Source organism: Bradyrhizobium sp. Mp27 (assembly GCF_029953005.1).
Lineage (GTDB): Bacteria > Pseudomonadota > Alphaproteobacteria > Rhizobiales > Xanthobacteraceae > Bradyrhizobium > Bradyrhizobium barranii.
On the sequence record NZ_JASAUS010000013.1, the window covers coordinates 55,463 to 97,866 of the forward strand.

General features: G+C 65.2%; 44 protein-coding genes (1 of these 44 cut by a window edge). 17 read left to right on the plus strand and 27 right to left on the minus strand.

Features of this window, described 5'->3' with window-relative positions:
• Positions 1-121 carry the 3' portion of a DUF1858 domain-containing protein gene (locus tag QJT78_RS10780; RefSeq protein ID WP_014492467.1) on the plus strand. Its footprint begins 77 nt before the window's first position, so only the last 121 of its 198 coding nucleotides appear in the window; its start codon lies off the left edge, out of view; its stop codon occupies positions 119-121.
• A gap of 87 nt (positions 122-208) precedes the next feature.
• On the opposite strand, the gene QJT78_RS10785 is transcribed toward QJT78_RS10780, so the two are convergent.
• Positions 209-919, minus strand: coding sequence for a Crp/Fnr family transcriptional regulator (locus QJT78_RS10785; RefSeq protein ID WP_038943151.1), 711 nt, complete (start codon positions 917-919; stop codon positions 209-211).
• Positions 920-1,060: 141 nt separating this feature from the next.
• On the opposite strand from QJT78_RS10785, the gene QJT78_RS10790 reads away from it, so the two are divergent.
• Positions 1,061-2,272, plus strand: a complete 1,212-nt coding sequence (locus QJT78_RS10790) for an NnrS family protein (protein WP_028151068.1) — start codon at positions 1,061-1,063, stop codon at positions 2,270-2,272.
• Positions 2,273-2,274: 2 nt separating this feature from the next.
• Here QJT78_RS10790 and QJT78_RS10795 read toward each other — a convergent pair whose 3' ends face one another.
• Complete coding sequence (locus QJT78_RS10795; protein ID WP_028151067.1) at positions 2,275-3,312, minus strand: AraC family transcriptional regulator; 1,038 nt, start codon at positions 3,310-3,312, stop codon at positions 2,275-2,277.
• A gap of 202 nt (positions 3,313-3,514) precedes the next feature.
• On the opposite strand from QJT78_RS10795, the gene QJT78_RS10800 reads away from it, so the two are divergent.
• Positions 3,515-4,135 (plus strand): response regulator, encoded by a 621-nt coding sequence (locus tag QJT78_RS10800; protein WP_028151066.1) that lies wholly within the window; start codon positions 3,515-3,517, stop codon positions 4,133-4,135.
• Between the two features lie 184 nt (positions 4,136-4,319).
• Positions 4,320-5,996: a mucoidy inhibitor MuiA family protein gene (locus QJT78_RS10805; RefSeq protein WP_028151065.1), complete on the plus strand. Its 1,677-nt coding sequence runs from the start codon at positions 4,320-4,322 to the stop codon at positions 5,994-5,996.
• 74 nt (positions 5,997-6,070) lie between these two features.
• Here QJT78_RS10805 and QJT78_RS10810 read toward each other — a convergent pair whose 3' ends face one another.
• Genes QJT78_RS10810 through QJT78_RS10825 form a run of 4 tightly spaced genes read right to left on the minus strand, consistent with a single transcriptional unit; the run spans position 6,071 to position 9,137 of the window.
• Positions 6,071-6,886 (minus strand): heme ABC transporter ATP-binding protein, encoded by an 816-nt coding sequence (locus tag QJT78_RS10810; RefSeq protein WP_038943148.1) that lies wholly within the window; start codon positions 6,884-6,886, stop codon positions 6,071-6,073.
• Complete coding sequence (locus QJT78_RS10815; RefSeq protein WP_038943147.1) at positions 6,883-7,977, minus strand: iron ABC transporter permease; 1,095 nt, start codon at positions 7,975-7,977, stop codon at positions 6,883-6,885. Before QJT78_RS10815 ends, QJT78_RS10810 begins: the two co-directional genes overlap by 4 nt.
• Positions 7,974-8,924 carry a hemin ABC transporter substrate-binding protein gene (locus QJT78_RS10820; RefSeq protein ID WP_028151062.1) on the minus strand — a complete coding sequence of 317 codons (951 nt, stop codon included), beginning with the start codon at positions 8,922-8,924 and terminating at the stop codon, positions 7,974-7,976. Before QJT78_RS10820 ends, QJT78_RS10815 begins: the two co-directional genes overlap by 4 nt.
• A 6-nt stretch (positions 8,925-8,930) precedes the next feature.
• Positions 8,931-9,137 (minus strand): hemin uptake protein HemP, encoded by a 207-nt coding sequence (locus QJT78_RS10825; protein WP_028151061.1) that lies wholly within the window; start codon positions 9,135-9,137, stop codon positions 8,931-8,933.
• Positions 9,138-9,386: 249 nt separating this feature from the next.
• Here QJT78_RS10825 and QJT78_RS10830 point away from each other — a divergent pair, with 249 nt between their 5' ends.
• From QJT78_RS10830 to QJT78_RS10855, 6 genes are all read left to right on the plus strand, one after another.
• On the plus strand, positions 9,387-11,783 hold the full coding sequence (locus tag QJT78_RS10830; protein ID WP_038953345.1) for a TonB-dependent hemoglobin/transferrin/lactoferrin family receptor: 2,397 nt from the start codon (positions 9,387-9,389) through the stop codon (positions 11,781-11,783).
• A gap of 136 nt (positions 11,784-11,919) precedes the next feature.
• A complete protein-coding gene (locus QJT78_RS10835; RefSeq protein WP_028151060.1) occupies positions 11,920-12,255 on the plus strand; it encodes an antibiotic biosynthesis monooxygenase in 336 nt (111 codons plus the stop codon).
• A 31-nt stretch (positions 12,256-12,286) separates the two neighbouring features.
• The gene (hutX, locus tag QJT78_RS10840; RefSeq protein WP_028151059.1) at positions 12,287-12,802 is read left to right on the plus strand and encodes a heme utilization cystosolic carrier protein HutX; all 516 of its coding nucleotides are present in this window, start codon (positions 12,287-12,289) and stop codon (positions 12,800-12,802) included.
• 27 nt (positions 12,803-12,829) lie between these two features.
• On the plus strand, positions 12,830-13,606 hold the full coding sequence (gene exbB / locus QJT78_RS10845) for a tonB-system energizer ExbB (RefSeq protein ID WP_038943935.1): 777 nt from the start codon (positions 12,830-12,832) through the stop codon (positions 13,604-13,606).
• 3 nt (positions 13,607-13,609) lie between these two features.
• Positions 13,610-14,056, plus strand: coding sequence for a TonB system transport protein ExbD (gene exbD / locus QJT78_RS10850; RefSeq protein ID WP_028151057.1), 447 nt, complete (start codon positions 13,610-13,612; stop codon positions 14,054-14,056).
• Entirely contained in the window at positions 14,056-14,883 is an 828-nt protein-coding gene (locus QJT78_RS10855) for an energy transducer TonB (protein WP_028151056.1), read from the plus strand. The genes exbD and QJT78_RS10855 overlap by 1 nt, the downstream gene beginning before the upstream one ends.
• 130 nt (positions 14,884-15,013) lie before the next feature.
• Here the strand turns inward: QJT78_RS10855 and QJT78_RS10860 are convergent, their stop codons facing one another.
• From QJT78_RS10860 to QJT78_RS10880, 5 genes are all read right to left on the minus strand, one after another.
• Entirely contained in the window at positions 15,014-16,369 is a 1,356-nt protein-coding gene (locus tag QJT78_RS10860; protein ID WP_028151055.1) for an esterase-like activity of phytase family protein, read from the minus strand.
• A 128-nt stretch (positions 16,370-16,497) separates the two neighbouring features.
• A complete protein-coding gene (locus QJT78_RS10865) occupies positions 16,498-17,394 on the minus strand; it encodes a carbohydrate ABC transporter permease (RefSeq protein WP_028151054.1) in 897 nt (298 codons plus the stop codon).
• Positions 17,387-18,343, minus strand: coding sequence for a sugar ABC transporter permease (locus tag QJT78_RS10870; protein ID WP_028151053.1), 957 nt, complete (start codon positions 18,341-18,343; stop codon positions 17,387-17,389). The genes QJT78_RS10865 and QJT78_RS10870 overlap by 8 nt, the downstream gene beginning before the upstream one ends.
• Before the next feature lie 134 nt (positions 18,344-18,477).
• A complete protein-coding gene (locus QJT78_RS10875) occupies positions 18,478-19,827 on the minus strand; it encodes an extracellular solute-binding protein (RefSeq protein WP_028151052.1) in 1,350 nt (449 codons plus the stop codon).
• Between the two features lie 86 nt (positions 19,828-19,913).
• A complete protein-coding gene (locus QJT78_RS10880; protein WP_028151051.1) occupies positions 19,914-20,957 on the minus strand; it encodes a C-terminal binding protein in 1,044 nt (347 codons plus the stop codon).
• A gap of 261 nt (positions 20,958-21,218) precedes the next feature.
• Here QJT78_RS10880 and QJT78_RS10885 point away from each other — a divergent pair, with 261 nt between their 5' ends.
• Positions 21,219-22,904, plus strand: coding sequence for a methyl-accepting chemotaxis protein (locus QJT78_RS10885; protein ID WP_038943938.1), 1,686 nt, complete (start codon positions 21,219-21,221; stop codon positions 22,902-22,904).
• 214 nt (positions 22,905-23,118) lie between these two features.
• Here QJT78_RS10885 and QJT78_RS10890 read toward each other — a convergent pair whose 3' ends face one another.
• Both QJT78_RS10890 and QJT78_RS10895 read right to left on the minus strand, forming a co-directional pair.
• On the minus strand, positions 23,119-24,096 hold the full coding sequence (locus tag QJT78_RS10890) for a tripartite tricarboxylate transporter substrate binding protein (RefSeq protein ID WP_028151050.1): 978 nt from the start codon (positions 24,094-24,096) through the stop codon (positions 23,119-23,121).
• A 90-nt stretch (positions 24,097-24,186) separates the two neighbouring features.
• Positions 24,187-25,122, minus strand: coding sequence for a DMT family transporter (locus tag QJT78_RS10895; protein ID WP_028151049.1), 936 nt, complete (start codon positions 25,120-25,122; stop codon positions 24,187-24,189).
• A gap of 93 nt (positions 25,123-25,215) precedes the next feature.
• On the opposite strand from QJT78_RS10895, the gene QJT78_RS10900 reads away from it, so the two are divergent.
• Entirely contained in the window at positions 25,216-25,617 is a 402-nt protein-coding gene (locus QJT78_RS10900; RefSeq protein ID WP_028151048.1) for a DUF1330 domain-containing protein, read from the plus strand.
• A gap of 178 nt (positions 25,618-25,795) precedes the next feature.
• Here QJT78_RS10900 and QJT78_RS10905 read toward each other — a convergent pair whose 3' ends face one another.
• Positions 25,796-26,728, minus strand: coding sequence for a DMT family transporter (locus QJT78_RS10905; protein ID WP_038943939.1), 933 nt, complete (start codon positions 26,726-26,728; stop codon positions 25,796-25,798).
• A 362-nt stretch (positions 26,729-27,090) separates the two neighbouring features.
• Between QJT78_RS10905 and QJT78_RS10910 the strand changes: the two genes are divergently transcribed.
• Entirely contained in the window at positions 27,091-28,383 is a 1,293-nt protein-coding gene (locus QJT78_RS10910) for an adenylosuccinate synthase (RefSeq protein ID WP_028151047.1), read from the plus strand.
• Positions 28,384-28,419: 36 nt separating this feature from the next.
• Positions 28,420-30,048 carry a hypothetical protein gene (locus QJT78_RS10915; RefSeq protein ID WP_028151046.1) on the plus strand — a complete coding sequence of 543 codons (1,629 nt, stop codon included), beginning with the start codon at positions 28,420-28,422 and terminating at the stop codon, positions 30,046-30,048.
• 168 nt (positions 30,049-30,216) lie between these two features.
• Here the strand turns inward: QJT78_RS10915 and QJT78_RS10920 are convergent, their stop codons facing one another.
• The 3 genes from QJT78_RS10920 to QJT78_RS10930 all read right to left on the minus strand — a co-directional run bounded on the left by QJT78_RS10920 (position 30,217) and on the right by QJT78_RS10930 (position 31,253).
• Entirely contained in the window at positions 30,217-30,483 is a 267-nt protein-coding gene (locus QJT78_RS10920; protein WP_028151045.1) for a hypothetical protein, read from the minus strand.
• 256 nt (positions 30,484-30,739) lie between these two features.
• Positions 30,740-30,970 carry a hypothetical protein gene (locus QJT78_RS10925; protein ID WP_028151044.1) on the minus strand — a complete coding sequence of 77 codons (231 nt, stop codon included), beginning with the start codon at positions 30,968-30,970 and terminating at the stop codon, positions 30,740-30,742.
• Positions 30,971-31,007: 37 nt separating this feature from the next.
• On the minus strand, positions 31,008-31,253 hold the full coding sequence (locus QJT78_RS10930; RefSeq protein ID WP_028151043.1) for a cysteine rich repeat-containing protein: 246 nt from the start codon (positions 31,251-31,253) through the stop codon (positions 31,008-31,010).
• 149 nt (positions 31,254-31,402) lie between these two features.
• Here QJT78_RS10930 and QJT78_RS10935 point away from each other — a divergent pair, with 149 nt between their 5' ends.
• A complete protein-coding gene (locus tag QJT78_RS10935) occupies positions 31,403-31,828 on the plus strand; it encodes a DUF5413 family protein (protein WP_028151042.1) in 426 nt (141 codons plus the stop codon).
• A gap of 61 nt (positions 31,829-31,889) precedes the next feature.
• Positions 31,890-32,432 (plus strand): DUF4112 domain-containing protein, encoded by a 543-nt coding sequence (locus QJT78_RS10940; RefSeq protein ID WP_028151041.1) that lies wholly within the window; start codon positions 31,890-31,892, stop codon positions 32,430-32,432.
• A gap of 126 nt (positions 32,433-32,558) precedes the next feature.
• On the opposite strand, the gene QJT78_RS10945 is transcribed toward QJT78_RS10940, so the two are convergent.
• From QJT78_RS10945 to msrA, 4 genes are all read right to left on the minus strand, one after another.
• On the minus strand, positions 32,559-32,852 hold the full coding sequence (locus QJT78_RS10945) for a hypothetical protein (protein ID WP_014492502.1): 294 nt from the start codon (positions 32,850-32,852) through the stop codon (positions 32,559-32,561).
• Between the two features lie 214 nt (positions 32,853-33,066).
• Positions 33,067-33,231, minus strand: coding sequence for a DUF3309 family protein (locus QJT78_RS10950; protein ID WP_080586674.1), 165 nt, complete (start codon positions 33,229-33,231; stop codon positions 33,067-33,069).
• 107 nt (positions 33,232-33,338) lie between these two features.
• Positions 33,339-33,758, minus strand: coding sequence for a peptide-methionine (R)-S-oxide reductase MsrB (msrB, locus tag QJT78_RS10955; RefSeq protein WP_028151040.1), 420 nt, complete (start codon positions 33,756-33,758; stop codon positions 33,339-33,341).
• A 45-nt stretch (positions 33,759-33,803) separates the two neighbouring features.
• Entirely contained in the window at positions 33,804-34,508 is a 705-nt protein-coding gene (msrA, locus tag QJT78_RS10960; RefSeq protein WP_028151039.1) for a peptide-methionine (S)-S-oxide reductase MsrA, read from the minus strand.
• 244 nt (positions 34,509-34,752) lie between these two features.
• Between msrA and QJT78_RS10965 the strand changes: the two genes are divergently transcribed.
• A complete protein-coding gene (locus tag QJT78_RS10965) occupies positions 34,753-36,438 on the plus strand; it encodes a caspase family protein (protein WP_028151038.1) in 1,686 nt (561 codons plus the stop codon).
• A gap of 213 nt (positions 36,439-36,651) precedes the next feature.
• On the opposite strand, the gene QJT78_RS10970 is transcribed toward QJT78_RS10965, so the two are convergent.
• The 6 genes from QJT78_RS10970 to napE form a co-directional block, all read right to left on the minus strand.
• Positions 36,652-37,767: an ATP-dependent RecD-like DNA helicase gene (locus QJT78_RS10970; protein ID WP_028151037.1), complete on the minus strand. Its 1,116-nt coding sequence runs from the start codon at positions 37,765-37,767 to the stop codon at positions 36,652-36,654.
• Positions 37,768-38,034: 267 nt separating this feature from the next.
• Positions 38,035-38,688: a NapC/NirT family cytochrome c gene (locus QJT78_RS10975; RefSeq protein ID WP_028151036.1), complete on the minus strand. Its 654-nt coding sequence runs from the start codon at positions 38,686-38,688 to the stop codon at positions 38,035-38,037.
• Positions 38,685-39,155, minus strand: a complete 471-nt coding sequence (locus QJT78_RS10980) for a nitrate reductase cytochrome c-type subunit (protein ID WP_028151035.1) — start codon at positions 39,153-39,155, stop codon at positions 38,685-38,687. Before QJT78_RS10980 ends, QJT78_RS10975 begins: the two co-directional genes overlap by 4 nt.
• Entirely contained in the window at positions 39,152-41,665 is a 2,514-nt protein-coding gene (gene napA / locus QJT78_RS10985) for a nitrate reductase catalytic subunit NapA (RefSeq protein ID WP_028151034.1), read from the minus strand. The genes QJT78_RS10980 and napA overlap by 4 nt, the downstream gene beginning before the upstream one ends.
• A gap of 17 nt (positions 41,666-41,682) precedes the next feature.
• Positions 41,683-41,997 (minus strand): chaperone NapD, encoded by a 315-nt coding sequence (locus tag QJT78_RS10990; protein ID WP_028151033.1) that lies wholly within the window; start codon positions 41,995-41,997, stop codon positions 41,683-41,685.
• Positions 41,998-42,023: 26 nt separating this feature from the next.
• Positions 42,024-42,209, minus strand: a complete 186-nt coding sequence (gene napE, locus QJT78_RS10995) for a periplasmic nitrate reductase, NapE protein (protein ID WP_027532529.1) — start codon at positions 42,207-42,209, stop codon at positions 42,024-42,026.
• Positions 42,210-42,404 lie beyond the last annotated feature (195 nt).

Genomic DNA, 42,404 nt, shown 5'->3' on the forward strand with positions numbered 1-42,404 from the left:
CAGGATGGCTTGCGTCGGCTGTCCGATCGCGACCTTCCACACCGTGGAAGACGCCTGCCGCGAGCATGGCATCGATCGCGACAAATTCCTCGCTGCGCTGTGCGAATGCGTGCCGGCGTGAGGCGGGTTGGAGTTCGCACGGGTCGCGTGCGGATTCCCGGGGTGAGGGCGGGCTTGCGCCGTAAGCGGAAGCGCCCTCACCCCTATCTTACGCAGAATTGCCGTCCGGGTTACGCTCCGCCAGCACGACGATCTTGTGCGGATCGCGCAGGATGATGCGCTGGCGGCCGCTCTCGACGAGGCCCTGGCTCTCCCAGCCGCTGAGGATGCGGCTGACGGTGTGTAGCGTGGTGCCCGTCATCTGCGCGATGTCCTGCCGGCTGATCGGGAAGTCGATCTCGATGCCGTGGTCGAGCTTCTTGCCGGACTGTTTTGCGAGCCGCAGCAGCGCATGCGCGACGCGCTGCTCGACCTGCTGGGTCGACATTTCCAGGATGCGGGTGTGGCTCTCCTGCAGCCGCGCGCCGACGGTTTGCAGCGTGTTGACGGCAATCGCCGGAAACCGCTCGATCAGCCGCGGCCAGGCCGAATTCGGCCAGATCAGCACCACGCTGTCGTCGACCGCCATCGCGGTCGCTGGATAGTGCGCGGCTCCGATCGCCATCGCGAGCCCGAAGGTCTCGCCGGGGGCGACATAGCGCACCACGATCTGCTCGCCGGTCGGGGTGGTCTTGGCCGCGCGGACGTGGCCGTGCAGCAGCAGGAAGAACGATTGCGCGTCGGCGCCCTGTTCGAAAATGGCGGTGTTCCTGGGGTACCGCGCCGAGCGGGCCTCGCGCAGGATTTCCTCGAGGTCCTCCGGCTTGACGCCGGAAAACAGCGGCAAATGCGCAACCAGCGATGTGTCGACCTTGGCCATTCTGCCTCCTTGGCATCAGGGAGTGTGATGGCACCTGTATTCGTCAGGCAGTTTGCGATAGCGCAAAACGGGCCGGCCGGACGGCAGTATTTTTCCAAATGACGATCCAAGTGACAGTCCGAATTCACAGGAGTTGCCCCCATGGCTGGCGCCCGATCCCGTAACTTTGAGGGCTGGCCGCTGTTTGCGAACAGCTTTCGGCCGTTTTTTCTGCTCGCCGCGATCCAGGCGGGGCTTTCTATCCTGGCATGGCTGCCGATGTTCTACGGCGAATTGTCGGTCAGTTCGGCCTTCGCGCCGCGCGACTGGCACGTCCACGAAATGCTCTATGGCTTCCTGCCGGCGGTGATCACGGGATTCCTGTTCACGGCGATCCCGAACTGGACCGGGCGGCTGCCGATCCAGGGGACGTCGCTGGGCGCGCTGCTGGTGGTGTGGCTGGCCGGACGTTTTGCAGTGACCCTGTCCGCCGATATCGGTTGGGCGTTCGCACTCGTCGTCGATGCCGCCTTCCTGGCATTGGTCGTTGCCGCGGCCACGCGCGAAATCATCGCGGGCGGCAATTGGCGCAATCTGCCGGTGGTGGTGCTCGTGCTGGTGCTGCTCGTCGGTAACGTCGCCTTCCATCTCGAAGCGCACTTTGAAGGCGCAGCCGATGTCAGCATCCGCGTCGGCATCGGCGTGGTCGTGCTGCTGATCTCGCTGATCGGCGGCCGCATCATCCCGAGCTTCACCCGCAACTGGCTGGTCAAGTTCAATCCCGGCCGCCTGCCGGTGCCGTTCGGGCGTTTTGACGGCGCGGTGATCGGATTGAGCGCGCTCGCGCTGATCGCATGGATCGTGGCGCCGCTGAACGCGGTCACCGGCGCGGTGATGGCACTGGTCGGCATGCTGCATCTGGTCCGGCTTGCACGCTGGGCCGGCGATCGCACCACGCGCGAGCGGTTGCTGCTGATCCTCCATGTCGGTTATGTCTTCGTGCCGCTGGGTTTCCTGCTGCATGCCTTGGCTGTCTTCGGCGCGCTGCCGCCGAGCGCGGGCATTCATGCCTGGATGGCGGGCGCGGCCGGAACTATGACGCTTGCGGTGATGACGCGCGCGAGCCTCGGGCATACCGGACAGGCGTTGACGGCCTCGCCCGCGACGCAGGGGATTTACGCTGCGATCATCGTCGCGGCGCTGGCGCGGGTCGCTGCCGTGGTGTTGCCTGCGCATGGCGATATTCTGCTGCACATCGCCGCCTGCGGCTGGGTCGTCGCGTTCCTCGGCTTTGCGATTGCGTTCGGCCCGCTGCTCGGCGGCAGCCCCCGGCGCGCCCTTGCCATCATGGGCGTGCCAGCCCCGGCACGCTGAGCCTAGGCCGCGGACGCCGAGGGAACGCCGGCGGGGTTGGCCAACGGCCGCACGCCTTTGCGCCATGCGGTGATGGTGCAGCCGAAGCGGCCGCGGAACCAGCGCGCCATCGCGCTCTGCGCGGAGAAGCCGAGCTGGGTGGCGATATCGGCCAGCGGCCGGCCGGGGTCGTCGATCAGCTGGGTCACGAGATCGGCGCGCTGCGCGTCGAGGATCGCCGAGAAGCTGGTGCCTGATGCGGCGAGGTGCCGATGGATGGTGCGACGGGTGCAGGCGAGATGCTCGGCCACGCGCTCGACCGTGCAGTCGCCGCTTGCGAGCAGGATGCGTACCACCTCGTCGACCTTCTCCTCCCAGCTTGCCGGCCGCGTCTCGATCGCCTCGATCCGCTTGCGCAGATAGCTCGCGATCAGCGGATGCGCGCTCGGGATCCGCCGCTCCATGTCATGCGCCGACAACAGGATCGCATCGTCATCGGCATTGAAGGTGACGCGGCAACCGAAGAAGTCGCGGTAGCGCTTGCGGTCGTGTGGCGGCGGATAATGCAGATGCACCTCGAGCGGCCGCCAGTCGCTGCTGAACAGCGACTGGATGATGCGGTGGACGCTGCCGAGCGCCATGTCGATCGACTGGCGCGGCGCGGTCGGCTGCCGGCCGCGCAGATGCAGTGTGACCGTCACGATCTGCTTGTCGCGCGTGACCTCAAGCTTCATGCCGTCGTGATGAACGTGGATGAAGCGCGAGAACGCTTCGATGGCCTCACTGACGGTCGCCTGTTCACGCACGATCAGGCCGACCGCGCCGAAATTAGTCAGCCCGCCGCGCTCGGCGAGCCGCAAGCCGAAATCTTCGGCACCCGACGCCTCTGCCGACAATTCGAGCAGCCGGCGCAGGCTGGTCACGGCAATGGGGGTATCGGGCTTGTCGAGCACGGCCAGCGGCAGCCTGACCTTGCGCATCATCTGTTTGGGGTCGAGTCCGACCGACCGGGCGACATCCGGGTAGTAGCTCAAGCCTGCGCTGCGCATGAGGTCGGTCATGCGACCCGTTCCTGTCAGCCATTCCCGCGGATGTCCCGAAATGTAAAGTTTCTGTCCCGATCCGTCAAATCCGGGAACAGGATGGAACATACATAAGGGAAACCGAAGCACGGGCGTGAATGCCGTGCGTATGACGACGCGGCGCGACGATGCCCCGCTGCCGTCTCGGGCCATTTGACCAAGACATTGCTGGATCGGGATGATGCCGGGAAACATGCTTTCCAAGGGTGAGGTATTCGTCATTGAAACTGACGCGGCCTCCCGCGAACAACTTTCAATGGCGCTTCAACAGAGCGCTTATGACGTGATCTGCTTTGCCGACGGCGCATCGCTGCTCTCGGAAGCAAAGGCGCGGATGCCGGCCTGCGTGCTGCTGGAGATGCCGCCGGATCGTTCCGCCCTCGACGTGCTCAAGCGCCTGCGCGAGGAGAACTGCATGGCGCCGGTTCTGGTGACCTCGGCGAACGGCAACATCGCCATGGCGGTCGACGCGATCAAGAGCGGCGCGGCCGACTTTATCGAGAAGCCGTTCCGCACCCGCGACATCGTCGACCGGATCGATGCTGCCATCGACGAGTTCGCGCAGCCGGGTTCAAACCGGCAACGCTGGCTGCCCGGCTGCGAGCCCCTGACCGGGCGCGAAGTCGATGTGCTCGAGCACCTTGCTGCCGGCCTGACCAACAAGGAGATCGCCCGGCGCATACATCTGAGTGCGCGCACGGTCGAAGGCTACCGCGCAGGCATCCTGAAGAAGGCCGGCGCCCGCAACGTGACCGATCTGCTCCGCCGCATCTTCGGCCAGGGTTCGCCCACCCCGGTTTAAGGACCTAAGTTTAACGGCTTCGCCGCGAGTCGACGACACGTTCCGCGGCCTTGGTGCGGCCGCGGCGGCGCCCCCAGAAACCCCAATCGAACCAGTTTCTTCCCTGCCGCGTCCAACCATGTTGGCGAGGCATTTGATCGCACGCGTCCGGCTGGCGGCGCGGCGATACGGCAGGAGGGACTTTATGCGCATCACCGCAAGATGTTTGGCAACGACGAGCCTGGTTCTGGTGACCATGGCGACGGCGTCGCCATCATGGGCCGCCGATGTGGACGCCACATCGGCCATCGACACCGTCACCGTCTATCCGGATGGCGCCACCGTCACCCGTGTCATCGCGTTGGACCTCGCTTCCGGCGACAGCACGCTGGTCGCCAAGGACTTTCCGCTCTCGCTCGATCCGTCCTCCCTGCGTGTCGAGGGCGAGGCGGGCGCAAAACTGACCATCGGGACCATCGACGCGCGGCCGCCGCGCGCGGCACAACCCGCGAATCTGCCCGAGCTCGATAAGCGCATCGAGGCGTTGAAGGATCAGCGCGCCGATCTGCAAGGCGATATCGACGCGGCCAACGCCCGGCGCAAATTCGCGCAGCACTTTGCGGAGGCTTCTCCCGCCGGCCTTGGCGAGAAGGGCGAGGCTCGGCCGATCACCGAATGGCGCGCAGCCTTTACCGCGGTCGCCGAGGAGATCGCGACCGCTGACACCGCGATCCGCGACGCCACGCGAAAGCAGCGCGAGATCGATCGGCAGCTCGCGCAACTTGAAGCGGAGCGTTCGGCCAAGCCGCCGAGCAAGCTTGAGGTTCGCATCGATGTCGCCTCCGCCGCCGCGACGAAGGCGACGTTGCGGGTGACTTATGCAGTCCGCAATGCGCGTTGGCTGCCGCTGTATGACGCCCGGCTCGACACCGGTGCCAAGGACCGCAAGCCGCAGCTCGAGCTGGTTCGCCGCGCCGAGGTGACACAGTCGACCGGCGAAGACTGGTCGAACGTCAGCCTCGGTGTTTCCACCGTTCGCGTCAGCCGCGGCGGCAGCGCGCCGGAGCTGAATTCGCTGGTTGTGAGGTATCCGCAACTGCCGAAGCCGCTGGCAATGGGCACGGCGTCGGACATGGCGGTGCCCGCGCAGCCGATGACGCGGCAGGCGCAATCTCCGGCGATGGCGAAAGCGGCGGAGCCCGAGCTGCGTGAGCGCGCGCACGAGCAGCAGGCCAACGCCGAGATCGGCGATTTCCAGGCCGTGTATCAGATCAGCGGCCGCGTCAGCCTCGGTGCCAATGAGGGCGCCAAGAGCCTGCTCATCTCCTCCATGACCGTGACGCCCGACCTCGCCATCCGCGCCGCCCCGGTCGCGGATCCCACCGCTTACCTCGAGGCGTCATTCAAGCTTGCCGAGGATACCAATCTGCTGCCCGGTAAGGTCGCTATCTTCCGCGACGGCACGTTCGTCGGTCGCAGCAAATTTTCGACCGCCGCGCGGAACGATGCGATCCGGCTCGGCTTCGGCGCCGACGACAAGATCAAGATCGAGCGCACCGTCATCAGGCAGAACGAAGGCACGGCCGGCGTGATCTCGTCCTCCAAGACCGACACGCGTTCGTTCCGCACCGTCGTCCGCAACGGGCACGACTTCCCGATCCGCATCGCGATCGAGGATCAGCTTCCGGTCAGCGAGAACGAGGATATTGGCGTCGAGATGCTGTCCTCGACCACGCCGCCCACGACCACCAATCTGCGCGACAAGCGTGGCGTGCTGGAATGGGCGTTCGACGCAAAACCCGGCGAGATCAAGGAGATCAAGTTCGCCTGGCGCGTCCGCTGGCCCAAGGACAAGGGCATGGTGATCGTGCCGGCGGGCTAATGCGCCCGATCTGAGCCGAGGCACGGCGCCATCTTCCTTACCTCTCCCCGCAAGCGGGGAGAGGTAGTGCATCTTCACCGCGGCGGCAGTTCGGCTCGCGCCGCCGCCCGCATCGATTGCGGCAGCACGTAGGGCACGCCGTCGTCGGCCTGATGAACGACGGCGTCGATCTCGAAGATGTCGCGAATGGTCTCGCGCGTGACGATTTTGCTGCGCGGGCCGTCGGCGGCGAGCCTGCCGCCGTTCAGGACGATCAGCCGGTCGGCGAAGCGGATCGCGAGGTTGAGGTCGTGCAGGATTGCGATCACGGCCGTGCCGCCTGCGGCGCGGCGGCGCGCGGCTTCGACGAGGTCGATCTGGTGACGCAGATCGAGGCTCGATGTCGGCTCGTCCAGCAGCAGGAGCCCCGGCCCATGCTCGGCCTCGCCGCAGGCGAGCTGCACCAGCACGCGGGCGAAATGGGTGCGCTGCTGCTCGCCGCCCGATAGCGTCGGCAATTGCCGTTCGCGGAAATGCGCGAGGCCGACCTCGTCGAGCGCGGCGTCGACGAGTGGCACGGCATCGCGCAGGCTGCGGTCGCCCGCGCCCATCAGCACGATCTCCTCGACTGTGAAGGGGAAGGTGACGTTGATGTGCTGGGACAGCATCGCGCGGCGCGCGGCAAGCCCGCGCGGCGTATAGCTGCTGATGTCGCGCTGCTTCAGCTGCACCTCGCCCTCGCTCGGGCGGAGATCGCCGGAGAGCAGCCGCAGCAGCGTCGACTTGCCGGCGCCGTTCGGGCCGATGATCGCGACCATCTCGCCTGCTTCAACCGACAGACCGACCCCATCGAGCAGCGTGGCGCGGCCGGCGCGCTTGCTTAAGCGTCGCGCCTCGATCACGGCGCTCATAGCGAGGCAAGCCCGCGCTGCCGCAGCAGGATGCCGAGGAAGACCGGCGCGCCGACCGCCGCGGTCAAGATGCCGATCGGCATCTCCGCAGGCGCCACGATGGTGCGCGCCAGCGTGTCGGCGCCGACCATCAGGATGGCGCCGAGCAGCACCGAGGCCGGCAGCAGCAGGCGGTGTGCCGGCCCGATGACGAGACGGAGTAGATGCGGCACGACGATGCCGACGAAGCCGATGACGCCACTGATCGACACCGCGACCCCCGTCATGGCGGAGACCATGACGATCGAGATCCGCTTGAGGCGCTCGACGTCGACGCCGCCGTGAAACGCGTCGGCCTCGCCGAGCACCAGCAGGTCGAGGCCGCGGGCAATATACGCGCAGGCGCCGAGCCCGATGATGAGGATCGGCGCGAGCACGGCGGCCTTGGTCCAGGTCGCGCCGCTCATCGAGCCCAGCAGCCAGAAGGTAATGTCGCGAAGCTGGCGGTCGTCGGCGATGAACACCAGAAGCCCGATGCCGGCATTGGTGATGGCGGTGATGGCGACGCCGGCGAGCAGGAAGATCGCGATCGAGGTCCGCCCGGCGCGGCTGGAGATGCCGTAAAGGATCGCGGTCGTGACCAGTGATCCCGCAAAGGCCGCGAGCGGCAACAGCTCGGTCTGCAGGAAGCGCAGCGTCTCGCCGAAGCGTGAGTCGGTGAAGACGATCGCGCTTGCGGCCGCCAGCGCGCCGCCGCTGGAGACGCCGACCAGCGCGGGATCGGCGAGCGGGTTGCGAAACAATCCTTGCATGATGGCGCCGGCTGCGGCGAGCAGGCCGCCGACCATCGCGGTTGCCACGATCCGGGGAATCCGGATCGACCACAACACGAGCTGGTCGCGCGCCGTCATGGCATCGGCGGTGGTGTTGCCTGCAAGACCGAGTGCGGCGGGCAAGCGAGAGAGGGGAATGCCGGCTGCGCCCACGGTCAGCGCGACGATGGCGGTGGCGGCGAGGATCACCAGGAGGAGGGGAATGGCAATCGACGTAAATCGCCGTCCTGCGCCCGCGCGCCGCGGGGTCCGCGAATCCGTCCCGATCGCCACGCTCATTGCCGGCAGTTCGCCGCCGACAGAGCCGACGTGAATGCGCCGCCCTCGGCCAAAGCCGGATAGAGCTTGACGGAGAGATCACGCGCCGCCGCGGCTGTGCGCGGTCCGAAGCCGAGCAGATAGAGGCCGTCCATCGTGATAAAGCTCTTGTTGGCCGCGACCGGCGTCAAGGCGAAGCCGGGATGGGTGTAGACCGCGTCGGCCTGCAGTGAATCCTTGCCGCGCTCGATCGACAGCACGACGTCGGGTTTTGCCGCGACGATTGCCTCGTCGCCGATGTTCTTGTAGCCGTCGTAATCCTCGACCGCGTTGGTGGCGCCCGCGAGCTGGATGATCTCGTCGGCGGCGGTCTTATGACCGGCGACCATCGCCCGTCCGTTCAGGAGCGACATCACGAACATCACGCGGACCGGCTTCGTGACCTTGGCACGCAGTGCGCGCAGCTGCGCAAGATCGGCGCTGACCGCGGTCGCCAGGCATTCAGCGCGGGCATCGACGCCCATGGCATGGCCGACCAGCTTGATCTTCTCGATCAGGCCTTCCTCGGAGAAGGTCTCGGGCACCAGCACCAGCGGCACCTTCGCCGTCTCCAGCAGGTCCATGGTCTCGCGCGGGCCCGATCCCTGGATCGCCAGGATCAGGGTCGGATTGAGGCCGAGCACGCCCTCGGCTGAAATCTGGCGCATGTAGCCGACATTGGGTTTGTCGTGCAGCGCCGCCGCCGGATAGAGGCTCGTGGTGTCGACGCCGACCAGGCGGCCCTCCAGCCCGAGCGCATAGAGGATCTCGGTAATGGCGCCGCCGATCGAGACCGTGCGGGCGAAGTCGGCAACGGCGACATCGCGATTGCGCGCATCATGCACCGTGATACCGGCCGCGTGCGCGGTCGAGGCGAGCGCGATGGTGCCGGTGAGCAGGAGGTTTGCGAGGGTGCGACAAAATGTCATTGCAAGTTACTTCGTCAGGATCAGCTTGTTTTGCGAGGTCAGGCGAAGGCGATAGGCGTCCTCGCCATGCGCGATGATGATCTCGCGCTCCGCCGCAAACAGCTCGCGGCTGTCGATCCGGCTCCCGCGTACGGTCAAACTTCTCGTTGTTGCAGAAGGGCTTTGTGTCGGCCCTGCCGCATCGCCGCTATTGTCTCCGGACGTTGCTGACATGGTAGGTGTGATGCGCTTTCGAAATTTCAGATGCGTCTTGTTTGTATAAGCGGCATCAGGCGCATTCCAACGGCGGCAATTTACAATCGATATAAACTGCAACTTGATGACATTGACCGTCAGGGTGTTGCCACGTAACCAAATGGAACAATGCGGGCCGGGGGGCCTGCACCAGAGAATAGCCAGCCAGTCGCTCGCCGCGCGAGCGCACGCCAGCCAAACAAGACATATCATGATTGGGTTGGGTGTATGGCTGACGGGGCTAGGTATTCGCGCGCGCTGATTTTGGGCGCGTCGGTGGTTTCAATTGCGGCGGTGTCGCCGGTGAGCAGCTTTGCGCAGACCGCGGATCAAACCGCGCAACCATCCAAGCCGGCGAAGCCCAAGCAGGCCAAGCGCAATCCGGCCAAGCCGCAAGCTGTTCAGCCGCAGCAGGCCAGCACCAGCGTGTGGGATGCACGCGCGCAGGCGATCGTCGGTGTTCAGGCGCTCGACACCATCACGGCTGCCGCCTCCAAGACCGAAGAGCGCGCGGTCGATGCGCTCGCACCGGTCAGCGTCGTGACGTCGTCGCAGATCCAAAGTCGCCAGGCCAGCACGGTCGGCGATCTCATCTATAATGTGCCGGGCGTATGGGTTCAGAACCGCGGCGACGAGCCGTCAACCTCGATCAATATCCGCGGCTTGCAGGATTTCGGCCGCGTCGCCGTCGTCGTCGACGGTGCGCGGCAGAATTATCAGCGCACGGGCCATTTCGCCAACGGCTCGTTCTTCCTCAACCCCGAGCTGATCAGCGGCATCGACATCGTCCGTGGTCCGACCGCCAACATCTACGGCTCCGGTGCGATCGGCGGCGTGGCGTCGTTCCGCACCAAGGATATCGAGGACGTCGTGCGTGCCGGCGAGCGCTGGGGCGTCGACGTCAAGACCATCCTTGGCAGCAATTACGGACGCGCGCTCGGTTCGGCCTTCGGCGGTGTTCACGTCAATCCGAATGTGGATGTGTTCGCGGGCGGCACCTATTCGACGCAGGAGAGCTACAAAGACGGCACCGGCTTCGAGGTCGCCAACACCGGCAACCGGCTCACCAGCGGCATCGCCAAGCTGACGGTGCGCCCGGCCGACGGGCACGAGATCAAGCTCGGCACCATCTTCCAGGAGGACATCTACAGCGTGGGCCAGCCGCCACGCCGTGCCGGCGATCCCAACTCGACCAATGCGAACGGCGCCAACAACCTGAGCGGCACGTCGATCTACAGGTCCGACGTCAAGAACTACACCACGACGCTCGGTTGGAAATATTCGCAGCCGGATGACCAGTGGTTCGACTGGGATGCGAAGGTCTACTGGAATCGAACCGAGAACGACCAGGTCAAGACCGCGCATACCAGCACGACGCCGTCGGTCTTCTGCGGCGGCGTGCCCGGCAATGCCGTGTCCGGCTGTATCGGCAGCAACCGTGGATATCTGCTCGATACGGTCGGCGTCGACGTGTACAACACCACGCGCTTCGATACCGGCAGCTGGCGTCATGCGGTGACCTACGGACTGGACGCGTTCCAGGACAAGGTGTCGACGCAGGACAGGACCGGCACGTCGGAGGTGACGACGCCCGGCGGTCAGCGTACGGTCTCCGGCGGTTTCGTGCAGTGGAAGGCGAACTATACCTCGATGCTCGAGGTGATCGGCGCGCTCCGCTACGACAATTATCAGCTCTCCTCGGCATCCTCGTCGTCCGGCGGCGACCGTTTGTCGCCGAAGATCACCGTAGGGCTCGTTCCCACGGCGGTCGTGACGCCCTATGTCAGCTACGCCGAAGGTTATCGCGCGCCGTCGATTACGGAAACGCTGGTCAGCGGTCCGCATTCGGGCGCGACGATCAACGACTCGTTCTTCCGCTGTCCGTCGGGCACGCCGGGTCCGGGCGCGGATTCGACCTTCTGCTTCGTCCCGAATCCGAACCTGCGGCCCGAGGTCGGCAAGAACAAGGAGATCGGCTTCAACATCAAGAAGAACGATCTGTTCACGGCGGGCGATACGCTGCGCGGCAAGATCAACGTGTTCCGCAACGACATCTCCGACTTCATCGATCAGGTCGCCTATGGAAATCCGCTGGTGGTCCCCACCGGCCCGCCGCCGGCGCCCTCCATCACCGTGCTTCCGTTCCTGCAATATCAGAACGTCGCGTCCGCCCGCATCCAGGGTGTCGAGGCCGAGGCGATGTACGACGCGAACACCTGGTTCTTCGGCCTCTCCGGCTCTTACCAGAACGGCAAGAACCTCCAGACGGGATTTGGCCTGTACAGCGTTCCGCCGCAGAAGGTCACGACGACCGCCGGCGTGCGGTTGCTGGACCGGACCCTGATCCTCTCGGTGATGTGGACGTCGGTGATCGCGAACACCGACATCCCGCCGACCTATACGCCGGCGACGTCGTACGATCTCGTCAACCTCTACGCCCAGTATCAGCCGCGGCCCGATCTCACGCTCAACTTCTCGGTCGAAAATCTTCTCAACCAGTACTACCGGCCCTACGCCATTCCGGTCGGCAGCACGGGCGATACGCAAAACGACGTGAAATGGGCGAGCGCCGGCCCCGGGCTCGTGGTCAAGGGAGGCCTGAAGTACCACTTCGGCGGCATCTAAGGAGTACGCCGACGACCCCACACGGGACGCCGTATTGACCGCCAGAGCCACGCTGACGTCCCAGCGTGGCTTCGGCACGTTCTGAAACATCCGCTCGGCATTCGCCGATCAACAAGACTGACAGGAGAAAAATCTTATGTTCATCGCCATGAATCGTTTCCAGGTGAAGCTCGGCTCGGAAGCTGCTTTCGAGACCGTCTGGCGCACCCGCGAATCCTATCTCGGCAGCATGGCCGGCTTCGTCGAATTCCACCTGCTCAAGGGGCCGCTGCTCGAGGACCACACGCTGTATTCCTCGCACACGGTCTGGGTCGACAAGGCGGCGTTCGAGGCCTGGACGCGGTCGGACGAATTCCGTCGCGCTCACGCGCGCGCCGACAACAAGACCGGCGAAAGCCTCTATCTCGGCCATCCCAAGTTCGAAGGGTTCGAGGTCATCATGACCGAGCGCAAGACGAACGCGGCCGCTTGAGATCGCGGCTGATCACGAAAGGGAGCCGGACATGCTGAGCACCGATCTCGCCGATCTCAAGGCGTATATGGCCGACAATCCCGGTGCGGTGATCGAGGACGTTGCGCGCGAGCGCAAGGTCACTCCGCGCGCGGTGATCGAGGCGCTGCCGTCGTCGATGGTGCGCGTTGGGAGCGGCGAGCATTTCGCCGCCGCCATGCAGGACATCGCCGCGTGGGGCGAGGTCACGCTCATCGTGCACACGGATGACGCGATCTTCGAGTTCACGGGCGCGGTCCCGGCGGGCGAGGTCGGCCGCGGCTATTTCAACCTGATGCAGCCGAAGGGATTGCACGGCCATCTCCGCCACGAACGCTGCGCGGCCTTGGCTTTCGTCGAGCGTCCCTTCATGGGCAAGACCTCGGCCTTCATTGCCTTCGTCAATGCCGACGGCGGCATCATGTTCAAGGTCTTCGTCGGCCGCGACGAGACCCGGGCGCTGCGGGCGGACCAGCTCGTGCGATTCCGGCAGCTGGCGGACCGGATCGCGGCGCAGGGCGTGGCATAATTTCCTTCTGTCTGTCGGGAGATCAGGATGCAGAGCAATTTTGGGCTTCGGCATGTGATCCTAACAATTGGGCTGGTGCTTGCGCCGGCCCCGGCCTTCGCCATCGACGAAGCGCTGTTGCCGCGCAATCTGTCGCCCTGGGGCATGTTCCTCGGTGCCGACATCGTCGTGAAGGTGGTGATGGTGGGGCTCGCCGTCGCCTCGCTGGTGACGTGGACGGTGTGGCTCGCCAAGACCATCGAGCTGAGCCGCAAGAGCAAGCTCGCCGTAGAGCGGACGCGCGCGCTCGAGGGCAGGATGAAGCTGGCGGAGGCGGCGGAGCGGACCGGCGACGCGCATGATGCGGTCGCCCAGCTCATCCAGTCCTGCGCGAAGGAGGCGGAGCTCTCCGGCGGCATTGTCGATGACGGCCTCCAGGAGCGCGTCGCGCTGCGGCTTGAGCGCGTAGAGGCGGCGATGTCCAGGCAGATCGCGCGCGGCACCGGCGTGCTCGCGACCATCGGCGCTACCGCGCCGTTCGTCGGCCTGTTCGGCACGGTCTGGGGCATCATGAACTCCTTCATCGGCATCTCCGAGAGCCACACCACGAGCCTTGCGGTGGTCGCGCCCGGCATCGCCGAGGCGCTGCTTGCGACCGCGCTCGGACTCGTCGCGGCTATTCCGGCGGTCGTGATCTACAATCAACTCGTCCGCGGCATCGCCAATTACCGCGCGCTGCTCGGGGACGCCTCGGCGCAGCTCATGCTGCTGGTCAGCCGGCAGCGCGACAACAGAGAGTTCCGCCTGGCGCGGGCGGCGGAGTAGGCCATGGCTGCGAAGCTCGGCGCACGCGGGGGATTGCCGCTGAGGCGCGGCGACCCCGGCGATCTCGATGTCACCCATGAGATCAACGTCACGCCGTTCATCGACGTGATGCTGGTGCTGCTGATCATCTTCATGGTGGCCGCCCCGCTCGCCACCGTCGACATCGGCGTCGAATTGCCTGCGACCGCCGCCGAGCCGGCGCCGCGGCCGGACAAGCCGACCTTTGTCACGGTGAAGCCGGATCTCACGGTGGCCGTCGGCGAAGACACGATGGCACGCGACGGTCTCGCCGCTGCGCTCGCCGTCGCCACTCAAGGCCGCAAGGACGAGCGCATTTATCTGCGTGCCGACAAGGCCGTGAGCTACGGCGACCTGATGGAGGTCATGAATACCCTGCGCAATGCCGGCTACCTCAAGGTCGCGCTGGTCGGCCTCGACGGACGCAGCTGATGGCCGCGAACGCCTTTGCCCTGCACGAGCCGCTTGGCGAACGCGAAACCGCGCGCTGGGGTGTATCGGGTGCGGTGATCGTGGCCTTGCATGTTGCCGCCGCGGTGCTTGCGATGAGCTGGCTCAGGTCGCAGCCGGAGCAGGGCGTCACCCTGCCGGCGATCATGGTCGATATGGCTCCGATCACGTCGGCGCCTCAGGCGACGCCGGACGACGTTGTGCCGGGGCCGGTGATGAAGGAGGCCGATGCCTCACCGCCGGAGCCGATGCAGCGGCAGGCGGTCGAGGAGACCATCGCGCCGACACCGCCACAGGAGAAGCCCGACGTGGTGGCGCCGCCGGAGCAGAAGCTCGAGCCGACACCGGCCAAGCCGGAGCCCGCGAAAATCGTGCCGCAGGAAAAGCCGGCGCCCGAAAAGCCGAAAGTAGTTCGTCCGGAGGCAAAGAAGCCGTCGGAGGCGCGCCCCGCGCCTCGCACCAGCGCGCCACCGCGCGCCGAGCGGGAGGCACCTGCAGCGTCCGCCATGAGCGCCGGCGCGGTCGCATCGCTGGTTGCGAGTTACAATCAGCGCGTCCGTGCGCACCTGATGCGCCTTCACTCCTATCCGTCCGGCGGCAACGGCCAGCGCGGGCTGGTCCGGGTGAGTTTCACAATCGGCCGTAACGGCCAGGTCACGTCCAGCCGCATCGCTTCGTCTGGCGTTGCCGCGTTCGATGCCAAGGCCACGTCGATGATCCACCAGGCCTCGCCGTTCCCGCCGATCCCGGCGGAGATCAAGAACAGCTCGATGAGCTTTACCGTTCCGGTGGACTTTATCGTGCGGTAGCCCTCCGCTGTCATGCCCCGCGAAAGCGGGGCATCCAGTACGCCGGGGCCGCGCGCTCAATCACCGGCGCCGCGGCGTGCTGGATCGCCCGGTCGACGCCGGGCGATGACCGTGTTGAGAGAGCGTCGGCTTACTTCGCCTTCAGGAAATCCGCGACCTCGAGCAGCATGAACTCGTCGTCGTCGGCCTTGTTGGGATCGCGGCTGGACGAGAACGGCAGGTTGTTGTCGTTGCCGACGATGATGTGGGTCTCGTCGACGCGATCGACGTTCTCGATGGTGAAGAACGGGAAAGTGTAGACGCCGTCATTGAGCGGCTTGCGGGCCTTCTTGTCGGGGTCCTGGATCTTCATCAGATCGATATAGCCGATCTTGCGCACGGGCTTGCCGACATTGGCGTCGGTCAGCTCGATCTTGTAGACGCGCTTGAACTTGGCGATGTCAGGGAAGCAGTTCTCGCCGCGGGTGCCTTGCGGGCAGGCCTTGTCGGCCGTGCCTTCGCCGTTGTCGCGCTCGATGATGAGGCCGGAGGCCTGATCGATCATGTTGAAGTCGCCGATGGCGTTGCCGTTCTGCTCGAACACATATTGCCAGTAGCGGCCGGTGAATTTTTCGGCGGCGACGTCGAATTCGAGGATGCGGGAGGCTTCCTTGCCGTCGACCTTCTCCCAGTCCTTCTTGTCGGCGTCCCACAGCGGGCCCTCGAGCAGGCCGTAGAGGAACTTGCCGTCCTTGGACGAGGCAAAGCCCTCATAGCCCTTGGAGCGGCGGAGGTTGACGTTGGTGTAGGTCGCCCCCGGCGCGCCCGGCGTCGCCACGGCCCAGTTGTCCGGCGAGCGCACCGGCTTGCCGTCGGCAACCGTCTCGAACACGCCGAGGATCTTGCCTGATTTGTCGGCCTTCAGGATATAGGGGCCGAACTCGTCGCCGATCCAGAAGGTGTCGCCGATGATCTGGAAGCCCTCGGTGTCGAAATCGGAGCCGGTGAGATAGCGCTTCTGCGTATCCTCATGCACGATGCGGAACGGCACCTTCTTGTCGGGATCGTGCAGGAAGATGGTTTCCTGGCGTTCGATCTTGCCGCTCGCCCAATCCATCTTGTAGCGGTTCAGGTACAGCATCGAATCCGGCGAGTTGGCGCGCGCGCCCATGCCGTTGTCGGTGATGACCCAGTAGCTGCCGTCGGGCATGTGCTTGATGCCGGAATGCCCCTGCAGCGGCTGGCCCTTGAACGGCAGCGACACGCTGGTCGCACGCTCATAGGACTTGCCCATCACGGTGCCGAGCGCGTCGATGCGCTTGCCGGTGGTGTATTTGCCCGAGGTCTTGAGATCGGCAGGCGCGTCGGCCGGCACGTCGATGAAGGTCGCGGCCGGCATCACCACGTGGCCGGCGAGCTTCGCCGGAAATTCACCCTCGTTCTGTGCAAGCGCTGTGCTCGCGGTGAGAATGATCGTTGCGACGGAGGCAAGAAAAGTCGCGCGCATGTGCGTCTCCTGTTAGCGGACGACGCCTTATGCGGATCGCATGTTGCAGTTTTGTGAAACCGGGCGAAACGCCGCAGCCTCTTCGCCTCTCCCCGTAAGAACGGGGAGAGGGGGACGAGAAAGCACGGTTACTCCTTTACCGCGCCGGTCAGCGACGACACGTAGTAGTCCACGAACAGCGAGTAGAAGATCGCGACCGGCAGCGAGCCGAGCAGCGATCCCGCCATCAGCGCGCCCCACTGGTAGACGTCGCCGGTGACGAGCTCGGTCAGGATCGCGACTGGCACGGTCTTGTTGGCGCCGCTCTGGATGAAGGCGAGCGCGTAGATGAACTCGTTCCAGGACAGCGTAAAGGAGAAGATGCCGGCCGAGATCAGCCCGGGCACCGCCAGCGGTAGCGTGATCCGCCGCAGGATCTGCAGGCGCGTGGCGCCGTCGACCAGCGCGCATTCCTCGAGCTCGTAGGGGATCGACTTGAAATAGCCGATCAGGAGCCAGGTGCAGAACGGCACCAGGAAGGTCGGATAGACCAGGATCAGCGCCATCGGTGAGTCGAACAGGCCGAACTGCACCACGACGGTGGCGAGCGGGATGAACAGGATCGACGGCGGCACGAGATAGGCGAGATAGATGCCGAGGCCGACATAGGGACTGCCGCGGAAGCGCAGGCGCTCGATGGCGTAGGCGGCGAGCGTGCTCGCGATCAGCGACAGCGTGGTCGACCCGATCGCAACGATCATCGTTGTCCACAGCCAGCGCGGATAGGCGGTGTCGAACAGCAGGTGCTTGACGTGCGCCAGCGTCGGCGAAGTGATCCAGAACGGGTTGTGATCCTTGAAATTCATCAGCTCTGCGTTCGGCTTGAACGACGTGATCGCCATCCAGTAGAACGGAAACAGCAGGATCAGCACGAAGCAGCCGAGCGGCAGGTAGATCATCATCAGCCGCCGCAGCCCGGAATCCCAGGCCATGGTGTCGGGCGGTGTGTTGGCGACGGCGGCCGGCTGCGCGACAGTGTCAGTCATTGGCCTCTCCCTGCTGCCATTTGCGGCGCGCCAGGCCGAAATAGGAGAACAGTGTCGCGAACACCAGGAACGGGATCATCGACACCGCGATCGCGGCACCTTCGCCGAGCTCGCCGCCGGCAATGCCGCGCTGGAAGGCGAGCGTCGCCAGCAGATGGGTCGAGTTCACCGGGCCACCGCGGGTGATGGCGTAGACCAGCTGGAAATCGGTGAAGGTGAAGATGATCGAGAAGGTCATGACGATGGCGAGGATCGGCATCATCATCGGGAAGGTGATGTAGCGGAAGCGCTGCCAGGCGCTGGCGCCGTCGAGCATCGCCGCCTCGTAGAGCGAGGGCGAGATGGTCTGCAGGCCCGCGAGCAGCGAGATCGCGACGAAGGGAATGCCGCGCCAGATGTTGGCGGCAATCAGCGAGAAGCGCGCCGGCCAGGGCGAGCCGAGGAAGTCGATATTGGTCGTCCGCCAGTGCAGCACGTCGACCAGCAGATAGGAGATGATCGAGAATTGCGGATCGTAGATCCACCAGAACGCCAGCGCCGAGAGCACGGTCGGCACGATCCAGGGCAGCAGCACGATGGCGCGGAGCAGGCTCTTGAACGGAAAATGGTTGTTGAGCAGCAGCGCGAGCCAGAAGCCGAGCGCGAACTTTCCGAAGGTCGCGACCGCCGTATAGAACACGCTGTAGAACACCGCGCCCCACCAGAGGGGATCGGTGAGCAGATACTGGAAATTCTCAAGGCCCACGAAGACGCCGCGTCGGCCGATCGTGGTGTCGGTGAACGCGAGCCAGATGCCGAGGCCGAGCGGATAGGTGAGGAATACCGCGAGCAGACCGATCGCGGGCGCCAGGCACATCACGATCAGGAACGGCTTGTAGTCGAACAGCCGCACCAGCCACGACGGTTGCCGCTGCGCCAGCGCGAGAGAAGAGAGTGTGGTCACGGACATCGGTCGTTGTCCTGTTTTGAATGTTACCACACCGTCATTGCGAGCGAAGCGAAGCAATCCAGTCTGTTTCCGTTGTTACAGTCTGGATTGCTTCGTCGCTTTGCTCCTCGCAATGACGGCCGCGCCTTTCGGCGTTACTTCGCCGCCTGACGCCGGAAGTACCGCTTGCAGCGCTGCTCCGCTTCCGCGGCCGCGGCCTCCGGCGTCGCGGCGCCGGTCGCGACCGAGGCGAACATCTGCACCGTCACATAGTCCGCGCGCACCGCACCTGTGGCGGTCGAGATCGGACCCTTGTAGCCGGCGTAGTACGTGCTGTTCATGGTGTTCTTGAAGATCGCGACCTTGGGATCGCCCTTCCACACCGCCGCATCGGCGTAGGCCGCAAGCGGTTGCGACCAGTAACCGCTGTTGGCGTTGAGCCACGGCTCGTACTGGTCCTTCTCCAGCATGAACTGCAGGAAGGCCTTCGCCGCGTTCGGATACTGGCTGTGCTTGAACACCATGGCGTTCAGCGTCAGTCCCGACATCGGCGAGATCGGTGCAAGGCCCTTCGGCAGCAGCTGATGTTCGGAATCCTCGGCGATCGCCGCGGTCGCCGGATCATTTTTCAGCGAGAAATACAGCGAGACGCCGTTCGCCGTCAGCCCGATTTCCTGCGAGGAATAGGCGCGGTTGTTGCTGACGTCGTTCCAGGACGGCGTACCGGGGATGAAGGTCGGATAAAGCTCCTTCACGTAATTCAGCGCCGCGATGGTCTCCTTGCTGTTGATGGTGACATTGCCTTCCTCATCCAGCAGCGAGGCATTGTGCGACCACATCATCCAGTCCGCAAAGCCGTTGCCGTCGCCGACGGCATTGCCCAGCGCAAAGCCCGCGGGCTTGCCGGCTTTCTGCAGCTTCTTGCAGAGGTCGAGGAGCCCGGCATGGTCCTCCGGCGCCTTGTCGAACCCGACGGATTTGAGGATGGACTTGCGATAGATCAGGGGACCGGCGGTGGCCCCGAACGGGAGCCCGATCCAGGTATCGCTCTTGGCCTTCTTGCCGTAGGCTTTCGCAAGGTTCTGCCACCCGCCATACTTCTTGCCGAGATAGTCGGCGACGTCGGTCAGCTCGATCAGCTTGTCGACATAGATGTGCGGCGCGTCGGAGAAGCCGATGATGATGTCGGGGCCGGCGCCGGAATTCGAGGTCACCGCGGTCTGCTGGTTGATGTCCTCCCAGCCGACGAAGTCGACCTTGACCTCGACCCCGGTCTCCTTGGTGAATTTGGCCGCGTTGGCACGGAACACGTCTTCGTCGGCCTGGACGAAGCGCACCGGCCGCAGCATGCGCAAGGACGCGCCTTTCTCGATCGGCAGTTTCGGGGCGGGGACGTCCGCGGCCTTGATCGTGGATTGAGCGTGCGCTGCAACACCGGTTGCCGCGAGCGCCGTAGCGGACAGGCCCAGCGCCAAGGCATCACGACGGGTGATGTCGTTCCTCATCAGTTCCTCCCTATGATGTCTCCCTTCCCGGCGTTGATCGCCGGTGAAGGGCCGTTCCGATTCCAGGCGCGCTTGGCGCCGGCCGCCTAGCTGTTCGGGCCGCGATCCATGCTGACGGGCTGCCAGCGGCGGAGCGCGGTGTTCTGCAGCACCGACGGATTGACGCAGCTTACCGGCCACATGCCCTGAAGCACCAGTGACAATTCGTAGCCCACGCGGCGCTTGCGCGCCTCGTCGAACCGTGCCGAGGCCGAGGCGACATGGGCGGTCAGCGTCACGTTCTCCATGCTGAGGATGGGATTGTTGTGCGAGGGCGGCTCCTTCTCCAACACGTCGAGGGCGGCGTGCGCAATCCAGCCCTCCTGGAGCGCCTTGATCAGGCTTTCCTCGTCCACGGTGGCGCCGCGGCCGGTATTGATGAAGACCGATCCCTTCTTCATCTGCCGGAAGTGCTTCTCGGTGAGCATGTGATGCACCTCGGGCCTTGCCGGAGCGTGCATCGAGACGAAGTCGGATTGCGACAGCACCTCGTTCAGCGTCGCCGGGATCACGCCATGGTCGTACATCAGCGTTTCCTGGATGAAGGGATCGTAGGCCATCATGCGCAGGCCGAACGGGGCGGCGCGCTTCGCAACGGCACGCGCGACGCGGCCGAACGAGATGAAGCCGAGCGTCTGGCCCATCAGCCGCGGGATCTTCAACAGCGCTGGCCGGCCTTCGGCCCAGCGCCCGTCGCGCACCATCCTGTCCTGCTCGACCAGGCGGCGGAAGCCGGCGAGCAGCAGCATCATGGCGTGGTCGGCGACTTCCTCGATGAAGGTGTCGGGAATGTTGGTGACGGGAATTCCGCGGGCGGTCGCGGCCTTCACGTCGACGCTGTCGACGCCGACCGAGCCGAGCGTGATCACCTTGCAGCTATCGAGTGCGTCGATGATCGACTTGGTGATGGGGATGCCCTTGGCGTAGATGGCATCGGCGTTTTTCGCGGCGGCGATGAACTCGGCCTCGTTGGCGGGGGCTTCGACGATCTCGGCATCGATCGGATCGAGCGCCTCGCGCTCGAAGGAATAGTCGCTGCCTGCGACCGTGAAGCTCGCGCCCTTCGGCGTCACCACCCTGTATTTCGGCATTTCCTGCTCCCGATTTGGTCTGTCGGTTCTTGTTGTGACCCACACCTTGTGGGCGGGCCTTTTCGTCTTTTACGCGAAATCGGAGCGGTCGCGTACAATCGTCGGTTGCCGCTGCGGCGATTTATTCGACTGTTTCGGCCTTCCGTCCGGGCTTCTACGGAGCCGCCCGTAACAGGTTGATAAGAGGTCACACACTAAAAGTTGAATCAAATTTATCGATTCCCTTGCGCGCCCGTATCCCATTATTGCCGGAGCTGTCCCGTGAAGTTGAGCAATCTGAAGATCGCCCCGAAGCTCGGTATCCTCGTCGGCGTCACCCTGTTGGGCCTTTGCGTCTCCGGTGTTCTCGCCGGCTATCTGATGAAGCGCGAGATGGTGAATGCGCGCATCGACCAGGCCAAATCGATCGTCGACCTCGGTCGCAACTACGCTGCGGCGCTGAAGAAACGCGTCGACGCCGGCGAGCTGACGAAGGATGCGGCGATGGCCGACCTTCGCCGCTACGGCAACGCGATGACCTATGACAACGGCTCGGGCTATCTGTTCGGCACGTCCTATGACGGCATCACCCAGCTCGCGCCCGATCCGAAGCAGATCGGCACCAACCGCATGGATGTCGTGACCAACGGCCGCAAGCTGTCCATCGAGCTGATGAACGGTGTCAAGGCCAACGGCTCGATCCTGCTCTATTATGAATATGTGAAGCCCGGCCAGGAAACGCCGATCCGCAAGATCGGCTATGCGGTCGCGGTCCCCGGCTTCGACATGTATCTCGGCACCGGCGCCTATCTCGACGACATCGACGCCAAGATGGGCCCGGTCTACTGGCTGCTCGGCCTCGCCATGCTCGGCATCGTCATTGTCGCCGGCAGCGTCGCCTGGCTGCTCGGCCGCAGCATCAGCCGTCCGCTGGCGCTGCTCGGCGCCCGCATGAAGGATCTCGCCGACGGCAAGCTCGAGGGTGAGATTCCCGGGGTTGGTCGCGGCGACGAGGTCGGCGCGATGGCCTCGACCGTCCAGATCTTCAAGGACAACGCGGTCCGCATCCGCGGCCTCGAGAAGACCGAGGCCGATGCCAAGGAGCGTGCCGCGGCGGAACGTCGCAGTGCGATGGAGGGCATCGCCAGCGATTTCGAGCGCAGCGTCAACGGCATCGTCCGCTCGGTCTCCTCGGCCGCCGCCGGCATGCAGAGCACCGCGCAGTCGATGACCGCGACGGCCGGCGACGCCTCGTCGCGTGCGGCGACGGTCGGCGCCGCCTCGCAAAAAGCCTCCGGCAATGTCGGCACGGTTGCCGCGGCCGCCGAAGAATTGTCGAGCTCGGTTGCGGAGATCTCCCGCCAGGTCACGCGTTCGACCGAAGTCGCTAGCCGGGCCGTCAGCGATGCCGAGCGCACCAACGCCACCGTGCAGGTGCTCTCGACCGGCGCCGAGAAGATCGGCGAGGTCGTCAAGCTGATCCACTCGATTGCGGCGCAGACCAACCTGCTTGCGCTCAACGCCACCATCGAAGCGGCGCGCGCCGGCGAGTCCGGCCGCGGCTTCGCGGTGGTGGCCTCCGAGGTCAAGGCGCTGGCGAACCAGACCGCGAAGGCGACCGAGGAAATCTCCGCGCAAGTGGCGGCGATGCAGACCTCGACCAGCGACGCGGTCACGGCGATCTCCGGCATCACCCAGACCATCGCCGAGATGAGCGAGATCACCGCCGGCATTTCCGCCTCGATCGAGCAGCAAGGCGAAGCGACCCGCGAGATCGCCCGCAACATCCAGTCGGTCGCGGCCGGTTCGAACGAGATCAACGCCAATATCGGCAGCGTCACCTCGGCCGCGGAAGCAACCGGAACTGCCGCCACCGACGTGCTCACCAACGCCCGCGAGCTGGACAGCCAGTCCGGCGCGCTGCGCAGCGCCGTCGACGGCTTCCTCGCCAAGGTCCGCGCGGCGTAAGGCCGAACGCACGGAATTCGTAGGGTGGGCAAAGGCGCGCAAGCGCCGTGCCCACCTTTTTCATTTTCAACTTTTCGGCTGTCATGCCCCGCGAAGGCGGGGCATCCAGTACGCCGCGGCCCATCGGGTCAATCACCAACGTCTCGGAATACTGGATCGCCCGCCCCAGTGCGCAATTGCGCACAAGGCGGGCGATGACACCTTCCTAGACCCCCTACTGCTTCTCGATCTTCGCGTTGGTGATCAGCTTCTCCCACAGCACCAGCTGCTCGTTCACGAACGTGCCGAGCTGCTCCGGCGTGCCGGAGAAGGCGTCCATGCCGAGCGTGGCGAGCTGGGCCTTGATCTCAGGCTTCTCGACGATCTTCCTGATCTCGGCGTTAAGTCTGGTCACGATCTCCTTGGGCATGCCGGCGGGGCCGAAATAGCCCTGCCACGACGAGATGTCGAAATCCGGCACGCCGGCCTCCTGCATCGAGGGCAGGTTCGGCACCAGCGGCGAGCGGTCCTTGGTGGTGACGGCGAGCGCGCGCAGCGCGTTGCCGTTGACGTGGGGCAGGCCGGTCAGGATGTCGACGAACATCATCGAGACGCGGCCGCCCATGACGTCGTTGAGCGCCGGCGGCGAGCTCTTGTAGGGCACGTGCAGGAGATCGAGCCCGGCATTGTGCGCAAAGGTCGCACCCGACACGATCGCCGAGGACGAGCCCGACGCGTAGCTCAGTTTGCCCGGATTGGCCTTGCCGTAGGCGACGAGCTCGCCGACGGTCTTGGCCGGCACCTCCGGGTGAATCACCAGCATGAAGGGCAGGTCGCCGGTGCGCGCGATCGGGGTGAAGTCCTTGACGGGATCGTAGGTCAGGCTCTTGAGCAGATAGGGATTGGCCGAATGCGTGGTGTTGGTCGTCACCAGCAGCGTGTAGCCGTCGGGGGCGGCGCGCGCGACATAGGTCGCGGCGATCATGCCGTTGGCGCCCGCCTTGTTCTCGATCACGATGCCGACGCCGAGCGCCTGCGACAAATGCTGCGAGATCAGCCGCGTCGTGGTGTCGGTGCCGCTGCCGGCCGCGAACGGCAGCACCAGCGTGATGTTGCGGCTCGGATAATTGTCGGCCTGCGCGGCGGATGCGGCGGCGAGACAAAGCGCGGCTGCGCCGGCAGCGCGCAGGGCGCGGATCAGTGGTGACAGCATGTCTGGACGTTCCCTCTTTTTCGTTGGCGGGGAACCTAGCTTCTCTTCGCAAAAATCGGAAGACGGGAGTTTGTCACCCACCTCGCGGAATTATTTCACCGCAGAACCCTGGCGAGAGGCGAACACGACGCCGGCGAGCACGAGCGCATAGCCGATCAGATGAAACGGCTGGAGTTTTTCGCCGAGCAGGACGATCGCCATCGCCGAGCCGAACACCGGGACCAGATGGAAGAACGGCGCGGCGCGGTTCGGGCCGATCAGCGCCACGCCGCGGTTGAAGAAGAGATAGGCCAGCGTCGAGGGAAAGATCAGGATGTAACCCAGCGTCGCCAGCGTCACCCCGTCGGGTTGCAGGACACGGCCGCTGAGGGCTTCCCAGATCGCGGCGGGCAGCAGCATCGTCGCGCCGCAAAAGGTGGTGAAGGAGAGAAAGGAGAGCTGGTGGATCTTCGGCCGGCGCGGGATGAAGGCGGAGTAGAGCCCGAACGCCACGAGCGAAGAGGCGAACATGATGTCGCCCCTGTTGAAGCTGATGCTCGCGAGCGCGGCGAGATCGCCGCGCAGGATGATGATCAGCACGCCGAGAAGCGAGATCGCGATGCCGGCGAGCTGCGCACCCGTCAGCCGCACGCCGAACAGCACCAGCGACCACAGCGCCACGAACAGCGGTCCGGCCGACTGGATCAGCAGCGCGTTCAGCGCCTCCGTGTATTGCATCGCCCAGTACGAGATCGCGTTGTTGAAGGCAAAGCCGACCAGCGACAGGAACAGCATCAGCGGCAGGCTTTTGCGCAAATTCGGCCAGTCGCGCTTCAGATGCGGCCAGGCGAACGGCAACAGGATCAGGAACACGCCGAACCAGCGGATGGTGGTCACCGTCAGCGGCGGCACATGCGCGCCGACATGGCGCGCGAGCACGATGTTGCCGGCCCAGAACAGCGAGCTCAGGCTGAGCAGCAGGTAAGGCTGGTTGTTGAGCCAACTGGCCGGATTCGAGGCCTTTGGCGCGGGCGAAGCAATCGTCATTGGCGTTGGATGCGACCTTGCGCCGGATTCTTGTTGTGACACAAGTCTCGCGGCCGCAAGGCTACAATGCAGGCATGGCTTGAGGAGGTGTCATTGGCGGTTAATATGTTGAACATCGAGGGCCTGGAGCGGCTCGATGCAAATGCGCCGGTGGTGATGCTGAACCTGATGCGTTTTCACGCGCACTCGCGCGATGGCGACGGTTCGGGCTGGGACGCATACCTTCGTTACAGTGCGATCACAGTGCCCATGATCAGGGCACGCGGCGGCACGCTGCTGTGGACCGGCGAAGCGAAAGCGGTCGCGCTCGGCCCGCAAGATGGCAACGGCTGGGATTTCGTCGCGCTGGTCTATTACCCAACGGTTGCGGCTTTTATAGACATGATGACGTCCGAGGCTTACGAGACGCAGGCCGACCCGCATCGCGTCAACGGCTGCGCCGAGCACGTGATCATCGCGACGCGCGAGGCCTACAGCAAGTTCAGGACGAAGTAGCGCTGTCGCGCGGCACGCTCTTCCCCTCTCCCCTTGTGGGAGAGGGTGGCTCGCCGCGTAGCGGCGAGACGGGTGAGGGGTCTCTCTCCGCGAGTCCGCCTCTCGATTTGAGTCTGCGGAAGCAACCCCTCATCCGGCGCTTCGCGCCACCTTCTCCCACAAGGGGAGAAGGAAGAAGCTACGTCGCCTGCTTCCGCGACGCCACGAATACGCCGGCCAGCACCAGCGCAAAGCCGATGAAATGGAACGCCTGCGGGTGTTCGCCGAGGAACGCCATCGCCATGATCGAGCCGAACACCGGCACGACGTGGAAGAACGGCGCGGCGCGGTTGGCGCCGATCAGGCGTACGCCGCGATTGAAGCAGAGGTAGGCGAGCGTCGACGGGAACACCGCGACATAGAACAGCGTCAGCAGGTTCGGCCCGTCGAGCTTCATCACGGGACGCGCGGACAGCTCCCAGATCTCGAGTGGGATGAGACAGGCGGCGCCGGCGCCGAATGTGAACGCGAGGAACGACAGGCCGTGCATCGGCGGCCGCTTCAGGGTCAGCACCGAATACAGCGCGAAGATGATCAGCGCGACGATGAAGATGAGGTCGCCCTTGTTGAACGCGATGTTCGACAGCGTGGTGAAATCGCCATGCAGCAGGATCGTCAGCACGCCGCACATCGAGAGGGCCACGCCGAACGCCTGTGCCGCGGTGAGGCGGACGCCGAGGATCGCCAGCGACCACAGCGCCACGACCAGCGGGGCGGCCGACTGCAGCAGCAGCGTGTTGAGCGCCTGGGTATGTTCCAGCGCCCAATATTGCAGCGTGTTGAAGGCGCCGATGCCGGTGATCGACAGCACGATCATCAGGCCGAGCCTGCTGCGGATCGCGGGCCAGTCCTGGGCGAGATGTTTCCAGGCGAACGGCAGCACCAGCAGGAAGGCGAAGGTCCAGCGCAGGAACGACAGCGTCACCGGCGGGATGTGGCCGGCGGCGAGCCGCCCGACGATGGCGTTGCCGGCCCAGCACAGCGCGGTGATGCAGAGCAGCAAATAAGGCTGGTTGGCGATCCAGCTGTGACTGGATGATTCGGAGCCCGTGGTCTGGCCGGTGGCGGACATTGTGATTGTTATGGCCCCGTCATGCGACCGGAGCCCCGGCCCGGCGAGGTCGGGCCGGCTGATAGCCCGGCATGCCCAAAGACACGGAAATCGAAGTGGCATCAACGGGGGGCGGACGCATCGCGACCATGCAGTGGCGGGTCAGCCTCGCGCTTTGGCCGAAGCTTACGAAATGGCCATGGAAGGCTTCTGGATTTTCCGGGGATATCAAAGGCTTAAAGTGCGTCTTGAGCCCCGAAAAAGCCCCGTTCTTGCTTGCCTAGAGAGGCTGCTTCCTTTATCCGGTTGGCTGCCTCGCGTGCGAACGGCTCCGGCCGTCAGCTGGGCTGGCGCATCTAAAATCTTCAGAGGATTACCCGCGAATGGCCAACGTTGTCGTCGTCGGAGCCCAGTGGGGCGACGAAGGGAAGGGCAAGATCGTCGACTGGTTGTCGGAGCAGGCGGACATCGTCGTCCGCTTCCAGGGCGGTCATAACGCCGGCCACACGCTGGTCATCAACGGCAAGACCTACAAGCTCGCGCTGCTGCCCTCCGGCGTGCTGCGCGACCAGAAGCTGTCGGTGATCGGCAACGGCGTGGTGTTCGATCCGCAGGCCTTCCTCGACGAGGTCACCAAGCTGCGTTCGCAGGGCGTCGCGGTCTCCCCGGACAATCTGCGCGTGGCCGAGAACGTCACCCTGATCCTGCCGCTGCACCGTGAGCTCGACGCGCACCGCGAATCCGCCAATGCGGCAACCGCGATCGGCACCACCCGCCGCGGCATCGGACCGGCCTATGAAGACAAGGTCGGCCGCCGCGCCATCCGCCTGATGGACCTCGCCGATCTCGACACGCTCCCGCACAAAATCGACCGGCTGCTGGCGCATCACAATGCGCTGCGCCGCGGCCTCAACCTGCCGGAGTTCGACGGCAAGGTGATCCTGAAGGAATTGACCGCGCTCGCGCCGGAGCTGCTGCCTTATGCCGAGACGGTGTGGCGGCTGCTCGACATCAAGCGGCGCGAAGGCAAGCGCATGCTGTTCGAGGGCGCGCAAGGCGCGCTGCTCGACGTCGACCACGGCACCTATCCCTACGTCACCTCGTCCAACACGGTGGCGGCGCAGGCCGCGACCGGCTCGGGCCTCGGCCCCGGTGCGGTCGGCTATGTGCTCGGCCTGTGCAAGGCCTATACGACCCGCGTCGGCCAGGGCCCGTTCCCGACCGAGCAGGACAATGAGACAGGCCGCAAGATCGGCGAGCGTGGCCGCGAGTTCGGCACCAACACCGGCCGTCCGCGCCGCTGCGGCTGGTTCGACGCCGTGCTGGTCCGCCAGGCGGTCCGGACCTGCGGCATCAACGGCCTGGCGCTGACCAAGCTCGACATCCTCGACGGCTTCGACACGATCGAGGTCTGCACCGGCTACAAGCTCGACGGCAAGGAGATCGACCATTTCCCGGCCGGCGAGGGCGCCCAGGCCCGGGTCGAGCCGATCTACGAGACCATCGAGGGCTGGAAGGAGCCGACCGCCAACGCCCGCTCCTGGGCGGACCTGCCGGCCCAGGCTATCAAATATGTCCGCCGGATCGAGGAATTGGTGGGCTGCCCGGTCGCACTGCTTTCCACCAGCCCCGAACGCGAGGATACTATTCTGGTGCAAAATCCGTTTGAGGCTTAACGATATCTTACCGGGACGTGCGCTAGTTGAGTTGAAATGGCTGATTACTATCCGCTGATCGCCCGCGCTATTTCCGCCCTGGACCCCAACGCTCCCGGCGAAAGCCGTCGCGCGCTCTATGAGCGCGCGCGCACGGCCCTGATCGCGCAGCTCCGCAGCGTGCAACCGCCGCTCTCCGAATCCGAGATCACCCGCGAACGGCTGTCGCTGGAAGAGGCCGTCCGCAAGGTCGAATCGGAGGCCGCGCAGCGCGCCCGGGAGGCCTCGCGCCCCGGTGCCCCCAGTGGCGGCGCCCGCAGCAGCGGCAGCGGAGACGCCTTCCGCCGGGCCAGCACCCGCGCCGCCGAGGGCACCCCGCCGCCGTCTCAGCCGACCGCTCCACGCACCCGTCCGGCTCCACCGCCGCCGCGTGCCGACCGCCCGTCCTTCAATGTCGATGACCAGGGCGACGCTCCGCGTGCGCCGCGGGCCCCGCGTTTCGACGCGCCGCGCCAGCCAGGTCCCCCGGCAGCGCCGCCGATGCCGGAGCCGCCGGCTGCTCCGCCGGCCGGACGTGATCGCCCGCCAGGGCGCCGTCCGCCCGACATCGGGCCGCCACCGCCTCAGCCGCCGGCACCGGGCGTACGCGGTTTTCGCGACATCACCGCCGACGTGAACGATCTCGGCGGCGCTGCCGCGCAGGCCAACCGCGCCGCGCGTCGCACCTACGCCAATGTGCCCTCGCCCTCGCCGGAGTTCGACCGGCTGGAGCCGAGCCTCGAAAATCGCGCCGGCGAGCAGGACGCGCCCTATTCCTACGACGAGTCGATCGAGGAGGCCGAGCGCTACACGCCGCAGCCGCCATCGTCGCGTCCGCGCGTCGCGCCCGAGCGCGAAGCCAAGAAGCGCGCCCGCACCGGCTCCGCCTTCCCGTTCAAGAGCGCGATCGCCGTCGGCATCGTGCTGATCCTGGTCGGCGCCGGGATCCTCTGGGGCAAGCCCCTGATCCAGACCGTGAGCGGCCTGTTCAAGTCCTCGCCGACCCAGGTGGTGGAGGCGCCGAAGGATCCGGCCCAGCCGCAGAGCAAGCCCAAGATTCCGGATCGCGTCGGCCAGCCTTCGGCCAGCGACCAGCCGGTCGCGCCGGTGGCGCAGAAGGTCGTGCTCTATGACGAGGATCCGTCCGACCCGAAGGGCAAGCAATATGTCGGCTCGGTGGTGTGGCGGCTCGAGCCGATCAAGGCCTCGGGCAACCAGAAGGCCGACGTCGCCGTGCGCGCCGACATCGAGATCCCCGACCGCAAGTTCAAGATGACGATGTCGTTCCGCCGCAACACCGACTCGTCGCTGCCGGCGAGCCACACCGCGGAATTGACCTTCATCCTGCCGCCGGATTTTCCGGGCGGCAGCATCTCCAACGTGCCGGGCATCCTGATGAAGTCGAACGAGCAGGCGCGCGGTACGCCGCTCGCGGGTCTCGCGGTCAAGGTCACCGACGGCTTCTTCCTGGTCGGCCTCTCCAATGTCGACGCCGACCGCGCCCGAAACGTCCAGCTCCTGAAAGAGCGCTCATGGTTCGACGTGCCGCTGGTCTACGCCAACCAGCGCCGCGCCATCATCGCCATCGAGAAGGGCGCCCCCGGCGAGCGCGCCTTCAACGATGCGTTCGCGCAGTGGGGCGATTAGGGCTCCTCTCTTCCTGTCGAGGGAGATCGTCATGCCCGGGCTTGTCCCGCCTGCGCGGCCGAAGCCGCTTCGGCGCGGCGAAGGCCCGGGCATCCAAGGTTTTCGTGCCGCGGTCTAAGGCGTGGATGGCCGGGACAAGCCCGGCCATGACGCCAAGGATGGCCGGCGCTACTGCGCCGCGGCCTCCCGCTTGCGCGCGGCCGCGTGCTCGCGGTCCATCACGGCGCGGCAGCCGGGGCTGACCTGCGCCTTCTTCTGCACCATGCAGGCCCTGACGCGCGAGATGTCGGGAATCTCACTGGAGCACAGCCGCATCGCATCACCTGTGCACATCTGCTGTGCTTCGGACGAGAAGGCGAGGCCGGGCGATGTCTGGAGTACGATGGCGGTGGTTGCGAAAGCGAAGAGCGAAACGATGGTCGTGTAGCGTGTCATGACGAATGCGTCCCCGAGTTCCGTGGTTTGAACCACTTGGTTTTGGGGCGCCGCACGCGGCTTGATCTGCCGCATGTCACAGCCTTCACGCCGGGAACTTTGGTCCCGCATGTGGTCGCTCGATCTCTCGTGGTGTTCGAATCGAAAAGTGCTGCGCCGCCCGATTCGAGTATGCGCGATTGTCACGCGGCTGCAATGGTCCGCTCGAATGAATTCGCGGTTGTTGCGCGTCCGTCACGCAGCATGCGGTGCGAGATCAGATCAACCGATCGGGCGACGCGCTCGCTTCCTCCGCGTCGCTCGCGCCTGATGCTGCGGGGTGTTCCTCGACGGCCGTGACGCCTTTCGCAGTGAGCTCGAACAGATCGCCGTCCTTCATCACATAGCCGTCGGCGATCAGCTCGCCGATCTTGCCGTGCCGGTCGTCGGAAAAGGCGACCGACTGGCTGATGTCCCGCAGGATCGAGAGCTGTTCGTCGCGCAACATGGCTTCACGCTCCGTGCGCCGGGGATCGTTCCCGGCCTTACATGCCGTGGCTCTGAAACACCTTGCTGCAGGACTTCGACAGCTTGGCCCGGTTGGCCTGCAGGCACGCCTGCACAGCGCCGTCATTGCCGAGGTCCTTGCGGCAGAACCGCGAGGCGTCACGCGAGCAGGCGTTCTGCTCCTGCGGCGTACCCATGTGGCCTTGCGCGAGAGCAGGCGTGAGCGACATACCGCTCAGGGTTGTCAGGGCGAGCGTCGCCATAAGGACGGATTTCCGGGACATCGACAAACTCCAATCTGACTGCAGGTATGAATTTCAGTCCTGTCTGAACTCGTCGCCTTGCCGCTTGTTCCCGTCCCGACGGGCCGGCGCCCCGCTATTCAAGGTTCCCGCGTCGCTGCTATAACTGCGGCGAAGGATGAGGATGCTTGATGAAACGCTATCTGGTGTTTGCGCTGGTCGGTCCGTTCGTCGGCGGGTTCCTGCTGCTGCTGACGACGACCTATCAGTCCGGTTACTGGGCCCAGAGCAATCTCGGCGAGGTCGGCAAGCTGTTCGCGGTTTTCTTCAAATCGCTGCAATACAGCTATCTGTTCGGCTTCCTGCCCTCGCTGATGATCGGTGCGGTCGACGACATCCTCATCCATGTCCGCCGGATCGGCCCGGTGCTGCGGATGATCCTGGTCGGCCTGTTCGCCTTCGTGTTGGCGTCGCTGACCTACAGCTCGCGCGGGCCGGATTCGGGCGCGGTGCAATTCATCCTCTACGGCCTCGTCGGATTCGTGCCGGCGGTGCTTTCATCCTGGCTCGTGCATAGATATGTCGAGGAGCCGCAGCCGGCTGCGGCTCGGACCTGAACGCGCGACGTTCGGGCGCGGCGCGGCAACTTCTGCCGCGCCGGCGCGTTCTCCAAAGGCCATGGCCATGCCCGACGACGATATTCTTGCTCCGCGCCGCCCCCGTTCCGGGACCCGCTCGCGCGGGAGTTTTTCTGACACCGAAGCGCGCGGGCCGATCATCGACCAGGACGGCCACGAGATCCGCCCCGAAACACTGGAGCAGGGGTTTCGCGAGTTTCGCTTCGAGTTCGGCCAGGGAAACCCGTTCGGCAATCTGACGCGGGAACAGCGGGTGGCGCGGATTGAGGCGATCGCAAAGCTGCTCGATGTCGCCTTCATCCTGCCCGGCACGAATATCCGCTATGGCATCGACGGCCTGATCGGGCTGATCCCGATCGTCGGCGACATCATCACCACCGCGATCTCGCTGTGGCTGGTGCGCGAGGCCCGCGCGCTGGGCGCGCCGTGGTATCTCACCGCGCGCATGCTCGGCAATGTCGCGGTCGACGGCGTGGTCGGCATGGTGCCGTTCGCGGGCGATGCCTTCGACGTCATGTTCCGTGCCAACATGCGCAACGTCCGCCTGCTGCGCCGCTGGCTCGACAAGCAACCGCGGATTTAGCGCGGCGCTTCTTTCTTCGCCTCTCCCCGCTTGCGGGAAGAGAGCGAAGACAGAGCCTCCAAACGCAAAAAGCGCGACGGCGTTTCGGCCATCGCGCTTTCAGCGCATATCGGGCTTAGCGAAAACTTACGCCGCGTCGGCGTCGGTCTCGGCGGCCGGCGCCGGCCGGGGGCGGCGGGGCAGCGGGAAGGCTTCGCTCTCATAGAGCGAGCGGATGCCGTTCTGGTCGAAGCGCGCTTCCTCGACCTGGAGATAGGCGCCGTTCAGCGAATCCGTCGGCAACTGCTCCATCGCGAACTGCACGGCTTCGGCCGCGGTGCCGAACCGGCGATAGGTGAAGCCTGCACGCTTCTTCTTGCGGATCGCGGCGGGGAAGAGCTCGGCGGAGGTGTTGAAGTTGAACGGACGCAGTGGACGCATGGTCAAAGACCTCGTGATCTTGTCTGGGGCTTTAAGCGCGTGGGGTTTTGAAAGGCAGGGGCCACCATCGAGTGGGCCCGCCGCACATGTCATTTTCGCCCCCTAATATAGGCTGTTTTGACAGAAATGCGACCCCCGCGATGGGAGATGATGAATCCGCGCATGGCAGATCCGCGAGCGCCGTAAACCAAGTAATTTCAATATGTTAGATGGTTTACAGTTTGCCAAGCAGCAGCAGCACGATCAGGACCACCAGCACGACGCCGCCGATCCCCATGCCGGAATGGCCCATGCCATAGCCGTAACCACCGAACCGGCCGGACATGCCGCCCAGCAGATAGATGATCACCAGGATGATCAGGATGGTCCCAAGCGTCATGGCATCCTCCCTGGCGGCTGCCGGATTGCGCGCGTTGGCCGCACCGCCAGAAGAGAAAAGCACATCGCGCCGCCGGGTTCCATGACGGAACCGGGCGGCGCGCAATGTTATTTGGGCTCGAGCTTCAGCGCGGCCGAGTTGATGCAGTAGCGCAGGCCGGTCGGGCCGGGGCCGTCGGGAAAGACGTGGCCGAGATGGCCGCTGCACTTGGAGCACAGCACCTCGGTGCGGACCATGCCGTGGCTGCCATCGTGCTCCTCGTCGACATGGCTCTCGACCGCGGGCTGGGTGAAGCTCGGCCAGCCGCAGCCGGAATCGAACTTGGCATCGGACTCGAACAGCACGTTGCCGCAGCCGGCGCAGACATAGGTGCCGGCGCGGTGGTCGTGCTCATATTCGCCGGAGAAGGGACGCTCGGTCGCCTTCTCGCGCAGCACCGCGTACTGCATCGGCGACAATTCGCGCCGCCACTGCTCTTCGCTCTTGATGACCTTGTCGTCGGTGGTTTTCGTCTTGGTGTCGGGCATGGGTCTCCCGTTTGTTTGGTGAACTTGTTTTCGGTGATCTTGCGATCAGTTGGTGGCCTTGCTGGCGCTCACCAGCGTCGGCTTCTCGATGTAGTTATCCGCGAACAGCTTTTTCAGGTTCTCGACCTTCGGGATGTCGTTGTAGGCGATGTAGGGCTGGTTCGGGTGCAGCGTCAGATAGTCCTGGTGATAGGCCTCCGCCGGGTAGAACGCTTCCAGCGCTCCGACCTTGGTCACGATCGGCTTGCTGAATACCTTGGCGCCGTTGAGCTGGGCGATATAGGCCTCCGCCACCTTCTTCTGCTCGTCCGAGGTGGTGAAGATCGCCGAGCGATATTGCGTGCCGGTGTCGGGGCCCTGGCGGTTGAGCTGGGTCGGGTCGTGCGCCACCGAGAAGTAGATCTGGAGGATCTTGCCGTAGGAGATCTTCTTCGGGTCGAACTTGATCTCGACCGACTCGGCATGGCCGGTCCGGCCGCTCGAGACCGTCTGGTAATCGGCCGTCGCCTTGGTGCCCCCGGCATAGCCGGAGACTGCGTTGACGACGCCGGCGGTGTGCTGGAACACGCCCTGGACGCCCCAGAAGCAGCCGCCGGCGATGACGGCGGTCTGGATCCCGGTTGCGGACGCCGCATCCATGGTGGGCGCGGGGATCACGACCGCATCCTCCGCGGCCCTGGACGGCACGGCGAAGGCCAGCGTCAGTGCGGTGGTGGCGGCGAGCAGCGAGGCGAGGGCGGTGCGGCGCATGGCGATCCTCTTCGGAAGGTCTGACAGTGTAGGGCGGCCGGGGACGGGCGAACAGCCTGTTTGGCCGCGTTTTCGGACATCTGAGATACGGGCGCAGACAGCGATTGTTACGGGGAAACGGACACGAGTCTGTGAAAAATAGCCTCAGACGGCGCGGCTTGGCGAGGCCGGGAACTCCGGGCTAGATGAACGCGCGCGATCGCGCTCGACTCAATCATGTGGTGGCTGGAGCTGACCTGACAACATGCTGCGTGTCATTCCCCTGACCCTCGCCATCCTGATCTCAAATGCCGCGATCGCCGCGGCCGAGCCGCAAGCCGGCGAGGACCTCGCCACCTGTCGCGACCGCCAGGCGGAGGCCCAGGCCCGCGCGACGGCCTGCGACAATCTGTTGAAGGCCGATAAGCTCGGCGGCAAGGACAAGTCGCTCGCGCTCGTCGTGCGTGGCAATGCGCTGATCAACAAGCGCGACTATGATCGCGCCATCGAGGCGCTGTCGTCCGCCATCGATCTCGATCCGGACAATGTCGGCGCCATCAACCTGCGCGGGCTCTCCCACGAGCGCAAGGGCGAGGACGATCTCGCCATGGCCGACTACAATCTCGCCATCCAGAAGCGCGCGAATTTCGGCTACGCCTACAACAATCGCGGCACCATCCATCTGCGCCGGGGCGCGCTGCAAAGCGCGCTCGACGACTTCAACCTGTCGATCAAATACACGCCGACGTTCCTGCTCGGCTGGACCAATCGTGCCCGCATGCGCACGCTGAACAAGGATTTCGACGGCGCGATTGCCGACTTCGCGGCAGCCGAGAAGATCGACCCGGCCGCGCCGCAGATCGCCGGCAATCGCTGCATCACCTACGGCATGATGGGCAAGTACGACCAGGCTTTCGCCGACTGCGACGGCCTGATCCAGAAGCAGCCCAGGAATACCTTCGCGATCAACAATCGCGCCGAGGTCAACGTGATGAAGGGCGACCTCGACGCCGCGCTGAAGGACTACAACACGGTTATCCAGCTCAATCCGAACAGCGTGCGCGCCCATTCCGGCCGCGGCCAGATCTACGAGCGCAGGAAAGATCTCGCCCAGGCCCGTGCCGACTATCGTGCGGCGGCCTATTCGCTGACGAAGTTCGACGATCCCGACGTCGCGCGCGCTCGCGCCATCGCGCAGGAGCGCTTGGCCGCACTGACGCCGCAGGCGCCGGCCGGGTCCACCGGGCGCCGCGTGGCGCTCGTGATCGGCAACGGCGCCTACAAGAACGTCCACGCCTTGCCCAATCCGCCGCGCGACGCGAAAATGATTGCAAACGTGTTGCGCGATGTCGGCTTCCAGACCGTGATCTCCGTCAGCGACCTCTCCCGCGACAAGTTCTTCGAGGCGCTGCAGACGTTTGCCACCGAAGCGGAGAATGCGGATTGGGCGGTGGTCTATTATGCCGGCCACGGTTTCGAGATCGGCGGCGTCAACTATCTCGTTCCCGTCGACGCCAAGCTTGCCGCCGACAGGGACGCCGAAACCCAGGCGGTCGCGCTGGAGCAGGTGATCGCAGCGGTGGGCGCCGCGAGAAAAGTGCGTCTGGTGATGCTGGATGCCTGCCGCGACAATCCCTTTGCGCCGGCCATGCAGCGCACGCTGTCGCTCAAGCTGGTGGACAAGGGCTTTTCCAACATCGAGCCCGGTGCCGGCTTCATGGTGGTCTACGCCGCCAAGCACGGCGAGACCGCGCTGGACGGCGATGGCGGCGCCGACAGCCCCTTCGCCACCGCGCTCGCCCGCGAGATCAAGGTGCCGAAGGTCGAGATCCGAAAGCTGTTCGACATCGTCCGCGACGACGTCTGGTCCGCCACCAAGCACGAGCAGCAGCCGTTTTCATACGGCTCGCCGCCGGGACGCGAGGATTTTTATTTCGTGGCGGGGAAGTGAGGGGTGCGTGTGAGACGCGACGGCGGAGCCTAACAACTGGTGTCGTCCCCGCGAAGGCGGGGACCCATACCCCCAGGGAGAAGTGTGGGGCAAGGCGTCCACTCAGAGTCTTCGCCAAACTTCTCCCTGTGGGTATGGATCCCGGATCTGCGCTTCGCTTGTCCGGGACGACGAGCGGAGGTTGAGGCGGCGGCGTCGCCAAAGCATCGACGCTTAAACAACAATACTCAACCGCTTCGCCGCACGCGTAATCCCCGTGTACAGCCACCGCGCCCGGCTATCCTGAAACGCAAAGCTCTCGTCGAACAGCACGACGTCGTCCCATTGCGAGCCCTGCGATTTGTGCACGGTCAGCACATAGCCGTAGTCGAACTCGTCATACGGCTTGCGCTGCTCCCAGGCGATCGCCTCGACGCCGCCCTCGAAGCAATCGGCGCGCACCGAGACTTTTGTCACCTTGTGACCGAAGTCTTCATCCGGCGACAGCCGCATGCTGAGGATGCGCGATTTCGAGCGCGAGGTGTTGCGCGACTTCACACGCCAGAGGCCGCCGTTGAACAGGCCCTTCTTGCGGTTGTTGCGCAGGCACACCAGCTTGTCGCCGGCGACCGGGAAGACGTCCTCGATGTTCTGGCGCTGGCGCACCCGCATGTTGTAGGCGCGGCGCGTGTTGTTGCGGCCGACCAGCACCTGGTCGGCGCCCATGACACGGTCGGGGTCGAGCTCTTTCCGCGACACCACCTCGCTCTCGCCGTAGCGGCCGATGTCGAGCTCGCGGCCCTCGCGGACGTCCATCGACATCCGTACGATCGGGTCGTCCTGGGCCTGGCGATGCACCTCGGTCAGCATCGCGTCGGGCTCAGTGTTGGTGAAGAAGCCGCCGCCCTGGATCGGCGGCAGCTGCGCGGGATCGCCGAGCACCAGCAGCGGGCAATCGAACGACATCAGGTCGCGGCCCAGTTCGGCGTCGACCATCGAGCATTCGTCGATCACGATCAGCTTGGCCTTGGAGGCCGGCGCGTCGTTCCACAGCTCGAAGCTCGGCTGCTCCTCGCCGGATTCGCGGGCGCGGTAGATCAGCGAGTGGATGGTGGAGGCCTCGTCGCAACCCTTGTTGCGCATGACCAGCGCCGCCTTACCGGTGAAGGCAGCGAACTTCACCTCGCCGTCGACGCCTTCGGCGATGTGCCGCGCCAGCGTGGTCTTGCCGGTGCCGGCAAAGCCAAACAGGCGGAACACCGGCGGCGTGCCGTTGCGGCCGGGTTTTGCCTTGAGCCAGTCGCCAACGGCTTTGAGCGCGGCATCCTGATGCGGGGTGAAAGTGGCCATGTCTGTCTTGAGGAAGGGCAGAATCGAGGCGATTCGCCATCCCTCGAAACTAACCATTCGGCCCAAGGGTTCAAGCGGGGCACCACTCTTACCGTTAGTAGGCAATCGCATATATGCCTTCGCAAGAGGTCGTCATGCCCGGGCTTGTCGCAGGCATCCACGTCCTTGGTGCCGCGTGGCTAGGCGTGGATGGCCGGGACAAGCCCGGCCATGACGATGCGGAGGCTTTGGCGCCCAAACCGCAGGGTCACGTACGGTTGCCCGCCCCTACTGCCACCCCGGAACGCCGCGCATGTCGGGCAGGTGGTGGGCGATGCCCTTGTGGCAGTCGATGCAGGTCTTTTCCTTGGTGAACAGGAAGCGCTGGTGCGCCACCGAGGCCCGCGGCGACTGCTTGGTGATGTCCATGGAATCGGCGCTGTGGCAGTTGCGGCATTCCAGGGAATCGTTGGCCTTGAACCGCGCCCATTCATGTGCGGCCAGCTCGAGCCGGTGGTCGAGGAATTTCTCGCGGGTGTCGATGGTGCCGAAGATCTTGCCCCAGACCTCCTTGGAGGCCTGCATCTTGCGCGCGATCTTGTCGGTCCAGTTGTGCGGGACGTGGCAGTCCGGGCAAGTCGCGCGCACGCCGGAGCGATTGGTGAAGTGGATGGTCGACTTCAGCTCGGCGTAGACGTTGTCCTTCATCTCGTGGCAGCCGGTGCAGAATTTTTCAGTGTTGGTCAGTTCCAGCGCGGTGTTGAAGCCGCCCCAGAAGATCACGCCGGCCGCAAAGCCTGCGAGCACCAGCACGCCGAGCCCGAACACCGAGCTCGGCCGGATCAGCACCTGCCAGAGCTCGCGCGCGAAGTCCCAGCAGCGCAGCATAAAGCTACGCTTGGCTTCCACCTTTCCCTTGGGCTCGTCAGCAGCCGTCGTCATCGGCGGCCACCGGGGCTGGCGCGCGAGAGCAGCGTGTCGATGTCGATGAAATCGTTGCTCACCGGCGGCGTGGCGGTGTTCTGCGGCACGTGGCATTCCGTGCAGAAGAAGCGCCGCGGCGAGATCGAGGCCAGGAACTGGCCGTCGCGGTCCATGAAATGCGTGATCGAGACCATCGGCGCCTGCGATTCCGCGATGCGTGCCCGCGCATGGCAGGACAGGCATTTGTTGCCGTTGAGATCGATCTGATAGCCGTCGATGGTGTGCGGGATCACCGGCGGCTGTTCCGGGTAGTTGCGCACCTCTCGCTCGGACGTGTTGCGGTTCGGCAGCATCGGCGGCGCCGCGCCCTCGTCATTGAGCGGGGCCGGGCCGCGCAGGCCCGACGTCACCGTCTGTGCGGTGAGAGAGCTCGCGCCCGCGGCGATCGCGACCGCGAGCAGGGCTATGCCAAATCGTTTCATCATGACAGGTTCACCCGCTCGATGCGCACGGCGCATTTCTTGTAGTCGGTCTGCAGCGAGATCGGATCGGTGGCGTCCAGCGTCACCTTGTTGATCATCTTGGATTCGTCGAACCACGGCACGAACACGAGGCCACGTGGCGGCCGGTCGCGGCCGCGCGTCTCGACGCGGGCGCGGATGAAACCGCGGCGGGATTCCACCTTCACCTCGTCGCCGCGCCGGAGTTTTGCTTCCGACGCATCGTCGGGATGCATGAAGCAGACAGCCTCGGGGAACGCCTTGTAGAGCTCGGGCACACGGCGCGTCATGGTGCCGGAATGCCAGTGCTCCAGCACGCGGCCGGTCGAGAGCCAGAACGGATATTCGCTGTCGGGCGATTCCGCCGGCGGCTCGTAGGGCAGGGCGAAGATGCGCGCCCTGCCGTCGGGATAGCCGTAGAACTGCACGTCGGTACCCTGCTTGACGTAGGGATCGCTGCCCTCGCGGAAACGCCATTTGGTTTCCTGGCCGTTGACGACGGGCCAGCGCAGGCCGCGCTCTTTGTGATAGCTCTCGAACGGCGCGAGGTCGTGACCGTGGCCGCGGCCGAACGAGGCGTACTCTTCAAAGAGTCCCTTCTGCACGTAGAAGCCGAACGCCTTGGATTCCGTGTTGGCGTAGCCTTCCTCGATCTCCGAGGTCGGAAACTTGTCGACCTGGCCGTTCTTGTAGAGCACGTCGAACAGCGTCTTGCCGCGAACCTCCGGCTTCTTGGCGATCAGCTCCTCCGGCCAGACCTCCTCGATCTTGAAGCGCTTGGAGAACTCGATGAGCTGCCAGAGATCGGACTTGGCCTCGCCGGGCGCGTTGACGAGCTGGTGCCAGAACTGCGTGCGCCGCTCGGCATTGCCGTAGGCGCCTTCTTTCTCCACCCACATCGCGGTCGGCAGGATCAGGTCGGCGGCCAGGGCCGTCACCGACGGATAGGCGTCCGAGACCACGATGAAATTGTCGGGATTGCGGAAGCCCGGATAGGTCTCCTCGTTGACGTTGGGGCCGGCCTGGAGGTTGTTGTTGACCTGCACCCAATAGGCGTTGATCAGGCCGTCCTTCAGCATCCGGCTTTGCAGCACGGCGTGGGCGCCGTTTTTGTCGGGAATGGTGCCTTCCGGCAGCAGCCAGAGATGCTCGGCGTGGTCGCGGTGCGCCTTGTTGGTCACGACCATGTCGGCCGGGAGGCGGTGCGAGAAGGTGCCGACCTCGCGCGCGGTGCCGCAGGCCGAGGGCTGGCCGGTCAGCGAGAACGGGCTGTTGCCGGGCGAGGAGATCTTTCCGGTCAGGAGATGGATGTTGTAGACGAGGTTGTTGCACCAGACGCCGCGGGTGTGCTGGTTGAAGCCCATGGTCCAGAACGAGACCACTTTTGTCTTGGGATCTGCGTAGAGCTCGGCGAGCGCTTCCAGCCGGTTCATCGGCACGCCAGACATCTCGGCCGCCTTCTCCAGCGTGTAGTCCGAGACGAATTTGACGAATTCGTCATAGCTCATGTCGGTGGAGTCGTTGGCCTTGGCCGCACCGGTAGCTTTTTTCTGGAGCGGATGCTCGGGCCGCAATCCATAGCCAATGTCGGTCTGGCCGCGCCGGAAGATCGTATGCGCGGCAACAAAATCCTTGTTGACCCGGCCCGTCTTGATGATGTGGTTGGCGATGGCGTTGAGGATGTAGAGGTCGGTCTGCGGCTTGAACACCATGCCGATGTCGGCGAGGTCGAACGAGCGGTGCTCGAAGGTGGACAGCACGGCAACGCGGACATGCGGCGCGGACAGCCGGCGGTCGGCGAGGCGCGTCCACAAAATGGGGTGCATCTCCGCCATGTTGGAGCCCCACAGCACGAAGGCGTCGGTGGCCTCGATGTCGTCATAGCAGCCGGCAGGCTCGTCGATGCCGAAGGTGCGCATCATGCCGGCGACGGCGGAGGCCATGCAGTGCCGCGCATTGGGGTCGATGTTGTTGGTGCGGAAGCCGGCCTTGTAGAGCTTCGAGGCGGCGTAACCTTCCCAGATCGTCCACTGGCCGGAGCCGAACATGGCGAGACCGTTGGGCCCACGCTTCTTCAGCGTCTCCTTCCACTTCACCTCCATGATGTCGAAGGCCTCGGTCCAGGACACCGGCGTGAACTCGCCGTTCTTGTCGTACTTGCCGCCGGTCTTGCGCAGCATCGGCTGCGTCAGCCGGTCGTGGCCGTACATGATCTTGGAGAGGAAGTAGCCCTTGACGCAATTGAGGCCGCGATTGACCTCGGCCTTGATGTCGCCGTGGGTGGCGACGACGCGGTTGTCCTTGGTCGCGACCATCACGGAGCAGCCGGTGCCGCAGAAGCGGCAGGCGGCCTTGTCCCATTTCAATTCGCTGTTGTCGCGCTCGGCGACGAGATTGGCGGCGAGCGCGGGTGCCGGCATGCCCGCAGCGGCGGCCGCGATCGCGGCGGCCTCGAGCTTCAGCATCTGGCGGCGGTCGAGCTTTGGCGATGTCATGATGGCTCTCCCGTCCCTTAGGCGGTTTCGATGGCGTGGAAGACCAGCGCCGCGGAATAGACGTTGGGCAGCGACTGGATGGTGTTGAGCAGGGTGCCGAGGCTGCCGGCATCCGGCGCTTCGGTCACGACGACGAGTTTTCCGCGCGGGTCTCGTCCGTGAATTTCGCAGCCGGGCATCGCGGCGATCTCGGCTTCCAGTTCGTCGAGGCGTTCGGGACGGGCCTGCACGATGATGCTGGCGATCTCGCAACCTGGCGGCGCGACGACGCGGTCGACGCTGAGCACCCGGCCGGTGATCAATGCGCGGCGGTTGAGTGTGGATTGGGCCATGATGCCTGTCTTTCGCTGTTCGGAGGTCAATGCGGGGAGGGTGGCGGGCCGGGAGGACCGGCGAACATCTGGTAGATCCAGACGCCGAGCCCGTATGAGCCGACCGTTCCGACCGCGAGGACGGGCATCACGACCGCGGTCAGGAACAGGAAAGCGAAAATCTCCATGCGCTTACGGCGCACGCGCGAAGTCGTGTCGTCAGGGGCCGACATATTCGGTCTCTCTGAATGGTCTCGGAATCGAGACGGCATCCGGGCCGTTGCCTTGCTGCAATTTAAATGCAGCAGGGCCGCTAACCCGTCCTATTCGTGAGAGTGCGGCTTTTGGGCCCGATTGATGCGGCCGCACATCTTGTCTGACGAGGCGCACAGGATTGCCTTCGGCTTTTCGCCGCCTGACGACCGGTA

Bases quoted from the DNA above. Each gene is read 5' to 3' on its own strand.
- QJT78_RS10785 (WP_038943151.1), bottom strand. From the start codon at position 919: ATGGCCAAGGTCGACACATCGCTGGTTGCGCATTTGCCGCTGTTTTCC.
- QJT78_RS10790 (WP_028151068.1), top strand. From the start codon at position 1,061: ATGGCTGGCGCCCGATCCCGTAACTTTGAGGGCTGGCCGCTGTTTGCG.
- QJT78_RS10795 (WP_028151067.1), bottom strand. From the start codon at position 3,312: ATGACCGACCTCATGCGCAGCGCAGGCTTGAGCTACTACCCGGATGTC.
- QJT78_RS10800 (WP_028151066.1), top strand. From the start codon at position 3,515: ATGCCGGGAAACATGCTTTCCAAGGGTGAGGTATTCGTCATTGAAACT.
- QJT78_RS10805 (WP_028151065.1), top strand. From the start codon at position 4,320: ATGCGCATCACCGCAAGATGTTTGGCAACGACGAGCCTGGTTCTGGTG.
- QJT78_RS10810 (WP_038943148.1), bottom strand. From the start codon at position 6,886: ATGAGCGCCGTGATCGAGGCGCGACGCTTAAGCAAGCGCGCCGGCCGC.
- QJT78_RS10815 (WP_038943147.1), bottom strand. From the start codon at position 7,977: ATGAGCGTGGCGATCGGGACGGATTCGCGGACCCCGCGGCGCGCGGGC.
- QJT78_RS10820 (WP_028151062.1), bottom strand. From the start codon at position 8,924: ATGACATTTTGTCGCACCCTCGCAAACCTCCTGCTCACCGGCACCATC.
- QJT78_RS10825 (WP_028151061.1), bottom strand. From the start codon at position 9,137: ATGTCAGCAACGTCCGGAGACAATAGCGGCGATGCGGCAGGGCCGACA.
- QJT78_RS10830 (WP_038953345.1), top strand. From the start codon at position 9,387: ATGGCTGACGGGGCTAGGTATTCGCGCGCGCTGATTTTGGGCGCGTCG.
- QJT78_RS10835 (WP_028151060.1), top strand. From the start codon at position 11,920: ATGTTCATCGCCATGAATCGTTTCCAGGTGAAGCTCGGCTCGGAAGCT.
- hutX (WP_028151059.1), top strand. From the start codon at position 12,287: ATGCTGAGCACCGATCTCGCCGATCTCAAGGCGTATATGGCCGACAAT.
- exbB (WP_038943935.1), top strand. From the start codon at position 12,830: ATGCAGAGCAATTTTGGGCTTCGGCATGTGATCCTAACAATTGGGCTG.
- exbD (WP_028151057.1), top strand. From the start codon at position 13,610: ATGGCTGCGAAGCTCGGCGCACGCGGGGGATTGCCGCTGAGGCGCGGC.
- QJT78_RS10855 (WP_028151056.1), top strand. From the start codon at position 14,056: ATGGCCGCGAACGCCTTTGCCCTGCACGAGCCGCTTGGCGAACGCGAA.
- QJT78_RS10860 (WP_028151055.1), bottom strand. From the start codon at position 16,369: ATGCGCGCGACTTTTCTTGCCTCCGTCGCAACGATCATTCTCACCGCG.
- QJT78_RS10865 (WP_028151054.1), bottom strand. From the start codon at position 17,394: ATGACTGACACTGTCGCGCAGCCGGCCGCCGTCGCCAACACACCGCCC.
- QJT78_RS10870 (WP_028151053.1), bottom strand. From the start codon at position 18,343: ATGTCCGTGACCACACTCTCTTCTCTCGCGCTGGCGCAGCGGCAACCG.
- QJT78_RS10875 (WP_028151052.1), bottom strand. From the start codon at position 19,827: ATGAGGAACGACATCACCCGTCGTGATGCCTTGGCGCTGGGCCTGTCC.
- QJT78_RS10880 (WP_028151051.1), bottom strand. From the start codon at position 20,957: ATGCCGAAATACAGGGTGGTGACGCCGAAGGGCGCGAGCTTCACGGTC.
- QJT78_RS10890 (WP_028151050.1), bottom strand. From the start codon at position 24,096: ATGCTGTCACCACTGATCCGCGCCCTGCGCGCTGCCGGCGCAGCCGCG.
- QJT78_RS10895 (WP_028151049.1), bottom strand. From the start codon at position 25,122: ATGACGATTGCTTCGCCCGCGCCAAAGGCCTCGAATCCGGCCAGTTGG.
- QJT78_RS10905 (WP_038943939.1), bottom strand. From the start codon at position 26,728: ATGTCCGCCACCGGCCAGACCACGGGCTCCGAATCATCCAGTCACAGC.
- QJT78_RS10910 (WP_028151047.1), top strand. From the start codon at position 27,091: ATGGCCAACGTTGTCGTCGTCGGAGCCCAGTGGGGCGACGAAGGGAAG.
- QJT78_RS10915 (WP_028151046.1), top strand. From the start codon at position 28,420: ATGGCTGATTACTATCCGCTGATCGCCCGCGCTATTTCCGCCCTGGAC.
- QJT78_RS10920 (WP_028151045.1), bottom strand. From the start codon at position 30,483: ATGACACGCTACACGACCATCGTTTCGCTCTTCGCTTTCGCAACCACC.
- QJT78_RS10925 (WP_028151044.1), bottom strand. From the start codon at position 30,970: ATGTTGCGCGACGAACAGCTCTCGATCCTGCGGGACATCAGCCAGTCG.
- QJT78_RS10930 (WP_028151043.1), bottom strand. From the start codon at position 31,253: ATGTCCCGGAAATCCGTCCTTATGGCGACGCTCGCCCTGACAACCCTG.
- QJT78_RS10935 (WP_028151042.1), top strand. From the start codon at position 31,403: ATGAAACGCTATCTGGTGTTTGCGCTGGTCGGTCCGTTCGTCGGCGGG.
- QJT78_RS10940 (WP_028151041.1), top strand. From the start codon at position 31,890: ATGGCCATGCCCGACGACGATATTCTTGCTCCGCGCCGCCCCCGTTCC.
- QJT78_RS10945 (WP_014492502.1), bottom strand. From the start codon at position 32,852: ATGCGTCCACTGCGTCCGTTCAACTTCAACACCTCCGCCGAGCTCTTC.
- QJT78_RS10950 (WP_080586674.1), bottom strand. From the start codon at position 33,231: ATGACGCTTGGGACCATCCTGATCATCCTGGTGATCATCTATCTGCTG.
- msrB (WP_028151040.1), bottom strand. From the start codon at position 33,758: ATGCCCGACACCAAGACGAAAACCACCGACGACAAGGTCATCAAGAGC.
- msrA (WP_028151039.1), bottom strand. From the start codon at position 34,508: ATGCGCCGCACCGCCCTCGCCTCGCTGCTCGCCGCCACCACCGCACTG.
- QJT78_RS10965 (WP_028151038.1), top strand. From the start codon at position 34,753: ATGCTGCGTGTCATTCCCCTGACCCTCGCCATCCTGATCTCAAATGCC.
- QJT78_RS10970 (WP_028151037.1), bottom strand. From the start codon at position 37,767: ATGGCCACTTTCACCCCGCATCAGGATGCCGCGCTCAAAGCCGTTGGC.
- QJT78_RS10975 (WP_028151036.1), bottom strand. From the start codon at position 38,688: ATGACGACGGCTGCTGACGAGCCCAAGGGAAAGGTGGAAGCCAAGCGT.
- QJT78_RS10980 (WP_028151035.1), bottom strand. From the start codon at position 39,155: ATGATGAAACGATTTGGCATAGCCCTGCTCGCGGTCGCGATCGCCGCG.
- napA (WP_028151034.1), bottom strand. From the start codon at position 41,665: ATGACATCGCCAAAGCTCGACCGCCGCCAGATGCTGAAGCTCGAGGCC.
- QJT78_RS10990 (WP_028151033.1), bottom strand. From the start codon at position 41,997: ATGGCCCAATCCACACTCAACCGCCGCGCATTGATCACCGGCCGGGTG.
- napE (WP_027532529.1), bottom strand. From the start codon at position 42,209: ATGTCGGCCCCTGACGACACGACTTCGCGCGTGCGCCGTAAGCGCATG.